This is a genomic window from Rhodobacteraceae bacterium Araon29 (assembly GCA_039640505.1).
In the GTDB taxonomy this organism is placed as follows: Bacteria; Pseudomonadota; Alphaproteobacteria; order Rhodobacterales; family Rhodobacteraceae; genus CABZJG01.
The window spans coordinates 1,035,424-1,093,094 of the sequence record CP046865.1; the positions used below are offsets into that span (position 1 = coordinate 1,035,424).

Here is a 57,671-nt window from a genome sequence, read left to right on the forward strand (position 1 = left end):
CATTTTTCAACTTTTTGGAAAATTTTTAGAAAAACTGATCAAGTTCTAGAATGTTCAAACTGATCCCAAACTTGTTGAAAAGTTTCAAAGTCAAAGCTCTCTTTTTGGGCGGCATCTAAGACAATGCGTTCCGTAGTCAGCAATTTTTGAATGGCAGCTTCAAGCGCCCCGATCACGTCTGCTGGGACAACCAAGGCGCCATGTTGATCGGCATGGATCAAATCGCCGTCAGACACGGACAAACCACAAATTGAAACTGGCGATCCAATGTCGCAAATATGAACAAACCCATGGCTTGGCCCGATGGACTTTGCCACGACTGGAAAGCCTGTTGGCAAATCCCCCAGATCGCGCATCACCCCATTGGTCACGGCACCCGATAGTCCAAAACCTTTGTGAATTGTCGTGTTAATTTCACCCCAATAGGCCCCTATACAATCGGGATAGTCCATATCTTCAATAACAGCCACCGCTGGCAAAGCAGCTTCAGCCATATATTTGTAGTAGTCCATTCTGCGTGCTTTAATAGTCTCGGGAGGGTCAATTGGAGGTGCGATGGCGGCAATTTTCGCTGTCCGGGCGTAGCCCACAATTGCCGGCTCTTTTGGCGCGGAACTCAGCATCGTACCGCGCGTAAAGGCGGCAAATCCTCGTTGCCCTTGTGCAACTTCGATTGCGTTGCAAACCGTTGGCGTATCTACTTGCCGCAGTAAGTTTAAAAGGGCAGGGGTCATATCTATATCTCCAACCAGTGTTCAAGTGCCAATGTTGTTTCTGTGGGCTGTTCTAAAGTGGGCAAATGCCCGGCATTTTCGATAATCACAAGGTGACTATTCGGCATCAACTGATGCATGAATTCATGACGCTCAACAGGGCATAGCTTATCATGCCGACCGCAGAGCACTAACGCTTCTCCTTCAAAATTTTGTAAGGTGCTGGTTTGATCGGCTCGCTCGCGCAAGGCTATGGATTGATTTATAAAAATACTCGGTCCCAAATCCAACGCCATCTCCATACATAACTCAAGCAAGTTTACTTTTTGTGGGCTCTCCACCAAGTAATTCGGCTTCATTTCATCGCGCATCACTTGAGGTAAAGCCCCAGAACTGACAGCCTTTATTTGTGGTTCACGGCGTAATTTGACGGCTTGCAATTCGGCAAGGGGATTGGTGTCCATTAACGCCAGCTTGCTCACCCGCTCTGGGGCTTGGCGCAGTATTTCCATAGCAACTATCCCACCCATTGAAAGCCCCGCAAGTGCAAACTTCGATGGCGCATGGGCCAGAACATCAACTGCCAAGGCTTCCATCGAGTTATGTCCCCCAATGGCCCCCACCGTCACCGGCCTGCTTTGGGAAAAAAATGCGATCTGCGGCGCAAATAAGCGCGCGTCGCACATCATTCCGGGAAGAAATAGTAATGGTATCAAGCGCGCTCCGTCGCAATTTTGGCGCCATCTGCAAGTGAGGCAAGTTTTGCAAAAGCAATATCAGGATCAACAGCGCCAAATCCCGCAAAGGTTCCAAACCCGCAGTCACTACCTGCGATCACGCGCTCAGCTCCGACAATATTAGTAAATTTTTCAATACGTTGAGCAACCAGTTCCGGATGTTCCACAAAATTTGTAGTGGTGTCGACTACTCCCGGAATAAGAATTTTATCATCTGGTATTTCTGATTTTCGTGCTTGAAAAACAGACCATTCATGGGCGTGGCGGGGGTTAGAGGTTTCAAACAGCACATAGCGTGATTTGGTTGACATTAATGTGGAAAACACTTTGTCCATCGAAATATCACAGCAGTGCGGGCCCTCATAATTACCCCAGCAGATATGAACGCGTACCCGGTCTTGGGGCACATTTTCTAGCGCGTGATTTAGCGCCTCAACATGCAGATTTGCCACCTCGACAAAAGCCTCGTCGCTGAGATCGGCAAACAACATATGACGTGATAAAGCCAAATCCGGGCAATCAAGTTGTAGGTCAAGACCAGAGCCTATGATGGTTTCATATTCTGCTTTCATCACATCAGCCAGAGCTGCAAGATAGGCTTCGCGGTTGGGGTAGTAATCGTTTTGTAGAAATAGTGATATCACACCTGGTGAGGCGGCATTCATAAACCCGCGCTGGGCGCCATGGTCCGCCATAGCTGCCTTTAGATTATTGATATCTTTTAATAATTCATCTTGGCCTTTTGAGCGGATATTGCCAGTGCACATCGGGCGGGCGTATTGCGGCGTGCCGCCATCATCGGCCAGACGCTGTAAAAATCCAGGAAACATTTTTAAGTCAGCCGGCGCATTGCGGGGGCTATCACCTGAAAAGCCGCTGTAGCGGTCTTTCACATAGGTGGCATAGGAGATTTTTGAGGTTTCGCCATCGCTGACAATGTCAATGCCGGCTGCAACCTGTTTACCAACAGTTGCTGAAACAGATTGCGTCATGCAAGCGTCGAATGCGGTTTGCTCAAAAGGTTCTTCGCGCTCGCGGGCAAAGATGAAATCCACCACTTCTTGACTGCGTGGCAAAGAGCCCACGTGGGTTGTTAAGGTTTTGCTCATTTTGCTCTTTCCTTCTGTTCGGTATCACGTCGGTATTGCGTCGTTTTTGCCTCGGTGCGGTTTTTGCTCTTTTCGGCGTTAATGTTTGCCGAATTTCTATGTGGCCAACGCCTTTTCAATTAAACTTATCCGGTCCAGGTGGCCCCCGCGGAATCATTGGTGGTTTGCACCCGATAAAGGCTTGCCTCGCCGGTCATTGCAGGGGCAAGCCCATATGCCTCACCCGGGTGCAGCAAACAGGTGTCGCCCGGATTAAGCGTGGCCGCGCCGCCCTGCCATTCAAGCGACCAATGGCCACGCACTGGCATCAATACGGTCGGCTGGCTCGGGCTTGTGATCTGCGGTGTTATTGATCCTCTGGTCAAGAACTCCACGTCAAAGCCGGGACGGTCCCGAAGCAGCGCGTCGCTGCCAATCACCTTGGCAGGTGTGTCCCGTGCCAATGCCATAAGGTCCCAATAGCGGGCCACATAATCGGGCACCACATTTTCAACCGCCACTTCGGGAAAAGCGGCTAGCTCATCATCGCTAAGCAGTGGCATTGGGTCGATGCCATCAGGCAAGCTTTGCCCCTGTTTGCTATCATATAGTTTTCCATTTTCGCCCAGAACCAAACCGTGATCTTTGGCGTCTTCAATCACCTGTGGTGCCCAGATTACCCCGCCGCCGGCATCATCACCGCCCAATATGGCCATGATCATTCCGTAATCTGTGCCGATATTTTCAAAGCCGCGGAACATACCGGTTGGAATATTGAAAATATCACCTTCCTCTAGCATCACCTCACCGGCGGTGCCCCAGCGCCCCCAGAAAAACCGCCAGCGGCCTTTGAGCACGAAAAACACCTCGGCGGTGCGATGCGAATGAAGACTGTTGCGGCATTTGGGGGGTTGGCCTGCCGCACCGATATTAAAACCGATCTGGTCGGAGATATGGACATGCTGGTCAGGGCTTTCCGAGACCCCGCCGCCAATGATGGTAAAGTTTTCTTTCTGATCGGAGCCGGGCGTATGGGCATCGATAAATGCAGTTTTGCAAGGCTTCAGCTCTCCATACCGGATAATGCGTTGTTCAATGCTTTTTTGGGCCATTATGCTCCCTTTCACTTCTGTGGTTTCGTGCGTTGTGGCATACCCCCGCCGGATGATTTGGTAATTAACCGCTTTGGATAAAGATTTGTTTCCAGATCGATACAGGATCAAAAAGAGTATATTCTCGGCGTAGGCCGTAGGGGCCAAATTCAGCGTGTGTAAATCCCATAACGTAGACCTCGGCGCCTGTTGGTTGGCCAAACATGCCCCAACCGTCATGTGTGCCGCTTAGGCTCCAACGCAGGGCGGCGCGTGGTGACAGCAGTGGATCCTCGCGCCCAATCTGATGCTCAATTTTAAACGTAGCGGTTGGAAAGGATGCACGAAGTCCCATCCATAGGGCTTCTGTGTCGGCCCATGAATGAACCGTTGTAGAACCCGGGTGTTCGCAATGCACGGCGCGATCATATTCGGCGCGGATGACTGAAAAATCTTTCTCCATCATACGTGTTAGAATATCGCTGAGCCTAGCGCCCCATGCATTATCATTGCCGCGGCCTGTATAAGGACCCGCCACATCATTTTTAGGGCTGAAGGGCTGCACACAGTTTTCTGGCCCGCCTTCACGCTCGATCAGGTCGCGGGCAAACTGCTTGGGATCCATGCCCAGCTGTTTGACAAGCCCAGCCGTGTCGCGGATTAACCACTCGTCATTGATCTGATTATTGATCGCAGCGCAATCGGCGATGGCGCGGATCACAAACCGTTTGCCTGTTGGGGGGCCAAAATATCCGCCGCCGGTGTGGGTGCCCATTGTAAGCAGCCGATGCGAAGATAAAAAACCAGTTGCGTCATCCCCCGACCAGATCACATCCTCGCCTGTCAGTTGGCGGTCGGGAAACTCTGCCAATGTCGCAAGCGTGCCGTTGATGGTGTGCTGATTGCCAATCGAAATACCCTCAGGAAAACGCATCGGAATATGGTCACTGTAATAGTGGTTTAATGTTCCAATCCCACGGTTTTCCCATATTTCGTGGGTAATGCCGAGAATGTAATCGGGCAGATCGCTCCACTGCTGTGAAAATCCTTTCATCTTTTCCATCCTTCTGGTACCCGGGCCGATCCGCGAACGATCAACGGCCCGTCAATTTTAACCTTGCGCGGCTGCGTGCTGGCATCCGCAATTTGACCCAATAAGATATTAACCGTTTCTGCCACCATTCGGTTGACCGACTGTCGCACCGTGGTCAAATCAAACGCTGGCCACGCTGCGGCAGGCACATCATCGTAGCCCACAACCGAGACATCATCGGGTACATTCAAACCCAATTCAGACCGAAGCGTATCCATCACCGCGATCGCCATGTGGTCATTGGCGACGAAAACTGCATCTGGCGGGTCTGAGGCAAACATCCGCCGCGTGGCTTCACGGGCCTCTTCCATCTTGAAATTGCCCACTTCGCGGCAGTGCAGTTTGGCACCTGCATCCTGAAGCGCGGCCAAGAACCCGGCTTCGCGGTCGCGCTGGGTTGACGCACCTTCCCAGCCAGCACAAAATCCGATCTTTCTGTGACCCCCTGCAATTAGAAATTCAGCCACTTTGCGGCCGCCGGCAAAGTTATCCGATGTTACGGCGGACATTGTGGGGACATCTTGTGAACGGTTGAAAAGCACCATAGGTACGCCGGCGGCGCGGCAGCGTTCGGAAAGTTCGGATGATAGGGCAACCGAAGCGGCAATTATGCCATCCACCTGATAGTCGAGGATTTCCTCAACCACGTTGTCAATATCACCAGCGGTCTGCGCTGCCATAAACATCAGCACGTGATAACCCTGTTCCTGAAGACTGTTTGAAAGCCGCTCAAGTGCTTCGGGATAAAATTGATTTTCAAGGTAAGCCACCACCAAGCCGATGATCCGGCTTTTGCCGGATACCATGGCGCGGGCCAGTGAATTGGGCCTATAGCCAAGCTCGTTCGCTGCTTTTTTGACACGTTCTACAGTGCTCGGCGACGCGGATGCACCGGGGGTAAAGACACGGCTTACGGCTGATTGGGACACGCCTGCGCGTAGGGCAACCTCGGCCGATGTGATCCGCGCATTGCTCATTCTGCTGTCCATCCGCCGTCAATCATAAGGGCCGATCCGGTGACCAGAGCCGCGGCATCAGAGGCAAGGTAGACCACTGCGCCCATGATATCTTTGACTTCTCCCACGCGGCCTAGTTTGATCTTGTTTTCAATCCAGGCCCGTTTGTCCGGTTGCTCAAAAGTCGCCTTTGTCAGATCGGTCAGGATGAAGGTGGGGCATATGGTGTTGACGCGGATATTGGCTTTGCCCCATTCGATGGCGAACGCTTTGGTAAAACCTTCCACCGCGTGTTTGGTGGCGCAGTATACCGCGCGTTCTGGCCCGCCCACATGGGCCATTTGACTTGAAATGTTGATCAAGCTTCCCGGCAGCCCGGCTGCCAGCAATCCTTTGGCCACCGCTTGGGTTAAAAAATACGCGCCGCGAATGTTGAGGTTTGACACGGCGTCAAAATCGCCTGCTACAGTCTCACTGGCTTTGCTATGACGTGCCAGACCGGCAGAGTTGACCAAAATATCAAAAGGTCCATTTTCGGCAACTGCTGCCGCTGTTGCTTCAATATCGGTCACATCAAGTTCAAGCACCTGCGCTTTGCGCCCCTCGGCTGCCAACTTAGTGGCAAGATCTTTGAGCAAGTCACCGCGCCGTGCCGCAAGAGTAACCTCTGCGCCATATTCTGCAAGCGCCGCAGCGCAGGCCAAACCTATGCCGGATGAAGCCCCCGTCACCAAAGCGCGTTTTTGTGATAAATCAAACGAGGGCGTGCGCGGCAAACTCATGACAAACCTTCACTCAGTGATAAGGGGTCAGGCGATCTGGCTTTGTTGAACTCGCGCATACGCGCCAAAACGTCTACACCAAGCTGGGTAAAGGTATTCAGGACGTCAATTTGTACCCAGTTCTCTCGAATGCGGCCCTTTTCCAGCCGCCAGAAATCAAGGCTGCGCAAGGTAATCTCGGTGCCGGCGGGGGCAATGCCCATCCACCCATCATGGGTTAATTTCATCCGCATATTGGGCCAGCCCGTTTCGCAAACATAATCCCCTTCGGCAATATAATGAGATAACAAATCGTACATCTCTTCTGCTGCATACCGATCACCGGCCGGGTCTACTTTTCTATCCGGCATAGCCCGCAAGAAGGGGATTTGATGCCAATGTCGAAATCCGGCAATACCGCGCCCTGTGCCGATACCAGCCGGTCCATACCAGTTAAAGCGCGGATGCCAAAATTTATCAAGTTGCATAACTTTAGGGTCTGGATTTTCTGGATAACGGCACAGCGCGGACTCCATATCCTTGATGCGCTCAAGGCTTGCGGTGCCGTCCCCATAGGCCGTCAGCCCATCACCTGTCATTGGTCCTGGCGTGCATAAATAGGCGCCAAGTTGTGGTGCCATGGGCCAGGCATTGGCCAGCATCATCAATTCGGGAATATCCCAGATCAAGTGAATCTCTGTCACCTTGCCATTGGCGATACGAAAAAACTCATGATAGCGCATATGGGCCAGATGCGCATTGGGCGGAATATCAAGGAAGGGGGCCAGAAACGTTCCCATATAATTGCCCATGGCGCCGAGCCAGTCCTCGCCCTGCGGCGTCGTACCAGCCAAAACGATAAGCTCGCGCCGCTCAAGATCAGGCATGGCTTTCAGCAGGGGCGCATAGACAGTTTTATAAAACGCGTCTGGGCCAGACATTTCGCCAAACGGATGACACATGCGGATTTTGACATCTGCCGAGCAAAGTTCGGATAGAGCGCTGCGAACAGGGGCCTCTGAAAAATCGGCCATGGCTTTGCGTAGAGGCAATAGCAGTGATTTAAGTTGCTGTGAGACGCTCACTTTACTCATTCGGCGGCGGCTCCATAGGCCACGTTCTTGCCGCCATACCTGCGCACCCGAATATTACACTGCTCGGCATGACCGACAAAGCCTTCCAGCATACACAGCCGGCTGCCATATTCGCCAATTTTTGTTGCAGCTTCATCGCTATCAATTCTTTGATAACTATGGGTTTTAAGAAACTTGCCGACCCAAAGACCGCCCGTATAGCGGCCAGCTTTTTTGGTGGGAAGCGTATGGTTGGTGCCAATAACTTTATCGCCATTGGCCACATTGGTCCGCGGCCCAAGGAACAGCGCCCCGTAGCTGTGCATATTTTCAAGATACCATGCATCCCGATCCGTCATGATCTGTACGTGCTCATAAGCCATGTCATTGGCCACCTTGAGCATTTCCTCATGGGTATCACACAGGATCACATCGCCATAATCGCGCCAGCTTACGCTGGCAGTTTCTGCGGTCGGCAATATATCCAGCAGGCGGTCAACTTCGGCCAGTGTTTCTGTTGCAAGCCGGCGTGAGTTGGTAATCAGGCAGGCGGGCGAGTTATAGCCGTGTTCTGCCTGTCCCAACAGATCGGTAGCGCAGAGCTCGGCATCAACTGTTTCATCCGCGATGACCATGGTCTCGGTTGGACCAGCGAAGAGGTCGATCCCGACGCGTCCGTAAAGCTGTCGCTTTGCCTCGGCGACAAAGGCATTGCCCGGCCCCACAAGCATATGCACCGGATCAATGGTTTCAGTGCCTAAAGCCATGGCGGCCACGGCTTGGATGCCGCCTATGACGTAAATTTCATGCGCTCCGCCTAAATGCATTGCGGCCACAATGGCGGGGTGGGGGGCGCCGTCCACAGGCGGCGCTGATGCAATGATCCGCGGCACGCCGGCCACCGATGCGGTTAAAACCGACATATGCGCCGAAGCCACCATGGGAAATTTGCCGCCCGGAACATAACAACCGACCGACTGCACTGGAATATTACGATGACCAAGGATCACGCCGGGCAGTGTTTCCACCTCAATATCCTGCATGCTGGCCCGCTGGGCCTGTGCAAACCGGCGAATCTGATCCTGGGCAAATTTAATGTCCTGCATGTCGCTGGCTGATACTTTTTGTATCGCTGCCTCAATCTCGCTTGGTGACAAGTGAAAACTATCGGGGCTATAGCCATCAAACTTTTCTGAAAGAGCCCGCACCGCAATGTCGCCGCGTGCCTCTACATCCTCAAGTGTAGCCTCTACCACGCTACGCACTTTTGCATCTTCTTGGGCTATTTCACTGTCGGACTTAGACTGCTTTAAAATTTCTATTGCCATTGCTCTTTCCTTACTTACCCGGTTGCGGGGGTGTTCGTTTGCCGAGATCAAACGCTTCCCAGCCCTCACCGTTAAACACATCATGCCCTAGCTGTGCGAGAACATGAGGAAAATCGACCATGACCCAATTATCGGTTATCTTGCCGTTTTCCACTTTCCAGAAGTCCATATAGCGGATTTCTACTTTCTTCCCGCTTGCTGCAACGCCCATAAATTCACCCGAATGGACGGCTTCCTGACGGCCAAAAGCGGCCGCCCACTCGCCCATGTAGACACGGGCCTCATCAATGCAGACCTTATCGGAAAACGCCGCTTGGAACGGCTTTTGCCAATTTTCCTGAAATTCTTTCAAGCCGTTTTTGGTGCCGCAGCCCGCATTGCCCATCCAGCGGAAGCTCTGGGCAAAGAATTCCCCAATATTTGCGATCCGGTGGTCGTTAAGGCCATCGACCATGCCCTCGATCACAGCGCGGGTTTCATCCGTCTTTGACAGGTCCGTGCCACGTGACAGAACGGCCTGTTCTGGGCGTGATCCGATCATTTTGATCCCTTTAAATACTTTGATTGACAGAAGGCAAAGGATCCGCAGAGGGAGCGTAAAAAATAGCAGCTCAACGACATCATCCTTTCACCGCACCCGCGGTAAGTCCGCTGACAATTTGGCGCTGGAAGAGCATCACCAAGATAAACACGGGCACCATGGCCGAGACCACAGAGGCCACAGCGAACATCACATTGCCTTCCGTATATGTGGTGCCCAGGAATGCTGCGATTTGCGGCACCATGGTGCGATTTTCTTCTGACAACAGCATCGCTGTGACAATAAAGTCGTTGTAGGCAAGCAAAAAGCTAAACAGGCCGGTGGTAATGACGCCGGGCCACATCACCGGTATGATCACATTCCAGAACGCTTGAAACTGCGAACAGCCATCGACTTTGGCACTTTCATCAAGCTCTTTCGGGATGCTTTGAAAAAATGAGTGCAGCATCCACAGCGTAAAAGGTTGGTTGATCGCCACCAGAACAATAATTGTGGTCGAAAGCCTGCCCCACAGGTTCCATTCAAAAAACGGCAGCATGTAGCCGGCAACAAGGGTAATCGGAGGCATGGCGCGAAAGATCAGAGCCGTAATCAAAAGGAAAAATGTATAGCGGTAACTTGAACGCGACAGGGCATAGGCCCCCAAAGTACCGATGGTAAGTGAGGTGCAAACCACAAAAAAACAGATGATGAATGTGTTGATCACATTGCGCCAGAATTCTTCTTGAACCCATGCGCCTTGGTATCCGGCATCGGTAAAAGCACTGCCGTATTCTGCGTTGGTGCGTTCACCAGTCAGCGCATAGGTCCAGTCGGCAATGGAAAAGAAATCTAGCTCAACCTTGAAGCTGCCCCAGACTGTCCAGACAAACGGAAATGCTGCCATGAGCAGCCAGAGGCCTGCAAATATATATATGATCAGTTTTAGCCCGATGGGTCTTCTTTGTGCGAAGCTGGCCATGATTACGTCTTCCCTTTGAAGTCGCGCCAGGTGCGTACAAGAACCGGTGACAAAAGGATTGCCACGCCCAGAATTGTAAGCACAGAGGTTGAAGCTGCAGAGGAAAGCTGACGCGTTTCGCCCTGTAGATCGTTATAGATAAAGTAACTCAAACTTTGGGCATGCGCCGCTGCTTGGAATGCAATGATCGGTTCGAACACTTTGAAATTATCCATCAGCTGGATCAATGTAACAAAGGTGATCAAGGGCAACAAATGCGGTACAACTACATAGCGCACCTGTTGAAAGCGGGTTGCGCCGTCAATTTGCGCAGCTTCGATTTGATCCTGTGGAAGGGTTTGCAATCCGGCATAGAAAATGACAAATGCGAATGGCGCTGCGTGCCATATCCCCCAGACGATCAAGGCAATCCACATAAGCCCGGTTGAGGCTTTCAGAGACAGATCTGGATCGGCGACCAGCCATTGGATGGCCTTACCCAATATACCCCGGCTGTCGATCATCCAATAAAGCACCAGCCCGCCAATGATCGGCGTAACAACAAACGGTAAGAGAGAGAAGAATATCGCCAGCCCGCGCAAACTTTTATGCAGCGCGTTTACGGTCAGCGCAATCAATAGGCCAAGCAAAATTACACAGGGAGTGACGAATATAATGAAAGTTAGTGTGAAGCCCATCGCGCGGTAAAATGGCAAATTACTAAGCTGGTTAACGAACGTGCCCCAACTCTCTGATTTTGCCCAAGCCTCGCGCATTTCACCGGTGGCAAGATGGCCACGATCAAGAAAAATATCAAGTCCGACAAACCGGCCCAGTGGCTTCGCTTCGCGTAATTGCCGTGTGGCGTCCTGATCTACGGTGGTTTCCGTGGTGCATCCAACCAATGGTGTGCATGTTTCTACCTCGACCAAAACGGCAGGGTGGGGCGCATAAATAGACTGGAAAACCACCGACACGATCGGAAGGGCTATGAATAAAACCATTGCCGCCGCAGTTGGTAGAAAGAACCAGAAAAAAGTGCTGTGTCGCATGGACGCTCATTCCGAAATCGAGGTCTAAGTTAATTGAAAGCCCGGGGGCGGTGATCGTCCCCGGGCTTTGGGTTTTTAGTTCAAAAACCCTTTTTCTTTGGCCGCTGCCACATAGGCGGCTTCAACATCTGCAAGCGCCTGTTCTGCAGACTCTTTACCTTGCATAAAGTCTGACAGTTCATTGCCAAGCGCCGAGTGCAAAAGACCCATGTAAGGCAACATTGGGTAGGGTGGTGTGCCCATTTTGGCCGCTTCAAAAACACCAATGGCCGCATCAGTTGGCTGATAGCCGTCAATCAACCATACTGCTTGGGTTCTGATTGCTTCATCTTCCATTTTTGCTGGGCGAATTGCATTCATCAATGCGATGAATGTGGCTTCTGCTTCTGCATCGCTGATATTTTTCGCGACGGTCCAGCCATCCCACCATAATGTTGAAGCTGGCGTTGAGCCGCCGCCCACAGTCATCGGGCCTGCGATTGCATGGCCATTTTTAACCGCGTCTGTAACACCCTCTGCTGTGGTTTGAGATGCAGCTCTTGATCCCCACATGTTCAGCAGCGCGATGTTGCCGGCGCGGTATTCCGCGTTTGTCGCGTTAGAATCATGGGTCAGGAAGTCTGGGTTCATGTAGGTGGACAACGCTTTCATCATCTCAAGCGTTTGCACACCTGCTGCGTTATTCACATTTGGCTCTGCTGTGCCGGCTTTGAAATGTGATCCGCCATAGCCCAGGAACATATTGTTAAATTCTTGTGCCAGGTTCCAACCTGAGGCATATGCACCACCGATCGGGTTGTCCAAGATGCCCTGATCGCGGATCATTTGGGCCGCTGCGAGCATATCCTCATAGGTTGAGGGCGGCTGAACGCCAATTTGATCAAGAATATCGCTGCGATACATCAAGTGCTGTGCGTTTGCCATGAAGGCTACAGCCATGACTTTTCCGCCAATTTTGATCAATTGGCTAGATTGCAGATCCTGACCGTGTTTGGCAACCAGATCATCCAGCGGCCGGATGACATCTTCGTTCATCAAGGCCACAATCGAGGAATTGGCGACAACTGCAGAAGTATACTCTGCCGGATTGCCCTGCATTCCCGGAACGTTCAAGCTTTGATGCTCGCTCGTAAGGTTGGTCGCGACCTCTGCGCCGCTACATTCTTGAGCTCCAGCCCCAACAGTTTGGATGGCTGGAAATTCGTTGCCTACAATACTGACGCGAGCAGAAATCTCGCAAGCAGTAGCAGCCGAGCCGGCCATCACTGCTATAGTGCTCACAAGAGCTACTTTCTTTAGAAACATACTGTCTCTCCCTGTTTGCGGGTGCGACACCTCACCGTCACCCGGTTGCTCCGCTTTCGCGGTTCTAAAAGGGGATTATTCCCCAATGCGTGCCCCTGTTTCAGAATTGAACAGGTGACATACGTCTGATGAAATTTTGAATGAAACTGGATCATCGATCCGTGCTCGATAATTTTTCTCGGCCTTTACAGCCACCAAAGACCCGCCGATGCGAACGGATACCATTGTCGCATCGCCAAGCAGTTCCTGAGTGTAGATCCGGGCATTTATGTCGCCGTCTTCACTGACAACCTGTGCATCCTCGGCTCTGAAACCCAAAGTGGTTTTGCCATCTGGCGCAGACAGGCCTGAAATTTCTGTATTCTCTGCCTTGAAGACGCCATTTGACATTTCACCATCGATCAAATTCATAGCTGGGTTGCCGATGAAACTGGCAACAAAGCTGTTGGCAGGTCTGTCATATATCTCTGTGGGCGATCCCACCTGCTGGACGATACCTTTTTCCATCACCACCACCCGGTCGGCCAAGGTCATGGCCTCGATCTGGTCATGGGTGACGTAAATTGTGGTCACTGCCAGTTCATGGCTTAGGTTTTTGATCTGCGCTCGCGTTGAAACCCGCAGCTTGGCATCCAAGTTTGACAGCGGTTCATCCATCAAAAACACATTTGGTTCCCGCACGATGGCCCGTGCAAGGGCAACCCTCTGGCGTTGACCGCCTGACAATTCAGCAGGTTTGCGGTGTAAAAAGTCGTTCAGCTCGACCATCTCTGCAGCATGACGCACTTTGGCATCGTGAGTGCTGCGGTCAATACCGCGTACTTTCAGCGGAAAGCGTATGTTTTCATACACGTTCATATTTGGATAAAGCGCATAGCTTTGGAATACCATGGAAACATCGCGGTCTTTTGGCTCTAGATCATTGATCACTTTTCCATCAATCATGATCTCGCCCTCTGTGGCGTCTTCTAATCCGGCAATCATGCGCATCGTGGTCGTTTTTCCACAGCCAGAAGGGCCCAAAAGCACCAAAAATTCGCGGTCAGAAATAGTGAGGTTAAAGTTGTCCACGGCCACAAAGGACCCCCAGCGCTTGCCAACATTGCGCAGTTGAATTTCCGCCATATGGACTCCCTAAATCCCGATTGCATACGTTTGCAACTTTAGCGTGGCCGAGAAAGTTACTTTAAGCAAGAGTTTTTTTGCATACGTATGCAAAATAGTGTTTACTGGATCGCAGCTAGAGTGCTAAGGCGGTAGGAAAGCCAAATAATGGTAAGCACCTGTGCAACAATGGAAAAAGGCAATGATGTTTCAATCTGAAAAGCAAATTGTACGGGATTTCTATGGCGCCTTGGAAAATGCTGAGGGTTCCGAAATTGATAGCATAATGGGTCAATTTTGTGCCCCTGATCTGCTGTGGCGTGGTTTTCACCCTTTTAATGAGATTCGCGGATGCGCCGAAGTTGGTGCGCATTTCTGGGAGCCTTTACGCCGCAGCCTTGCGCATTTGCAACGCCGGATGGATATTTTCATGGCAGGGGAAAATGAACTTACCGGGCATGAAGGGGTTTGGGTTGTCTCCATGGGGCATCTTATGGGGCTTTTTGATGAAGCTTGGCTGGGCATTCCGCCCACGGGTAAAATGGCACTATTGCGCTATTGCGAGTTTAGCAAAGTCGAGAACGGAATGATCACTGAAGCTGCTATGTTCTTCGATATACCGCATTTGATGATGCAGGCAGGGTTGCAGCCGTTTCCACCACAAACTGCAGCACATTTGGTACAGCCTGGTCCGATGAACCATGATGGGTTGCTGTTTGACCCCCAAGACCCGGTCGAGGGCGAACGAACAAAAGATGCTATTGAATTCATGATCAATGACATCAAAACATGGCGCAATGGAGAAGAAGAACCGTTGGTGGATGAGCTCCGGCGCAGTTGGAACGAGGATATGCTTTGGTGGGGCCCAGCAGGTATCGGCGCCACCTATACGATTGAACGCTACGCCCAGCAGCATTCTGGTCCGTTTCGCGCAGGGTTTAAAAACCGGACGTTTAATGGCCATTTATGCCGTGTTGCCGAAGGACATTTTGGTGGCTTTTTCGGTTGGCCCAACTTAACCCTGATCCCGACTGGCGGGTTTATGGGCATGCCGGCAAGCGAAACCCCCGGTGATATGCGCGTGATTGATATGTATCGCCGCGACGGTGATAAGCTCACCGAAAATTGGATTTTCATCGACCTTCTGCATTTTTGGAACATGCAGGGTATAGATATTCTTAAACGAATGGCCCAGCTTCAGCGTAGTTAATTCCTCGATCCGAGAGAGCTGCTCGGAATTAAAATTAAGCTTCGCAATTTTGCCTATATTACAGACAAGAAGTAAAAACCCCTAAAAAGGGAATACAAAAATTATAGGAAAGGCCGTTAAATTAAGTCAAAGAGGAACTCAATCAAGTTGAACTTGTGATCCTGTGCTGCCGAAGAAAGCTAAATTTAACGGAGATCCGGATGTCTGTTTTTATAAGGGCGGGCCACTTCAAAAGGGAAAGATCGGCTTGAACCTGCATTTTTAGGATTTTGCTACCCTTCCGATAGTAGATGTCTGCTGGCATATAGCTTTGTAAACTCTCATGGTAGCGTGTCTAACTTGGTTTAAACAATATGCTGAATTGTATTAAAGCCTTCAAAGTTTGGTGAACCTTCATATAATTTCACCCTTTGCCCGGCGCCTTTGTGAGCGGCGCGAAATGCTTCGCTTTTGGTCCAGTTTAAAAACGCTTTTTCCGACGCCCAAACTGTGTGCGAAGCATAGAGCACTGTCCCGTCTATTTCAGATCCTTTGAGCATGCGAAATTCAACAAACCCCTCTAAATCTTTGAGATAGCTATCTCTTGAAAGCCATAAATCTTCAAAGGCTTTTGTATTTTCGCGCTTCACTCGAAAGCGGTTCATAGCAATGTACATTCTATTTTCCCTCAATTTATAGCAAGTAGGCAACTGTAGCACTCTGGCGCTTAGCTGTGATCTTATTCGAAAGTGATTAGTGCTTTTTATCAGGCCCTAGTGCATGCATATGTATCTTTATGTTGTAGTCCAGCTTAGTTTTCCCAAATCAAACTGGTGCGTAAGCAGGAGATTGGACATCTCCTGTGATGATTGCGAGCCGTTCAAGCGCTGCCAAAAAGTCAGAAACGTTGGGCCCTTCACAAACCATTACAGCATAAGATGAAATTGCCGACTTCCGTTGGAGCCGAATGCTTTGAAGGGTCATTAAAAAATATTTTTCCTCATTTGTCATTGTTAGGCATGCCTTGGGATGGCTTGTTGCAAAGTAAGAAAAACCGCGAACCCGACCAAGACACATCATATCGATTGCTATTGAAATCGCATGTGCAATGCTTGCTCCGAAAGGAACCGGGAAAATATGTTCTGCTTGCAAAAAACCCGATTTCCACGCCTGAGATTTAGGTTGGTCCAAAGATTCAAAAAAATGTCGTGCAATGCGCAGAACTGAGACTTCAAAGTTATCGAAACGCATATCTTCGATAAAAACTATATCATCCGGGACATAAGGTTGCCCAGTGTGATGGTTTTGTGGATTACCAGCCATTCAAATTCCTCGTTTAACTGTGGAGTTTTGAGGCCTGGCCAGTTTCCGCTGGGCATCGTCATTTTTTCGCTCTTGAGCATAATTGTCAAGTTTTATGCGCGGACTTGCAAAGTTATACGATTCCTGTTTGATTATTCCTGCAAGGTTTAACCCCAGCATTAGTTTTTGCGTAAGAAAAGGACACACCTTGCCCAGCCCAACACAGCCTATTTTAGACATAATTGACTTGTCCATTACGTTACCGGATCGCGCTGACCGGCGCTATGCTGTTGATAATGTCTCCCTTACTGTAAATAGGGGCGAAATTTTGTGTGTTGTTGGAGAGAGCGGGTCGGGAAAATCGGTTATGACAAGTGCCGTTTTGAACGATATCGCTAAGCCATTAAATGTGGAATCGGGTCAGGTTATATTTAATGGAAAAGATGTTTTAAAGCTCTCTCAAAATGAGTTAAATGAGCTGCGCGGTGCGCGTATTTCAATGATTTATCAAGAGCCTATGGCGGCGCTTAATCCCGCGGTTAAAATTGGAAGGCAGGTTGAAGAAGTATTTAGCCTTCACAGACCAGAGATTTCGGCACCACAGCGCAAGATAGAAACAATAAAGCTGTTGGAACAAATGAAGCTTCCTACTCCGGAGCGGATTTATGCAAGTTACCCTCACCAAGTTTCGGGGGGACAATGTCAACGCATTGTGATCGCGATGGCACTGGCTTGCAAACCAGACATATTGATTGCAGACGAGCCAACAACAGCGCTTGACGTGACAACGCAGGCTGAAATTCTGCGTCTAATACAGGATCTAAAAGAGGTTTATGACAATGGAACAATCTTTATAACTCACGACTTTGGGATCGTGGCTGATATTGCCGATCGCGTGGCTGTTATGTGTCAGGGGAAAATTATTGAGCAGGGCTCTAAACAAGAAATTCTTATGCATCCGAAAGAACCTTATACAAAATTGTTGGTCGATGCGATGCCTCTTCTGGAAACCACTCGAACCCCGGATTTAAGCCGCGATGACAAACCTGTTTTAGAGGTTAAGGCTCTACACAAAATTTATGGCACTGCGTCTACAAAAGTTCATGCTTTGAACGATGCAAGTTTTGTGCTTCGAAAGGGCGAAACACTTGGTGTTGTGGGCGAAAGTGGATCAGGTAAGTCCACTTTGGCCAAAACGCTCATAAGACTGATCGAGCCGACATCTGGTTCTGTGATGATAAATCATCAGGATTTTCTAGCTCTATCTGATCGGGATCTTGTAAAAGCGCGTAAAAATATTCAAATGATTTTTCAAGACCCGTTCGGGTCACTTAATCCCTGTCAGACAGTTGGTTACATGGTAACAAGAGGTCTTTTGCTACAAGGGGTGCCCTCCGCCGAAGCACGCCAGCGTGCGGTAAAGTTGCTGTCACAAGTTGGATTGGGTGAGCAGTCTCTCCGGCGAAAACCAATTAATTTTTCCGGGGGTCAACGGCAGAGAATTGGCATTGCCCGTGCGCTTTCGATGGAGCCAGATGTGGTGGTTGCAGATGAAAGCGTTTCTGCTTTAGATCTGTCGGTACAAAAACAAGTGCTTAGATTAATGAATGATCTGCAGAAAAGTTATGAAATGGCCATTATTTTCATTACGCATGATCTTAGAGTTGCTGCTCAGATTTCGGACTATATTACCGTGATGGAAAAAGGGCAAATGGTAGAATTTGGTCCTGCTGATAAGGTTTTTAATAACCCGCAGCATGCTTATACGAAAAAGTTACTGGATGCAGCGCCGGGCTGTGACTGGACACCGCCTAGGCTTGATGCTGAAGAAGCTGCAAGAATTGCAAGAGATCTTGAACAAGCCTAGATTGCATCTTGAGAGTCTTATTTTCAATTTTTTAGAGATTTTCTGCCAATTTAATGGGCATGTTTAGTGTGTGTTTTTTAGCAGATCGCGGCCTATCAGTGTGTTTAAAAGTGCGCAGGAAACCACGGCATTAACAATACGCCTGCACTGCAGCACCCACAATGGCGTTCAATAAGAGCAGTTCTGTGCCAAATCGACAGTATCATAAAGTTCCTAGAATGCAGCCCAGCATTTTTAACTTTAGATTCGCGCTGGTCTTTGGCGCCGCCAAAGAAAGCCGGATTTAATGACCAACTGAATGTCGACTCCCATTAGTGCGAACCACTTAAAACGGGAAAGATCAGCTTGAACCTTCTTTGTTTGGGGTTGTATATCATTTCCATGAAATTAAATTCCTCGTGATGAAATACGAAAGAAGCATGGTTTTCGGTTGTGAAATTTCATTTAATTTTAGACCGTTACGTTTGCTGCACGGTTTACAAACGCAAGCTTAGTTAGGGTAAGGCGCAAACTATGGAGGATTGGGAAAATATCGCGCAACGTCTTTTCGGTGCTTCGGCGAATTTAAAGCCACTCGCAGGAGAATATGATCTAAACTTTCTTGCAACTTGGGATACGCAGTCTTGCATTTTAAAGGTAATGCGTCCGGATTGTGAACACTCGTTTATCGATATGCAAATCAAGGCATTACTTCATCTCAAAGAAAGCGACGAAGCTTTACCTATTCCAGATGTTTATAGGTTCACAGAAAACCGGTTCATTGTGATGGAAAACCAGCGGCTTGTTTGGGCACAATCTCGGCTTGAGGGCGGCGCACTAGCAACAATAAAAGAAAAGCCTGTTGCGCTTCTTGAGGAATTTGGAAGCTATATGGCCCGCATTGATAAATGTTTGGAAGATTTTGATCATCCTAACTTGGGAAGTTCGTACAAGTGGAATCTTTTAAATGGCCTTTGGATTTATGAGCACCTTGACGCAATTAAAGATCTGAAAAGAAGGTCGCTGATTAAATCGATATGTGATCAGTTTTCTAGCCTTCTTCCACAACTACATGCCTTGCCAATTCAAGCTTTGCACAATGATTTTAACGACTACAATGTTCTTGTGCAGACTCATAAACCGGACCATTTCTCAATTTCCGGTTTGATTGATTTTGGTGATATGGCGAAAGGGCCTGCAATAATCGATTTTTCTATCGGTGGTGCCTATTGCCTGCTTGATACAATTCGTCCAATGACAAGTTTTGCGGCCCTCATAAAAGGCTATAACAGTAAGCGGCCTCTGTCCGAAGAAGAAATTGCACTTGCGTATCCTGCGGCGTTAATGCGCTTGGCCGTATCAGTCGTAAATTCAACTTTAGAGGGCGCAAAAAATCCAAACGACCCTTATATTACTATCACCCAAGCGCCGGCTTGGGACTTTTTAGAAAATGCCATGATTGACCCCAACCTGATGGAAGCGCGCCTGCGTGTTGCCTGTGGGTATCCAGTTACTAAAACTGCGGCGCGGGTTTCAGATTTTATTGCCAGAGAAAATGGGAAATTTGCTCCTGTTTTGGATTGTGATCTTGCGTCTGCGGAAGTGGCTTGTGCTTCTGTTGATCACTCCAATATTCCACAAAATCCATTTAGCATAACCAGTGAAGAGGCAGCACAAATTGGATTTGCAGACCAAAGTGATGCGATCTCTATAGGAGGATATGGCGAGCCGCGTCTAATCTATACAGCGCCTTCGTTCATGCTTGGCCATCATATACCAAATGGAAGGAGAACCGTTCATATTGGTGTGGATGTCTTTGTTAAAGCAGGAACTGCAGTAAATGCCCCCCTCGCAGCCAAGGTTCTATGCGTCGAAAATAGGGAAGGACATCTTGATTATGGTGGCATGGTTATCCTGTCACATGTCACTCCTGAAAACGACGAATTTTTCACCTTATATGGACATCTTGATCCCAGTAGCATCGAGCACCTAGATGCTGGAAGCGAAATTTCGGCGGGTGAGTGCTTTGCGAGATTAGGTGACCAAACCCACAACGGAGGATGGAGCCCCCATCTTCACTTTCAATTGGCGCTTTTGACCGATGGGTTGAGCCAAGATTGGCCAGGTGTTGTCGATCCGGTTGAACTTTCCTTCTGGAGTAGAGTTTTTCCAAACCCAGCAGCACTTATGAACCTTTCGAATGAGCAAGTGTCTTATCAAAGGATCGATGAGGCTCAACTTTTGGAAAAGCGTAAAACCAAGTTTGCCCAAAACTTGAAGCTTAGTTATGAAGCGCCTCTTACTTTTGTGCGCGGCTGGAAACATTTTCTATTCGATCAGGATGGCCAGCCCTTTCTAGATGCCTATAACAATGTGCCCCACGTGGGGCATGCGCATCCGCGTATCCGGAATGTGGCCCAGGATCAGTTGGCCAGAGTGAATTCTAACACGCGCTATCTTCATCCCGCGCAGATAGCCTTTGCTGAAAAACTAACGCAAAGAACACCCAACAATTTATCGGTTTGTTTTTTTATAAATTCTGGCTCGGAAGCCAATGAACTAGCGTTTAGATTGGCTCGTGCACATTCAGGTGGCAAAGACACGATCGTCCTGGACGAGGCATATCATGGCAATACTAATGGCACGATTGATATCTCGCCCTATAAATTCAATCGTAAAAATGGAGTAGGTAAGCCCGATTGGGTCGAGATAATTGCATCCCCAGATGATTATCAAGGCGCATTTTTGCGAAATGATCCCCTAGCAGGCGAAAAATTTGCTGCGCTGACGGATGCGGCGCTGGATAACATTCGTAGGCGCGGCGGTCGGCTGGCCTGCTTCATTGCTGAGACCTTTCCGAGTGTTGGGGGACAGATCATTCCCCCTAAAGGATATCTTGAGGCTGTGTACAGCCGCGTCAGAGCTGAAGGCGGCGTCTGTATCGCAGATGAAGTTCAAACTGGTCTTGGCCGTTTAGGAGAAAACTACTTTGCTTTTGAAGAGCAAGGTGTTGTTCCAGATATTATCGTTTTAGGAAAACCTCTTGGAAACGGACATCCCATAGGAGCAGTTATCACAACGCCTGAGATTGCAGCGAGCTTTGACAATGGCATTGAATTTTTTTCGACCTTTGGGGCCTCAACCCTGTCTTGCCGTATAGGAAAAGAAGTTCTCGATATTGTCGACCAAGAAAATCTGTCCCAAAATGCAGAAATTGTTGGCAAACGGCTGCTTGATGGCATGGAATTATTGAAAGAAAAGTATCATGTTGTCGGGGATGTGCGTGGGCGCGGGCTCTTCTTGGGTTTGGAGTTGGTTAAAGACAAAACGTCAAAGATACCGGCGTCGGGTTTGGCAGGCTTTGTCATTGAACGTATGCGGAACAAGCGTGTGCTTTTAGGAACTGAGGGGCCGCATGAGAATGTCTTAAAAATTCGTCCCCCTCTGACCATTGATGCGCCAGCAGCTGATTTTTTGCTTTCGCAATTGGACGAGACTTTAAAGGAAGGCATTGAATTAGGGGGGTTAATTTAAGGGGTCTTGTCCGCCATAATCTCGATTGTACTTCTTTACCAGAACGAGATGGCCATTATTCAAACATTTTGAGAAGGTAACAAAGCTGTTTTCAAAATGGGATTCAGATTTTCAGTTTTGTTAAAAAGGAACTCAATTGGGTTGAAAAAAACAGATACTAACAACATCCATTCCCACTGGAAGATGAACCTCAATCTCCCACGGTAGACTTAATATGTGTGGATAGCCGTATCTCTTTCGTACCGCTTGCATTCCTCTTTATGAGAGCTCAGCGAAGTTAATAGCTCGGTTTAACGTGATAGGGTCAGCGGTATTTACATTAGTAAAATCAAGCAAAAGCTATAGCTCCTATCTCCCAAATCCATTAATTACATCCAATCGCTCTAAGTTCACAATTGTAGAGAGCATAATCCGGTCTTGGCTCCAATCACTTCCTGTATGAATTATGATTGAAGAAAACACGACAAAGGCCATCAATGACAGCATTAGGAACCAGAGTTTGCGTGGCGCCTGCGGTTCTGTGGGTAAATCAAAAAGCGAGGTAACACGGCGTTTTAAAAAACTGACGGAATTAGTGCTCAACGAAAATCTATCCACTCGTGCAAATGCAATAGCAGGCACAATGACTGGCATGCCATCTTTATATTTCAAACTGTTCTGACATACCCTTAAGAGGCATTCACCATAGTCTTTTATACTAATTTTTTTACGTGATAGAATTTGCTGATCGCACGACAGTTCGCGCAATTGATCTACAATACGCTTCCACAAAATAAAGGCGGGGTTCCAGAAAAAGAGGGGCCGGAGAAATTCTAAAGCAATTTCCCAACTGATATCGCCTTGCCGTATATGTTGGAATTCATGCGCCATTGCCATGCGCAGATCCTCTGATCTTTCCAAAAGCGCCAAGGGCATAATGATGTAATGGTTGCGCAAGCCGCGGGTTGAAAAAGGTATCTGTGTGGTTTCGCACACTCGAATGTGGATATTATTGAAGTGGCGCCATTCATAACTATTTTTAATGATCCTGCGTAGCCGGCGTACGCTTAGCGCTGTTCGTAAAGTACTAACAGTAAATCCACCCAATAAGAATATCATGATGAAAAGACTTGTTGTGGATCCTAAGCTGACTATTTCCGTTGTCCACTCATTGCGTAAACTGAGAAATTTTTCAAACTCAGACGCCTTCATTTGAAATCCACCGTCTAGGTAAACTGCGATAGCAAAATCTGACACATTCATTGGAGAATGGCTGCCAAAAATGCCGGTTTTCATGAGCGTAGATAGACCCCAAACAAAAAAAGGACTGATCAAAACAGCAATGAATGTGCTATTTAATAGCCTGAGCATAGATTTGAATTCGCGATAAAATCCGAGCTTACTCAATATAAAATGTACAAATACCCAAGTCAAAAACGCAAATATGATCATTAAATTTGCGTCGATGTACGCATTTAAAAGAGCATTACCCAGAACCATTTTTCAATCTCCTATCCAGAAGTGCTCGAATCTCCTCTAATGATTCTTCGGTCAAATCGGTGTCATCAACGAGCCGAGCCACAAGCGAGGCGGGTGTATCGTCAAATAATTTTTCTGACAGGTTTTTGAGTGAGCGTGCCTGATACGCATCTTTTGCCAGCAAAGGTTGATAGACAAAAGTTTTTCCTTGTTTCGTACTGATTACAAATTCTTTTTGTTCCAATATTCTAAGGATTGTTGCCGCTGATGTGTAAGCTAAATTGCGGCCCTCTTCGAGGTTGGCAAGAACATCTCTCACAGAGCCAGTTTGGATATTCCAAAGAACAGTCATGAATTCCAACTCGACTTCCGTTAGAAATTCACTTTTCTTTTTTTGCCGCATTCTGACTTGTCCTTAACACCGTGAAGCTACCCAACCCAATTTCGTTTTCTAACTAAATACTAAGTCTTTCGTTTTTCCAAGGAAATTCTTGAAGAAGCTCGTTTTTGCAAAGGAATTAAACTTTTGTAAAACAAAATACGGCCCAAGCAAGACTGATAAAAACAGGGCCCCAAAGCGGCATTCCCATAAGCCCTAACCAAGCTAGGAAAATATAGACACTACCCAAAAGAGTGATGAAAAGCCGGTCCCCCCGAGTGGTTTTAAGACCCAAAATGCCCCGACGTTCGGCCCCTCCGGGTGCGCGAATTTCCAAAATTGTAATCACGCCCATTGCCGAAAAAATCCCAATAAAGATTAAGGCCGTCGGCCAAGTCCATGCCATCCAAGTAAACATTACACCCTCCCTAGAGCAAAGCCTTTGGCGATATAGTTTCGAACAAAATAAATCACGATCGCCCCGGGAATAATTGTCAGTGTTCCAGCTGCAGCAAGCAGTCCTAATTCATATCCTGCACTTGATGCGGTTTTGGTCATAGTCGCCGCAATCGGCTTGGCTTCGACGGCGGTTAACGTTTTTGCAAGCAAAAGCTCAACCCAGGAAAACATAAAACAGAAAAATGCCGCTACGCCGACACCTGCCTTGATCGTGGGCAGGAAAATTGTCACAAAAAACCGGGGAAATGAATATCCATCAACAGCGGCTGTTTCATCGAGTTCTTTAGGAACGCTGCTCATAAATCCTTCTAAAATCCACACGGCCAGAGGGATATTGAAAAGGCAATGCGCCAAAGCCACTGATAAATGCGTATCAAATAATCCAACTGCTGAATACAATTGGAAAAACGGCAAGGCAAAAACAGCTGCGGGTGCCATTCGATTGGTCAAAAGCCAGAAAAATAGCTGTTTGTCGCCCAAGAAACTATACCTGGAAAACGCATAGGCCGCAGGAAGCGCAAAGGCCACTGAAATCACAGTATTAAGCGAGACATAGATTATGGAATTTATATAACCCCAATACCAGGTTGGGTCTGTAAAGATAACTCGGTAGTTTTCAAATGTCCAAGTTTGCGGGAAAAGCGAAAAGCCTGAGAGTATTTCACCGGTTGTTTTAAAGCTCATGGCCACCAGCCAATAAATTGGAAGCAATAAAAACAGAATATAGAGGATGGGAACCAAAGACCGTTTAGACATCTTTATCGCCTCCTTTTGAGCTTTCTTGCGTCATCAAGGTGTAAAACAACCAAGAGACAAGCAGCGTGATAGCAAAATAAATCAACGACATGGCGGCCGCTGGCCCAAGATCAAATTGGCCAAGAGCTATTTTGACAAGATCAATTGACAAAAGCGTGGTGGAATTTCCCGGACCGCCCCCTGTGAGTACAAAAATCTCGGTATAAATATTGAAGCTGTCCATAAAGCGAAGCAGGATCGCGATGGTCAACACCTGCTTCATTTTAGGCAATTGGATATAGCGAAAGACTGACCAATTGGATGCCCCATCTATTTTTGCAGCTTGGTAATAAGCATCTGGTATCGACACCAGTCCAGCATAACACAGCAATACGACAAGCGATGTCCAATGCCATACATCCATGGTGATGATGGTAATCCACGCTGCCAGTGGATTTTGGGTCATATCATAATCGATGCCCAATGAATGGTTCATGAAATACCCAAGCAAACCGATATCGGGCAAAGTAAAGATGTTCCACATCGCCCCCACGACATTCCAAGGAATGAGCATTGGCAATGCCATCAACACAAGGCACACCGGCACCCATAGCCCCTGTCTTGGCATCGACAAAGCAATGGCAATACCCAAGGGAACCTCAATGATTAAAATCAAACCGGTAAATAGAAACTGTCGGCCAAGTGCGGCATGAAACCGATCCGAATGGAGCAATTTTTCAAACCAACCAAGACCTTCCCAGAAAAACAGATTATTACCAAAGGTTTCTTGCACCGAATAATTGACCACGGTCATCATTGGGATGAGCGCGTTAAAAGCCACCAAAAGCACGACCGGAAGGACAAAGAACCATCCTCTATGATTTAGGGTTTTCATTGTGTTTCCCCACTTCTTTGGGTGGCAATCCAGCCATTTTGGTAAAGCCGTGTTTTTGCAGGATCAAATGTTAACCATATGGCTTCACCTTGTACCGGCGGTGCATCTTCAACCACAGCTTTGACGACATGATCGCCAACCATCGCCTCAACAATACTCAACCGGCCCACATCCGAAACAGAGCGCACAGTGGCCGCCATCCCTTGGGTGCCAAGTGTCACAAACTCTGGACGGATACCAATTTGAAGCTCGCCAGAGGTCCCTTTCATAATCGGTCCTTCAAGTTCAATCTTTTTGCCATTGAACAGGGCTGCTCCGTTTTGGACCTGACAGGGTAAAACATTCATTCCCGGCGACCCAATGAAATGGCCGACAAACGTATGAGAAGGTCTTTCAAACAACTCAATCGGCGTGCCAATTTGAACGATTTGACCATCCTGCATCACCACCACTTGATCCGCGAATGTAAGCGCCTCGGTTTGGTCATGGGTCACATAGATCATTGTGGCTTTGACCTTCTGGTGCAACTCTTTGAGCTTCGAGCGCAGCTTCCACTTCAAATGTGGGTCAATTACGGTCAGAGGTTCATCAAACATGACCACATTCACGTTTTCACGCACCAATCCCCGCCCCATAGAAATTTTTTGTTTGGTGTCTGGGGCCAATCCAGAGGCATGGATGTTAAGCAATTCGGTCAATTCAAGCATTGCTGCAATCTCATGCACCCTAACCTTGACAGTTGCTTCGTCAACAGAGCGGTTGCGCAATGGAAAAGCTAAATTGTCGTAGACCGTCATAGTGTCGTATATAACCGGAAATTGAAAAACCTGTGCGATGTTCCGTTGGTCAGGGGCAAAGCTGGTAACATCTTTGCCATCAAATAAAACTTGCCCATCCGAGGGCGTCAAAAGTCCTGAAATAATGTTCAGTAAAGTCGACTTTCCGCAGCCAGAAGGACCAAGCAGCGCATAAGCACCACCGTCATCCCAGTCAAGATTGATTTCCTTAAGTGCATAATCGTCTAAATCCCGCGGAGAGGGAAGATAGCTATGACGCAGATTGGATAATGTTATTTTTGCCATTTCAGTTTCGCCCTAAGCTAAGAGGTCGCCATCAGGCGCAAAATAAAAGCACCTTGAGGGATCAAGATAGAAACTATGGTCAGTGCCAATATTGTAATGATGCACGCCGCGTGCCAGAGAAACCCAGTTGCTTGACCCTTCCATTGAGAAATGGGCGCTGCTTTCCGAACCACTGAGTTCAGTGACAAGCACCCGTCCCGGAATTTCAACCCATGCCGTTCCAGACTTTATCGGAGTGACATGGTTAGGCCGAACCGCAACCATATAAGTGCCATCTTTCAAATCAGCCGCAGCTCCTGAAACCTCCCAACTCACGTTGGTGTTTAACTGCACCGACCGACCGCGCTTTGTCACCCTTGCCGAATTAATCGGAGGGTTGGAAAAAACGCGCGCAGAAGTGAGGTTTTTGGGGTTTCTATAAATGCTTGCTGTCCCGCCAAATTGAGTGATCTGGCCATCATGTACCAATGCTGTTTTTCCCCCCAACAACAAGGCTTCCTCGGGTTCTGAGGTGGCATAAACCACCACTGATCCGCGTCCAGAAAACAAGTCTGGCAATTGTTCACGCAATTCTTCGCGCAATTTGTAGTCTAGATTTGCCAAAGGCTCATCAAGAAAGACTGCTTTGCTTTCCTTTGCAATCGCCCGCGCTAAAGCGGTTCTTTGCTGCTGGCCTCCTGATAGCTCATGCGGGCGGCGGTATAGCATGGGCCGCAATTGCAAAATATCTGCTGCATCCTCAACGCGGCGCTCAATTTCCGGTTTTGAATAGCCGGCCACGCGGAGTGGGGATGCAATATTTTCAAATACTGTCATATGTGGATAATTTACGAAAAATTGATGCACCAAGCTAATGTTCCGCTTTTGCGTCGATAGTTTTGTGATGTCTTGGCCATCGAGAAAAATTTGACCGCTAGCAACCGGATCCAGTCCAGCCATCAATTTTATCAAAGACGATTTGCCAGCGCCTGTTTCGCCCAGAAGAACATTAAAATGGCCTGGCTCTAAACTCAGGCTAGTAGGCTTAATATGGGTCACGCCTTTGACGGATTTGCTGATATTTTTCAGTTCTAGGGTCATTTATGATTTCTTTTTCAAAGCTGCCTATGGCGCGTTTTGGATCTTGTGTTTTGGAATTTTAGAAAGTTGACCGGGGGCGCTAGCCCCCGGTCGTTTTGGGTAAATTAAGCCCGTTCTTTCAACTCTTTAGATCACTTTGTCGCCCAACGAGCAACCAGTTCATCATAGTTTACGGTTTTACCCTGCGGCTTCTCGTTCGCCAATGGGGGCTTCGCACCACCGTTAGCATACCAGTATTCCGCATCTTTTTCGTCATTCAGACGAGGTCCACATCCACCGTAGACATTGGCTGCCTCATCAGCGGCTTGCATACGCGCCATTGTGACATCCATTTCTTCAGCCAATCGGTTCATAGCCTCTTGCGGTGTAAACGCGCCTGAGTTCACATCTCCAATTTGCTGCCACCAGATTTGAGCCAGCTTTGGATAATCAGGTACGTTAATACCGGTTGGCGACCATGCGACCCGATCAGGTGAGCGATAGAACTCGACCAAACCACCTAGCTTTGACGCACGCTCGGTGAAAGAAGCGTGGTTGACGCTACTATCACGGATGAATGTCAAACCAACATGAGATTTTTTCACATCGACAGTTTTTGAAACAACAAACTGTGCATATAGCCACGCTGCTTTGGCACGCTCTTCAGGCGTAGATTTTAAGATCGTCCAAGATCCCACATCCTGATAGCCAACTTTCTGCCCTTCTTCCCAATATGGACCATGCGGGCTTGGCGCCATCCGCCAAAGTGGAACGCCGTCGGCGTCAACTGTGTTGTTGCCGGCAGATTGTGGTGCCACCATGTCCGCAGTAAAGGCTGTATACCAGAATATTTGCTGGGCTACGTTACCTTGGGCAAGTGCTGGCAACGACTGGTAAAAGTCATAGCTGGCCGCACCAGGAGGTGCATATTTACGCAACCATTCGTCCCATTTGCGAATAGCATACACCGCCGCAGGACCGTTTGCTGCGCCGCCGCGGCTTACAGAAGCGCCCACCGGATTACAGGTACCCGCTTCCATGCGAATGCCCCATTCGTCGATCGGAATACCGTTTGGCTCGCCTTTTGAACCAGCACCGGCCATTGAAAGCCATGCATCAGTCATCCGCCAACCAAGGTCTGGCGCGCGCTTACCATAATCCATATGGCCATAAATCGCCGTTCCATCGATTTCTTTGACATCCGTCGAAAAGAACTCAGCGATATCTTCATAGGCGGACCAATTCACGGGCACACCAAGATCATATCCATACTTCGCTTTAAACGATGCCTGCAGATCTTCGCGGTCAAACCAGTCTTTGCGGAACCAGTAAAGGTTGGCAAATTGCTGATCTGGCATTTGATACAGATCACCATCTGGGCCAGTGGTAAACTGGGTTCCCATGAAGTCGCCTAAATCCAATCCAGGGTTGGTAACATCCGCACCGGCCCCAGCCATAAAGTCTGTCAAGTTGACAGCCAGTTGCAATCGTGAGTGCGTGCCGATCAGGTCACTGTCGTTGACATAAGCGTCATAAAGGTTCCGACCGGTCTGCATTTGAGTCTGCACAGCCTGTACAACTTCACCTTCGCCCAAAATCTGGTGATTCACCTTGATACCAGTGATGTCCTCAAATGCTTTTGTCAGCACCTCAGATTCGTACGAATGAGTTGGTATGCCCTCAGACAGAACGTTAATTTCCATACCTGAAAACGGCGTTGAAGCCTGAATGAACCATTGCATTTCTGCAAGCTGTTCATCTTTGGTCAGTACAGATGGTTGAAATTCTTGATCAATCCATTTTCGAGCTGCTGCTTCATCAGCCACAACCGAACTGGTCCCCGCAATGACGGCAGAAGCCGCAACTGCGGAGAAAAAATACTTGCGCATTTCATCTCCTCCCATGAGTTATATTTGTCGATATGAACCGACGGCTTTATAGTCAGATAAAGTCTATAAGATTGTCAACTAAAACTTTAGTAGAAAAGATTTTTTATTTTTTATGTAATTAAAACAGTTAGATAGATATTTTTTAGGCTCTAACGTCAAGCTTCTCAATAGATTTGGACTTGATTCTCATAGGCTCGTCTAACCCAATATCTGCTCATAACGGTTTGCCTAGCTAGCAGATAGGGTCTGTTTTTTAACCGGTCTATGCTAAGGGTTGCTAGATATAAATGTCCCGTTCTTGAGATAGAAAAAGACTAAGGTTCGGGCAGCCTGCGCGATGCTGGAAAACCCGCTAAAAGACAAACGGAAAGCAAAAAACATTTTATGGGCACTAAAATCGGTTGTTTTAAATAAAATAAATTACATAAAAATAATATTGTACTACTTTCACTTCCTCTGGCCGTTGATATCAGGTTTTCGCTTGAGTTGCTTTTATATAAAAGAATACAAGACTTGGCTATGTAAAAGGGAACTCAATTGGGTCAAAAACTGTCGAGCTATCATGAAACAAGAGGACAAAGATTTAAATATAACGCATATCAGGCCCTTTAGAAGTGCTGAGTAATTTTCTTCAATCCGCTCGAACTCACTTTGAATTTGGAGTTCTTGTACCCATTAAAAACCCAATCGAGTGGCGTGTAATATATAAACACGTAGTAAATTAGCAATGAGCCGAGTAGTCCGGCGAGACAGCTAGCAATGATTACAAATATAGAGCTATAGCCTGCCAATATTAACGTTGCGCCAATGTAATAGACGAATACAAGATGAAATGCATAAACTGGATAGGATAGTCGTACTAACAGTGAAAGCAGTGCACCACCAGATGTGATCATCCTGGTTGCAAAGCCAATCAAAGCGAGCACAAGCATCACAGTAGCCAATGCCGAAAAACCGTTCACAATCCACATTTCTAAGTTACCAGAGAACGCAAATGGTTCATCTTTCATAATTCCCCAAGCCATCAAGGCCACTGGCACAAAACTAAATACTCCGAGAGATGGAGCGAAAAATTTTGTTTTTTGAATATTTTCAATAAATGCTTGGCTATAGAATAATTGCATCCCAATCACGAAAAACACGAGCATAAATAGCAGTGAGCCAAATTTTAAATCTCCGAATATTAAAGGGATTTCAGCAAATATACCCCCAGTCGGACGAGCTAAAGGAGTTAGCAGAATTAATATGGGAAGCCAGAAGCCAAAAATGAGACCATAGCTTAACTTTATCTTTGTAATTCGTGCGAAATCCTTTGGTGCAAGCAATGTTATCACAAAGGTAATTAGATAAAAAATTAACAGGTAGTAAAGAAACCAAAGATGATCAAGGCGAAGTGTAAAAGGCTGTCCAGATATAAGCCATGATAAAAGTTCAGGCAATTTAACCATTTGCGCTTGCGTTTCATCAACTGCTGGAATGAATAACCAAAGCAAAAGGATGGGTGCGCCAAGTCTAAAAACCCTATTGATTGTATAACTTCCAGATGAGCGCTTTGATAAACTAAGGCAGGTAAAAAAACCTGCCAATAACATAAATAGCGGCATCCGCCATGAATGAATCCAGATAAAGAGCATTGCGGCTAAAGGTCTTGGTTCAGATCCATCAATTGGTTCCAAATATAGTGATAACCCGTGCAGAAGAACGCCTGTTAGCAACGCGAAAGCACGCAAAAAATCAAGATTATGATAGCGTTTAGAAAGGTCAGTATCCATATTTACAATTTACTTTCGCATTTAAATACGCTGGTTAAATTTCCAACGCTAAATTTAAGTGGTTAATAACATTCCTTTGATTTATCCTGCTTAATCATTTTCGTAAAATCAAGATGGAAAGTACAAAGTTAATTTATTACTTTTTTAGGCTTCAAAGGATGCTGTCAGCCTAACCACCTCAAGCATCAGAAGCCTTGAGAGCGTGCGTTCTATGAGGAAATAAGAGAGCGCCACTCTGTCACAGCAGCGTCACTATCCAGCCTACACTCGTTTGGAACCATAGGCGCTGATCTTAGGTTGGCAAAGCATGTTAAGGATCGAAAAAATAGCAAAACCAAAAATAGATTTGGTCTTTAATGTCGCCTATAGAGCATGTCTTTATTTCTATATTTTTAAAGCCCCTGTGTAGCGGGTGTCATCCCGACAGCTATCAGTAAAGTGCGCGTAAGGTTATTCATCTATTAACATACCAGAGATTGACCGCGTGTGACGCTCTTCTGTTGACCATTCCTCAAGCCAAGGCCTAATCTTATCTAAATGAGTTAGGGAAACTTCTTGATCTTCGGCAATCTTGTCAATTGAGGGAGAAATTTTAACAAGATACACTTCACCATCAACCTCTGAAAGGAAACGCTGCTGATTAAATAGCTGCCGACATCTTTCATTATGTAATTTCAATTCCTCTATAACGTCTTCAAGGAAATTTGGCTTTGGTTTAAATCTGACAATGCTAAGAACTTTCAATTTAAAGTCTCCAATGCTTTGCCGCAGAATAACCTAGCCAAGGAATATGTGAAGTCAGAAAATATTTCCCGATTTTTGGTCGAACCTTTTCCAAAATAATTATGCGTCTTACATCCTTACACCGCTAGGGCCGCTCGTTTTTGCCCCCCTGCTTTTTGAAGCTTAGAAGCAAATCGAAGATGGTGCTTTCTTGAATTGCGACTTGCTAGTGTAGATATGCCGATTCATTGAGCGCGGTTTTGGTAAACTAATCCAAAATCAACATCTGTCGTATGAAGGATGTGATGTTCATTTCAGCGTCATACCTCCCTGTTGGACTGACCCAGCAATTACGCGAGGTCTTTTTTACGGATCGATTAGGGAACCACTGCACTAAAAAGCAGCCGCTGCTGCAGTTGTTGGCTTGCTTTATTGTTTCAGTAGCAAGCTGGCTATTTCTTCACCAACTGCTGGATGATCAAAAAAGGGTAAATTTCTGCAGATGACCGCCAAGTATTTTGGGTTTTTTGTTTCTTGATATTTGCTCCACTGCTCTGACACCAACATCTTTCGCTGTTCATATTTGCTTGGTTGCTCTGCAGTCGGCTCTTCTGCTTGCGAATTGTTAAAGATTTTGTCCCATCCAGCCCGATACTGTGGTGTCGAAACACTTGAAAAGTGGCTAATCGAACTCTGTGAAGCTGATTTGGGAGCGTCGCTTTTCTTTGTAGCATCTCCAGATTTGCCGGCTGTTTCTTGTGCCTTGTTTTCTGCACTTGCTTTAGTGGCATCACTTTTTGCAGTGGTTTGCTTTGCATCCGCTTTGCTAGTTTTGTTTTTTTCACTCATGATAGCTCTTTTGTGCAACTTTTATGATCTTTTGTAGTCCATTGCCAAATTTTGATCAGTTGCACAAGTATCGTCTGTGCAGCATTTCTATGCCTTTATGGTCACTGGAGTAACCTCTGCACCACGAAAACAGCCGCTGCTTGCAGTGGTGGCGTGATGAAGTTGGCGCATGGGCAAATCATCCAAAATTGAAGTTTATCGTACAACAAAGATGACTTTCTTTTGAGCGTTGGTTCCCGAGTTGAACTGCTCAACGCAGAGATCTTCTACACCTTGAGGGAAGCACAAATCATCATCGAACAATGGAGACATCACTACAACACTAAGAGACCACAAAGTGCATTGGGCTATCGTCCAACAGCGCCCGAAACCATCACACCGATGGACCAAAGGCCTATCATGCACTAACAATCGTCTTGGACCAATCAGACGGGGCTAGGCACTGGGCTGTGCAGATAAGCAAGTTACACAGCGGTGGGCAAATAACAGGGCGGAGAATTCACACTTACCTTTTCGACGAAGAGAGCGCGCGATGCTGCGATTTAGGCGTATGCACAGTCTCCAAAAGTTTGCTTCAATCCACGCCTCATTTTACAATCACTTCAATTCACAAAGGTCACTATCAACTCGCATTAACTTCAAGCTAGGCCGCGACGCTGCTCTTACAGAGTGGCTCTCTCTTATCGCCTTGTAGAATCCTCGCTCTCAAGGCTTCGGATGCTTGAGCCGGTTTGTATGACAGCACTGTGCTGAGAAATGGGGCTAGACATGGCCTACAAAGATGATCACGAATATTCAACGTTTTACATTCGAGAAAGAATACTCAAGAGAAAGTTTGAAGATGTCTAATTTCTCTAGCCACTGCTGTGACGATCGCTTATTTTTTTGCCAGAGGCTGAGCAAAGAAGAAAATGATATGAGCAAGTTCAAGCAATGGCTTTGGAAAGGATAAGGACCGATGATCCTGTGCTGTGGTGAAGCTTTGATCGATATGATCCCTGAAAAAACATCTTCAGGCAGAGATGCCTTTGTGCCGCATCCGGGCGGCGCAATTTACAACACTGCCGTTGCTTTGGGACGTTTGGGTGCGCCTTCTGGCATGCTTACAGGTCTTTCAAACGACATTTTTGGTCAGCAACTTTGCCAGGGTCTAAAAGCTTCAAATGTGGATATTGATCATGTTATTTTTAGTGATCGACCAACCACTTTGGCATTTGTTCAGTTAATAGATGGACAAGCCAGCTATAGTTTTTATGACGAAAACTCTGCTGGCCGCATGTTGGCGCCTTCTGATCTTCCTTTGATATCCCAAAATGTTAACGCTTTGTATTGTGGCGGTATTAGCCTGGCGTGCGATCCATGTTCTGAGGCCTATGAAACATTGTTAGAACGAGAGCACAAACGCCTTGTCGTTATGTTGGATCCGAATGTCAGGACAACTTTTATAGAAGATGCGGACCGCTATCGCAGCAGAATTATGAAAATGATGTCTCTTGCAGATATTGTTAAGGTGTCAGACGAGGACTTAGAATGGATTATCAAGAACCCCAGTTCGTCGGAGCATAAGGCCAAATCCATTCTTGGAATAGGCGCAGGTTTGGTAATTTTGACTCGGGGAAACTTAGGTGCAACGGCGTATCTTAAGGATGGCATAACGGTGCATGTGCCGGCAGAAAAAGCTGATGTTATTGATACTGTCGGGGCGGGCGATACGTTTAACGCAGGCTTTCTTTCAAAGCTTTCTGAATTGGATTTTTTGCAAAAGGAAAGCTTACCTAAAATATCCGCTAACGCTGTTGAACAAGCTTTGCAATTTGGAGCGAAAGTTGCAGGTGTGACTGTGTCGCGTGCGGGGGCAAACCCGCCTTGGGCAGCAGAGCTATGAGCAAGGGCACAAAAACAGCAGTGCCGACTAACATTGACGATCTTATCAAAATAATTTTCCACCTTTCGGCAGCAAAATCCCGCTTTATTGTCGCCATCGCTGGCCCCCCTGGATCAGGTAAGTCAACCCTATCAAATCACTTGGCAAAGTGTTTGGGGCCATCTGCGAAAGTCCTGCCAATGGATGGGTTTCATCTTGATAATGATCGCTTGCAAGAAATGAGTCTGCTGCCCCGTAAAGGTGCGCCTGAGACATTTGATGCGATGGGCCTTTTGGAGCTTATGCGCAAGATGCGGGACAAGAAGATGTTTTTGTATCCGACTTTCGATCGACAAGAAGATAAAACAATCCCGAACTCGGGTGGCATAACTGAGGAAGACAAAATTGTATTGGTGGAAGGTAACTACCTTCTTTTAAAGGGGCCGCCTTGGTCTGAGCTTTCTCAATTTTTCGACTTAACAGTGGCTTTGGATGTTTGCCGCGAAACTCTTCAATCCCGGCTTATCGCCCGATGGGTCAATCATGGTTTGTCTGAGGTTGACGCGCGCGCACGTGCCTTAGGCAATGACATGGTGAATGTTACTTGTGTTCTGGAAAATTCGCTTACAGCGGATTATAAACTAAGACTGAACATATAGTTTCGTTTTACATCCAAGAAAAACCAAATCGGTTCTTTGGAAGCATTTTCATTAGTTTATTTTGTTCGGCTACTGGCTGCTAGAATGAAGTTACCTCATGGGTGTTTCTGCCACCGCCACGACTTTCAATAGATTTGGCATTTTACTTTCCTGCCCAAAGCGGCGCCCATAAAATATGCCCTTTTTCATCGCCAATGAGCACGTGTGACAAAGAGGCTGTTACGGCAATGGCTGTCACCTCAATACCCGTTGCGCCTCTCAAAACGATTGCATCCTTACTCTCGTCAAGTTCGGCTAATAGCACTGTGCCGTCCCTAAAGCCTGTAAAAACTGCATTTTCCCCAGACAGAGCGCTTACACAGGTTGCTATTTGTTTGCCGCCATGAGCCACGCAAACGGGTGAACGGTCCAACGGGCCATGCGTGCCATCAAATGGCCAGCAGATCGCTTCGTCGGCCCCAGATGTGGCAAGATAGGGGGTATCACCAATCCAAGCAAAGCTCTTTATCTTTGCAGGATATCCTGCCACCGCCAAGTCACCTTTGTCACGTAGACGCCATCCGTGGAGCGCCTTTTCCTGCATAGCTGTAACAACGTACTTTCCATCTGGACTGAAGGTCACAGCGCCATGAAAACCTTTCCAAACCAGTTTTGATGATTTCCACCGACGCTCGCGGCGCTCCCACAGTGTTACGCCGCCATAATGCGCCACGGCCAAACGTTTGCCTTTTGCATCAAAGGCTATTCCTCCCACCGTGCTAACATGCTCTAGCAATGTGGCTTTTGGTTGCCCCTTTGACCAAACATGTGCTGTTCGGCCCGATGAACAGGCATAATGATCAGGGCTTGTGGCAACGCAATCAACCCATTTGGTGCCGAAGCTAGCCAGTTCCTTAATGCTGCCGTCAGGCGAAATACGAAGGAACCGACCATCATCTCCGCCGGTTACAATATGATCTCCATCAGCTGCCATACAAAGAACTACGCCTGTATGCGCCTGTGTCACAGTGTGCGGCAGGCCGGGACGGAAGAACCGTATAGTCCCATCTCCAAACCCTACAGCAATGCAATCCGGTAGGGAAACCGCTCCTGTCACGGGTGCTTCGAGCTCAAGGCGCATGCCTCTGCGCTCTAGCTCTGTCTCTTCGAACCTTTGGCTAGGCTGCTGACGGGGCGGTAAATCCGAAATTACACCGTCTTGCAAGCTTCAAACCCTTCCCTCAGCCCCATATTTTCAACATTTCGGCCGATGAAGACGACGCGCGAGCTGCGCGGTTTGCCCTTTGGCCAAGCCCCCATTGGCGATCCGTCCATCAGCATATGAACCCCTTGAAAAACATAGCGTTCCTCGTGACCTTCAAAGTCAAGGATGCCTTTCGATCTTAAAATATCTTGGCCACGTGTTTGTAAAAGTTGTCCGAACCAGGTTTGGAATTTATCAAAGTCAAGCTTAGTATCAGAAACAAAAGAGACACTAGTGATATCATCGTCGTGGTCGTGATCGTGGTCAGAATCGAGGAAGTCTGGTTCCACCTCAAGCACACGGTCCAAGCTGAACGCATTTAGTCCGACGACTTCTTCAAGCGGTACCGCACAACGCGCAGTTCTGATGATTTTAGCGTAAGGGTTGATTTTACGGATGCGCGCCTCAACACTTTCAAGGTTGTTGACATCGATAAGATCGGTCTTGTTCAACAAGACAACATCCGCGAATGCGACTTGCTCTTCAGCCTCGTGATGCTCGCCCAATTGTGTATCAAGGTGCACCGCATCTGCTACCGTGACAATTGCATCCAATTTGGTACGGTCGGCGACTTCTTGATCAACGAAGAACGTCTGAGCGACAGGGGCGGGATCTGCAAGGCCGGTTGTTTCGACAATGATTGCGTCAAGCTGGTCTGCACGCTTCATCAGACCGCCGAGAATGCGAATTAAGTCACCACGCACAGTACAGCAAATACAGCCATTATTCATTTCAAAAACTTCTTCATCAGCATCGACAACCAGATCATTGTCGATACCTTCCTCTCCAAATTCATTCACGATCACGGCGTATTTCTTGCCGTGACGTTCAGTGAGGATGCGGTTCAATAGGGTGGTCTTTCCGGCACCAAGAAAACCGGTCAATACCGTTACTGGCACTTGTGAAGATTGTTCCATGATTTTTCCTTTCAATGGGCTGGAATGCGGGCGAGCGTACTCACAGGTCGGCAGCTGGCATTTCTTTTATCAGTTTGTAATCTATGAATGTCGCAATGCCGCTAACAGACTGCATAAATTCCGGTATGTAAAAGACCGACAGCCTGCATAAGATGTGCGTCTTGGCCTTTTATTCACCGCATTTTGCTCCTGATTGAAATTGCGCTTGACCTTATCTAACAGATTCTTTACCTGATAACAATGTTATAACATTACATGTTAGTAAGGTTCAAAATGGTTGTCGAAACGTCGGTTTTATCAATTTGTCTCACCTGCCGTGATGGTAATGAGGCCCTAACCAAAACGAGGGGAGGAGCCCGACTTGCGCAGGCGGTGTTGGATCGGATTGATGGCAAAAAGGTGTTTGAGCTCAGAGGCGTGCGCTGCATGAGCCAATGCAAGCGCCCCTGCATTGCGTCCTTGAGCGCCCGAGAGTGTTTCACCTATGTGTTTGGTGACCTCGATCCTGACCGAGCTGACCATGTTGATGCGTTGTTGGAATTTGTGTCGCTATACAACGCAGCCACAGAAGGCTTTCTGAAACGTGAAGACCGTCCAGAAGCTCTTAGGGCAAGCATACTTGGACTCTTTCCACCGATTGATAGCAACTCACCGCTTGTGACTTATCTTACCCCAGAATATGCAGTATAAACGTGGCTCCGGTCAAAGTGCTGGACTGCTCTAAAACATAAAGGCATATGTGCAATGAAAGATATAGCAAACGATTTCGTTACGCTCGGAGCGGATCAAAGTGTGTCTGCCACAAGCAAAAAAGCGATCACGGCGGTAAGCCTTTCGGCACAGAGCGCCAGTTGGTCCGTGCCTAGAAGTCGCAAGACGATCCTTCATCCAATTAGCTTCGACTTGGCGCCCGGGCGGGTCCTTGGTGTTGTGGGGCCCAATGGGGCAGGTAAATCGACACTTCTCAGATTGCTATACCGCTACCACCCTCCCACTACTGGTACTGTGAAAGTTGATGGCACGGACATTTGGTCGATATCCGCGCGTGATGTTGCCTGCACCATAGCAGCAGTTTTACAAGAGCAACCAACAGATTTTGCGCTAACTGTGCGCGAGATCATCGCGCTTGGGCGCATCCCGCATCGCAGAGGCTTCGGTGGGGCAAGTGGAGCACATGATGCACAAATTGTGCAGTTTGCCTTGGAGCGCCTATGCCTTCTAGAATTTGCGGATCGGCAATTGGGCACTTTATCGGGTGGTGAGCGGCAGCGTGTGATGGTTGCCCGCGCTCTCGCGCAGGAGCCCAGTGTGCTGATCCTCGATGAGCCGACCAATCACCTCGACATTCGCCACCAGCTTGAAGTCATTGAGCTAATCCGAGACCTACCGCTGACGATTGTAACCTCTTTGCATGATCTTAATTTGGTGGCTGGTGTTTGCGATGATGTTCTGCTTTTGAAAGCTGGCCGGTCGCTTGGCTTTGGACCACCGTCTGAGGTGCTGTCCGAGCAGGCGTTGGCCCACGCTTTTGATGTAAGCGCACGCCGCGAACGGCTTGCGCCGAGCGATACCGATTACTTCACCTTCCACCTATCGAACAAAGGAATACCATATGAAGAAGTTTCTTCTATCCCCCATCGCTATCTTTCTAAGTATAGGGGTGGCCTCGGCTGAGACCACCGTGCAAAGCTGCAACCGGGCAGTGACTTTCGACGCGCCTCCAGAGCGGGCCATTTCCAATGATGTAAATCTAACTGAGATGATGCTGGTGCTTGGCCTTGCAGATCGCATGGTTGGCTATACCGGCATCTCAGGTTGGAAAACGCTCGATGAAGAGATGCGCGCAGGCGTTGAAGAACTGCCTGAGCTGTCTGAAAAATACCCTTCCAAAGAGGTGTTGGTCGGAGCGGATGCAGACTTTTTCTTTGCGGGTTGGAACTATGGCATGAAGGTTGGCGGCGAGGTTACCCCGGAGACACTAGAACCATTTGGCATTCAGGTGTACGAGCTGACCGAAAGCTGCACCCACATCATGCAGAAGGATAAAGCCAGCATCGAAGACATGTATAGCGACCTGTTAAATTTGGGGCGCATATTTGGTGTCGAAGATAAAGCAAATACACTTGTTCAGGGCTATCGCGCGGAACTCGCCGAGTTCACTAACAACCTTGAAACCGGTGCCCCCTTGCGGGTCTTTGTTTATGACAGTGGTGAGGATGCACCTTTTACCGCCGGGCTATACGCTATGCCAACGGCGCTTATCGAAGCCGCAGGTGGTGTAAATGTCATGGATAACTTTAATAAAAGTTGGGGCAGCGTCACTTGGGAAGAGGTTGTCGAGCGCAATCCCGAAGTGATCGTCATCGTCAACTACGGCAATGTGACAGCCGAGCAGAAGCGTGATTACATGATGTCGAACCCAGCCTTTGCAGACCTTGACGCTGTCAAAAACGACCGCTTCGTGACCTTGGAATATGTTGAAGCAACCCCGGGACCACGCAACATCCGGGCAATCAAGACCCTTGCGAACGCCTTTTGGGGCCAGTAGCCGAATGAGTGAGATCACAGGTCCCCAATCTTCAAGCAACCGCAGCAGAGGCGTTATCCCGCTTGTGCTTGGCGGCGTGGCGATACTTGTGGTCTCACTGTCCATCGCGATCTCAGTTGGAGCCGTTCCAGTGTCTACAAGCACGGTCTGGGGCGTGCTGATTGGTAAACTGTCACCGGATCTTATCGAACAGACTTGGAGCAAAGGGCGCCAGGCTATTGTCTGGGACATCCGATTTCCCCGCGCGCTGCTGGCGATGATGGTAGGCGCGGGATTGGCGATTGTCGGCGCGAGCCTTCAGGCCGTTACCCGTAACCCGCTGGCCGATCCGCATCTTTTGGGTATTTCCTCTGGTGGGGCCTTTGGAGCGATCCTCGCACTTCTTCACACGGGATTGTTCATCGGTCTGTTGACGGTTCCGCTTCTGGCCTTTTTGGGGGCGCTATTTGCAACCACCCTAGTGCTTGGTGTGTCACGCTTTGCAGATGCTGCAAGTGCAGACCGTTTGGTGCTAGCAGGTGTCGCCGTATCGTTTATCATCATGGCTGGCGCAAATGTCTTAATCTTTCTGGGTGACCCTCGTGCAACCCACACAGTAGTTTTCTGGATGCTTGGTGGATTGGGCCTCGCACAGTGGAACCAGCTTATCTATCCGTTGGTTATTTTGATCGCCTGCGGTGCTTGGCTCTTTAGCCAAGCCGGCGCGCTTAACGCAATGACGGTCGGCGATGAAACCGCTTCTACGCTTGGTATCCCGGTTGCTCGGTTTCGCCTAAGTGTCTTTGTCGTAGGTGCGCTGATCACTGGTGTGATGGTTGCCTTCTCAGGCATCATAGGGTTCATTGGTCTGATGGTTCCGCATATCGTGCGGATGCTGGTAGGAGGAGATTACCTTAGGGTTTTACCTGTTTCCGCTTTGGTTGGGGCAATCCTTCTGCTTTGGGCCGATATCGCTGCCCGTACAGTTATGGCCCCCGAAGATATGCCCATCGGGATCATCACTGGCTTAGTCGGTGGCGTATTTTTTGTATGGCTTTTGGGCCGGCGTGGGTCAGCGTAATCAAAGCGCCTGATACGCTCACAGTTTTAAGTCTCTCTGTGCAAGTTTGCCCATCACTTTATCCGTCGAATTTAATCCCGCCGTAACATACACTCTGCGATCCATCTCAATATTGCGCTACAGCCTCGTGCCAATCTCGTTCGCCATAATTGAGGTTTGCTTCATCATCAGAGCGAACAGGTCATTTCATTTTTTTGAACTAAACCGTATAAGAGATAGCATTGCAAAAGGAACTTAAATTGGGTCAAAAAGGAGCTCAAAGGGTTGTGAAACAACCGTCAAGCGCAACATTCATATCCTTTTAAAGATTAGCCTGATCTTGCCAGTCAGACTCAAGTTTTTTTGCTGTGCCTCAGACAAAGGAACGTACTGATAAAAAGCAGCTCTCGCTAGGCCACTTGAACCTTTGCCTCGAACAGAAAAGCTGACAGCGCCCTCTCAAGTTCCGCAACAGAGGATTGCTGGCTTTTGGACAGGGTCACGGTAACGCGCATTCCTCGAGAGCCTCCGGCAACAACTTCGACCAGTGGGTTTGCGACCTTAAGTTCATCCTGCAGCAGTTCCATGACCCTTTGTTTAGCCGCATCACAGCGCAAGCTTGGTTTGAAAATCTTGCCGACAGTGGTCAGGGGAATGGTGTCTATGGTTTCAATGATTTTTGGCCAAGCAGGGCGCTCGTCAATTGAGCTTTGCGCATGCTGGTGCAGCTCTTCAATGCTGACGTTGGCATCCGGTAGCAATTCGACAAAGCACATGGGAAGCTCGCCAGCATAGGCGTCGGGTATTCCAACAGCTGCAGCAAGCGCAACTTCTGGATGCGTAGCCATCGCGTTTTCAATCATGGCTGGATCAATATTATGGCCGCTGCGAATGATAAGATCTTTTGAACGGCCTGCCACGTAGATACGGCCTTGGGCGTCTTTGTATCCCAGATCGCCTGAGTTTAACCGGCCAGCATCGATAGTGCCTTCATTGTGTTCCGGGTCGCGGTAACCGGGCGTAATGTGATCTCCTAAGATTGTAATCACGCCGATCTCGTCGGTAGTGCACGGCTCGCCCAAACTTCCGTCCTCGTTCAAATGTAATACTTCGACCTTTGTGTAGGGCAACGCCCACCCAACAGAGCCCACCGAACCTGGGCCAGATAATGGATCAATGCTGACAAGTCCGGACGATTCTGTCATTCCAAGTATTTCATGCAGATGGCATCCGGTTACCTCCCTGAAACGTGTCCCAACAGCAGGGGGCAGTAAGGCGGCGCCTGTCAATCCGGTTCGCAGAGCGCTGATGTCGTTGTCACCCACGGGCTCTTGCAATACCGCGCCAATTGCAGTTGGAACGCCGCCAACCACAGTCACCTTATGCTGTGCAACAAGCCTCCAGAACCCTTTCACAATCGCAGGATTACGCAATCCGCCAGGCGACATGACGACCAGTTCAACCCCAGCCATAAAGGCGCTTAGGCCCGCAACAATAGTTCCGGCGACATGAAACAGTGGCAGTGTTGCCGTCAATATGTCGTCGGATGTGTATCCACACATAGCTGCACCGCCAAACGCTGAGACAAGCTGACTGCGATGCGTGTGTGCAACAAGTTTTGGCACACCGGTGGTTCCGCCGGTATGAAAATAGGCCGCGATATCGTCGCCGCCACGCGGTTCACCAAATATTAGGTGATCATCCGGCTGTTTGGCCAAGGCTTTTCCAAAATCAACGATGCCATCTTCGTCTGGGGTTCCTGGGGGTGAAACACGAACCAGCACCAAGCCGGGAATCTGGTCGCGCAATTCCAGCGCTTTTTCCCAGATGTCCAATTGTGGATGCGGTCCAAGGGCGACCAGAATTTTTGCACCCGAAGCCTTGATCAATTCGGCAATGCTTTCAGGTTGCAGAAGAAAGTTGACTGGAACGGCGTAACCGGCTGTTTCTGCGGCCCACAGCGTTGCATGGGTTTCTATCAAAGACGGCAGCATATAGGCGACGCCCGGTGCAGGGCCGCCCAACGCAGAAAACGCATTCGCAGCGCGTCGGATCATTCCCAACAACTGAGCATAATCCATGCGGCGTGGCTGCTCGTCTTGGGCTCCGGTCATCAGCATTGTGATAGCAGTTGAGGTTGGGTGCTGTGCGGCACTGGCAATGAATACATCTAGGATACTGCGCTCTGGCAAACGTTGATCAAGCGTCATCTCGGTTTCAAAGCGCTCAAGATCATCACGTGTTCGAATTGTATAGTCTTTAAAATTAGCCATCTATCTCACTCCCGTTCGTGGTTTGGGTTTAAGGGTTTGTTTGTCAACTTGCAAAACAATCCAGCGCAGTTTCTAGGCACTTTTTTCTTTGTTGGCACCCTTAGTGCCCGCTGATTGCGCCTAGGATGATCAGCATTGTGAAAAAGAACCAGAGCTTGTCTCTTTCAAGTTCAATCTTGTTCAGCACGCCATGACATAGGCATTTCGTTAAATATGAATGTCGCATTTGCCACGTCAGTCTCTTACGTATTTGGCCCGCGGATCAGGATGGGCGTGTATACTCTTTGGTGCATTATAATGGCTTGGTCGTCTATAATTACTCGAAGTCAATCAAGGGAACAATATATTTAGCCTAGATTGCAAGTCTTGTCTTGGTCCCTTTGCGGCCATCAACATGCCTTCTTAAGAAATTTCAAAAAAATTCGCGGAATGAGTTCAGGAAGCAGGATAGGTTTTAGGTATCAATTTTTATGTGCATGAATAAAGCCTCCGCAAATGTGTGGAAAATTGACTCAGGCTGCCAGCAGCTTGCATATGATCTAGACACTTTCACACCATCTTTGAGGCATTTTGATACTATACCTGTGTCCATGTATGATTTGATTATAAGCGGTTCACCATGCGGTTTGACAGGACGGTAGTACCGGCTTTACAAATCGTGGCGTAATTACAAATTTACAAAGTATGTTTGGAAAGTTGGTGATAAAAGACCATTTTAACGATAGTTGAAGTCTTATTGTGCAATATCGAGAAATTTTGAAATCTGCACAATAGCATCTAAATAAGGCAATCAATGACACAAGATAGACTTGAGAGTTTGGAGTCCCATGTAGCACATCTGGATAAAACCGTTGAAGAACTTTCAGATGTTGTCAACAAACAACAAACGCAAATTAATCGACTAACGCGAATGATCGAAATGTTGTTTGAGCGTGAGAGGCAGGACGCAGAAATAGCCGCCGATAAGCCACCACCGCATTGGTGAATTTCACCACTTGCGGATCGAACTGCGAAGGCGCGGCGCACAATGAAAGGTCGTAACAACTAGAGCGGTTTTAAGCAGGTAATTATTTAAAAATACGTGACCTGTCTGGCGTCAGTGATTATTGGATAGATTTAGGTATTTTTGTAAAATTTGAAGCATCGAAGGTGTCTGCCACCAGATTAGCTCGCACCATAAAGCGAACAATATTTAAGCACTACTCGAGGTAGAGCGGGGCTAAAGACTGTTAATATGTTTGTAGACAGTATTGCGAGAAACCCCTAAACGCCGTGCTACTAGACTGACATTACCACCTGTTTCGTTCCAGCATCTTTGGATCATTATGCAGGTTTCCTCACGCACAGGAGAGCCGATACAATTTGGACACGGCTTTACGCCATCTTCGATAAAGGAATTCAACGCCTCTTGAATTTCTTGTCTTATCACTTTCCCGTTTGAAACGGACACTGCTTGCTTGATTGTCTTTTTTAGTTGAGTAAAGTTGCCTGGCCATCTTTCGGCCTTTAGAATTTTTAAAGCGGCGGGCGACAGAATATGCTCAGACGAGTTAGAGTTTAAAATAGCCAAGGCTACTTTTTCGAAATCTGTCCTTTGCGACAAGTTGGGGGCTGTGAGGCGTCGACCACCGATCGCATTGGCAAAGCGCTTGGAAAACTCAGCACTTTCTTCCCAATCTAGCGGACCGGAAAACAACCAACCGCGTATAAAAGGGCGCTCTTCCAGTTGAAATTCATCGTCTTCATAGTTGATTGCTGCGGCAATCACCTTTTGAATTTCAATTTTTAAAGTATGCGCATTTTTGAAAAGCACGGCCCCGCCGCGCGCCAAAGAAAGCTTTCCTTTCGTTGCGGCATGAGTGTCCCTATCAAAAAACGAAATCCTACCGTTCTCACCAAATAGATAAGCCTCAAAGTTGTCGACTGTAAGCAGATGGCAATCAATGATCGTAAGTGCAATGTCGCCGAATGCTTGCTTGTTCACTTCCCGCGCAATTTCTGTTTTTCCTGTGCTGTGTTTGCCAACAATTGTAATTGGCAGGCCAAGCGCCATAGCACGCGCTGCGGCGGCAATTTCTTTAACCAAAACCTCGTCTTCAAAGGTGCATATTAGTTTGGTTTGCGTTCTTTTCTTATGTAGTTCTGTAGAACTTGACCGGTTAGTAAGACCAAGTGGTCGGGCCTCGCCCTTGTCGATGATAAGATCGCCCTCAACGTTAATCACCCGGCGGCTTATGGGCTGTTTGGCCCTCATAAATACAACTGCGCCCATACGGTCTCTAATTGAGATGATGTCGTTTGACCTGACCTGATCTACTATGTCGAAGAATTGTACTGCGAAAACCTCTCCAAAATGCTGTTTGCGGCCAATATCAAGACCACTGAGTACAGCTTTTGCGTTTGAATTAGCGCCTTCAATAAAGCCGTAATCATCAACTGCAATCATAGCCACACTAGTTGTTGGTAAATATTCGTGGCGAGCATGAAACATCAGGATGAGCGAGCCACAAAAGTGTTCCGTAAACATACGGTTCTCTATATTGCATGCTGCCAACTTGACCAGTGCCAAAGTATGTTCGTTTCTCGCCTTTGCGTTCGAAGTTGCGTCAATCACTCCTACAAGATTCATTTCATGATCGAAGATAGGAGCCGCAAAGCATGATAAATCGCTTAACTTGTGAAAGAAATGGTCGTGCCCTCGAACGATGGCTGGTTGGCGCGTGTGAATGGCTTGATAAAGTGCATTTGTACCTCGGTGTTTTTCCACCCATACTGAGCCAGGAATAACGGTTTTCCCCCCTTCTCCAGCCCTGAAATTATGGTCTTGAAGAGAATCAAGAACAACACCTCCGCCATCTGCATAGGCCACCATAAAGTTGGTGCCTGCAATCTGGTTATAGAGGAGTTCCAACTCAGGAAGTACGAGATGCCTTATATTCTCATTTTGATCCAAAACATATTTGAATTTTTCTTCGCTTAGAACAAGTTCGGCAGGCTTTGCAGAGGCGCTCAGGCCAAAGTCCCTGCACCGTGTCCAGCTGTCATTAACTGCAGGAACTACACTTGGCACACGGTGTATTTGTGACCCACTTGGAATATTGACTTCCCAATCGCTAACGTCCATTCCTCTCTCCTCAACGCAACTCTATAAGTTCATCATCCCTCTCACAAGGTAGTCCATTGTTCAAAAAATGAACACAAACTCGTGGAAAATGTTCGTTTTTGAGCATAATTTTAGTTTGTTCAACACACGATATTTGCTCATCCTTAGTCGAATTATAGGATAAAGAGGAGAATAAGCTATGTCAGGTGGAAAACTTGATGGAAAAGTCGCGATTGTTTCAGGTGGATCACGAGGGATCGGAAGAGGCATTGCTCTAACGCTCGCATCACTGGGGGCGGACGTTGCATTTTGCCATTATCGCGATGATGAAAAAGCGAAAGATACGGTGTCAGAGATCGAAGCCTTGGGTCGCAAAAGTTTTGCGGCTGAGTGTGATGTGTCGTCCGTTGCTGCAATACAACAGTTTTACAGTAACGCTAAAGCTGCGCTGGGCGATGTTGATATCTTGGTCAACAACGCTGGACACAACATCACAGAGGCATTTGAAGATATTAGCGAGGAAAGTTTTGAGCGAATGCTGCATGTGCATGTCAAAGGCACATTCTTTATGAGCCAGACTGTGTATAAGGATATGAAGCGTCGCGGCACTGGCCGCATCATCAATATCACATCTCAATTGGCCTACAAGGGCGCCCCAACACTGACCCATTACTGTGCTGCCAAAGGTGCAAACGCCACCTTCACGCGCGCTCTAGCCTTGGAATGTGCCGACACAGGTGTCCTGGTCAATGCGGTTGCACCAGGCGTCACAAACACAGACCTATTGACACCGCTAGCAGACGAATTACTGGACACCTTAAAAGCAGCAATTCCATTAAATCGCTTTGCTGAAGTGGATGAAATCGCACCGGCTGTAGCGCTTTTGGCGTCACCCGAGGGCAGTTTTTTCCATGGGAGTTGTATTTCGCCCAACGGCGGTGAAGTAATGTTCTGAGCCTAAAGGCCTGCTCAGTACTTGTCTATGGAAACCGACACCATTAATCATCCATGATTTAAATGGAAATCCATTGACAAAATCCCCGAAAGAACGAGTAAATTAAAACTAGGAGGAGGAAGAAATGAAGAAGACATTAAGCATCGGTACTGCTGCGGTGACGGCCAGCCTTATGGCAATGTCCGCACAGGCTGATAAATGGAGTGATCAGTTTCCGCATATCAAAAACACTGGTGATATCGCAGGTGAATGTTCTTATGAGGCCATGTCTCAGAAAGACTATAGTGGGCAAAAGCTGACGATCAATACGCACGCAGTGCCTGTTATGGGTGAGCCAACAGCCCTGCATGCCGAGCAGTTCAGTGCCTTAACAGGTGCAGAAGTGAACGTCATACACACACCTGCGGGTGATCTATACTCAAAAGCGATGGTGCCGTTTCAAGCAGGTCAGTCACCATATGACATCGTTTTTGGGTTTTCGAACTTCATCCGTGACTGGAAGCAATATCTGCAGCCAGTGCCCGCGAAATATGTGAATATGCGTCAAATGCAAGACGTTACGCAAAGCCACATTGATGTGAACTCATGGGATGGCGAAATGATTCAGTTCCCAATCGATGGGGACCGGCATTACCTCAAGTATCGCAAAGACGTGATTGATAACCCTGAATATCAGGCCAAGTATAAAGCGGAAACTGGCAATGAATTGCGGGTTCCGCAGACCTGGAAAGAGTATGGCGAGATGGCCGCATTCTTCAATGGTTGGGATTGGGATAATGATGGCGAACTGGAATATGGTTCTGCCGAAGTTATGAAAAAAGACGACCTTATGTTTGCTGCGTTCTTCAGCCGTTCTGTCGCTTATTCGAAAAATCCACGAGTAAAAGGTGGGTTCTTTTTCGACCTTGAAACTATGGAGCCTCTGATTAACGGTCCTGGGTTCGTAGAAGCGTTGACCGATTGGGTTGAAGCGACCAAATATGTGCCTCCTGGTGGCATTAACTTTAGTTTGGGTGACGAAATTAATTCATTCGGTGGCGGACAAACATTGTTCAGCTTCTCATGGGATGATGCTTTTGTTGCCGCGATGCAAGATGATAGTCCGATCAAGAACAAAGTTGGTGCAGCGCCATTGCCGGGATCTAACCGGGTTTGGAACCGAGCCAGTGGAGCTTGGGAAGATACCTATAATCAGGCACCTTACATCGTGTGGGGTTGGACAGCAGCTGTTGCGAAGAAGAGCAAAAACCATGAAATGGCCTTTGACTATCTATGCTTCTTTGCCAATGACGCGAACCACCAAGCCGATATCGCGATTGGCCGGTTCGGTGTGAACCCATTCAAAAAATCAGACTTTGTGCCTGAGCTTTATGTTGAACGCCAGGGGTGGGATCCAGAAATTGCCAAACAGTACGCAGATACCCTGATGGAAATGGAAGAAGGCAGCACAAACCGTGTATTCCCATTACGGGTACCGGGTGTCTTCCAATTCAACAGCGCTGTTGCAACAGGCACATCCAAAGCCTTGGCGGGTCAGTTGTCTCCGCAGGAAGCCTTGGATGAGGTTGCCGCTGAATGGAAAAAAATTGTGAAACGTATCGGTGCTGATACAGTTCGCGAAGCTTATGCTATTGGCGTAGCTCTGGAAGACGCAGAGTAAGCTAAACTATAGTATAAAAGACTATTGGAACGCCCCTCGCTTTGGGGCGTTCTTTCTAAAACAAGGCGGTGATCAATGAATTTCAAACATAAATATCTGTTCTTGCTTCCTGGACTTCTAGTTCTGCTTGGTATCTTGATATTTCCAATCGGGTTCACTGTGCGACTGAGTTTATCCAGTTGGGATAGTTTCTACCCGGCTCTAGATTTTATCGGTTTGGAAAACTACATACGCCTTTTCACGGATGACAAGCGGTTCTGGGAGGCTTTCGGCCGCCTCAGCCTGTTGTCCCTAACAACTGTATTTTTACAGTATGTTATCGGGTTTTCTTTGGCGCTGATGGTTTGGAAAGATATCGTATTCCAGCGATTTTTTAGAGTTTTGTTCCTAATCCCGATGATGACAACTCCGGTTATTATGACGGTAATCTGGCGTACATTTTTTCACGAATCTTTAGGTCCAGTTAATGATTTGCTAAGTAATTTTGGGATGACGCCCCTGTGGCTTAGCAGCGAGATTTTGTCCAAATTCACAGTGATCTTGGTCGAAGTGTGGCAGTGGACACCGTTTATGTTTCTCTTACTGTTAGCAGGCCTTCTCTCCCTACCGAAAGAGCCGTTTCTAGCCGCTTCGATTGATGGTGCTGGCCCTATTCGGACATTCGTCTACGTGACTTTTCCACTGATGGCGCCGATTTCTATCGGGGCAATCATTATCCGGTTGATTGAAGCCTCTAAAATCATGGACACGGTCTATGTTCTTACGTCCGGTGGACCGGGTACGGCAACAGAAACGTCCAGTTTTTACATCTTCATCAAAGGTTTGCGCGAATTCCAATTTGGATATTCCGCTGCGCTGTCTTTGACCTATCTGATCATCATGATCATCAGCTTTACCATCATTGCAAAAATCTTGGTTAAACTGATGGTGCGGGGTAATTAATCATGCGATTGTTATACACCACTCTCAAATACCTTGCTGTCACTTTGTGGTCAGTGTTTGTCATCGCACCGTTCTTATGGGCCATTTCGACATCTTTTAAGGACTTCCAGTCGGTTACCAATGGCGCAACATATATCCCCTTTGTTGATTTCGAACCTACGCTCGTAGGGTGGCAATCGCTTTGGAAAACTCCGGCACAAGGCGGTGTTAATATCGTAGAGCCCTTTTTCAATAGTATTTTTGTAACATGTGCAGGCAGTCTAATTAGTATCATTCTAGGTACATTGGCAGCCTATGCATTATCGCGCTTTAAATTCAAAGCCGGTTTTATTCGCAATGACGACATCACCTTTTTCTTTATATCGCAGCGAATTATGCCGCCTGTAGTTTTAGCAATCCCATTTTTCATTATGCTGGGTAAATTCAGCTTATTGGATACTTTGATGGGCTTGATAATTGTATATATCGTCCTGCTTATGCCAATAGCAGTCTGGATCATGGTTGATTTTTTCAACAAGGTGCCAGTGGAAATAGATGAAACAGCGCTTATTGATGGCTGCAACCCCTATCAGGCATTCTACAAAGTTGTCCTGCCAAACTCGATCCCGGGCATCGTGGTGGCTGGTATGTTTTGCATGATCTTTGGTTGGACTGATTTTTTCTTTTCCTTTATTTTGACCTTTACAGAAGTTCAGCTTTTGCCTGTTGCAATTGTGGCTTTAAATTCGTCAATCACCCCGTGGTGGAGCCTATCGGCAGCGGCGCTTGTCAGCGTGGCTCCGCTTATCTTAGTGGCCTTTATCGTTGAGCGGTATTTGTCAAAAGGCAACCTTTCAGGAGCATTAAAATAAATGTCACTCACTGCCTCAAACCTATGTCTGAAGCCTGATGCGGAATATCATTTGAATGACATTTGTTTTGAAATGTCCAAGGGCGAAATCTATACAATCATCGGACGTACGCTATCTGGTAAAACCACATTGTTGAAAACAATTGCGGGTTTGATTGCACCTGATAGTGGCAGCTTGATGCTAGATGGGCGCAACTTTGGCAGCATTCCGGTTTGGAAGCGCGAAGTTGCGATGGTGTACCAGCAGTTCATAAACTACCCACATTTGACTGTTTATGAAAATGTTGCCTTTCCGCTGAAACAGCGCCGTATGCAAGCAGGTGAGATTAATAACCGGGTGATGAAAGCCTTGGCGCAAGTTGGATTGGAAGGCTTTGAAAGCCGCAAGATCCAGGCTCTATCAGGTGGTCAACAACAGCGAGTTGCTTTGGCCCGGTCCTTGGTGAAAGAGGCTGCTATAGTGTTGCTAGACGAGCCACTGGTAAATCTAGATTACAAGCTTCGGGAACAGCTGCGAGAAGAGTTCAAAAATATTTTCAATGCAAAAGCGTCTGAGAATGCCATTTTGATCTACTCGTCAACAGATCCAGTAGAAGCGATGCAATTGGGCGGGCAAATCTTGGTTATGGACGAGGGGCGGATCCTTCAGCAGGCCAGTGCAAAGGAAGTTTATGAAAACCCCAGTTCGACCAAAGTTTCACAAATTACAAATGATCCTGCGATGAACTTGTTTGGCGGCACTATTGCTGAAGGAAAGGTTGTTTTAAGCCCAAATATCCAGTTTGATTTACCGCAGCATTGTAAGGGGTTACCTCAGGGTCAATATACGTTCGGCCTAAGAGCTGCTGCGATTACATTAGATGAGGCGGGCTTTCCCTTCACCATCGAGTTGTCTGAAATCAGCGGGTCGGAAACATTCCTTCATCTGAAACAAGACCACGTCAAGGTGGTTGGCTTGTTGGATTCAGTTCAGAATTTCAACAGCGGAGAAACCGTCAAAGCGCAATTTGATACTCAACATCTTTATGCATTTGCGCCGGATGGAAACTTAAAGTCCTCACCATATGGCGGAATAAAATAATGGCTGAAATTACGCTTCAAAACATTGCGCATTCTTATAACCCGCAAGCGGCAGATAAGACCTATGCGTTGAACCCTTTTAGTCTGACTTGGGTTGACGGAGGCCGATATGCAATTTTAGGTCCTTCGGGTTGTGGAAAGACTACAATGTTAAATATTATGTCTGGCATTGTGCAGCCTTCTGAAGGCCGGCTAATGTTTGACGGCCAAGATGTGACCAGCTTATCCACATCCGAGCGCAACATTGCGCAGGTGTTTCAGTTTCCAGTTATCTATGGAACTATGACGGTTGAACAGAACTTAGCATTCCCGTTGGTGTGCCGGAATTTTGAAAGGCCAGCAATTGATGCCAAAGTGCAAGAAGTGGCCGAGGCACTAAACCTAGAGGCTCTGCTAAAAAAATCTGCTAGTAAATTGACCGCCGATCAGAAGCAATTGATATCTTTGGGTCGCGGTTTGGTCCGCGATGACGTTGCTGCTGTCTTGATGGATGAACCACTGACGGTGATTGACCCTGATTTGAAATTCCGCCTGCGCCGACAGTTGAAGGAAATTAACCAAAAATATCGCTCAACGTTGATTTACGTCACGCATGATCAAAATGAAGCCATGACCTTCGCTGAGAATATCATTGTGATGGATGCGGGAAATATCGTACAGGTTGGTACTCCATCTGAACTTTTTGAGCGTCCAAAAACAACTTTTGTAGGATATTTTATTGGTGCGCCTGCAATGAACTTCTTTGATTGCAAGGCCGTTGGAAAGAGCTCAGTATCCTTTGGGGATACAACTATAAACACTACGACTGATTTATCTAATGTCGAGGCTGCTTCTTTAAAACTTGGCATTCGATCAGAATATATCGGGATTGTGGATGCGGGCCATGAAAACTCTATTGCTGCTCAAGTTCAAAGAGTTGAAGACCTTGGAAACTACAAATTGGTCAGCTCTACGTTTGGCGAGTTTACAATCAAAGTCAAAGCCGAGCGTGACATGGAAATTCCAGCCGATACAATCAATTTGCAATTTCCTGCAGATAATTGTTGTGTTTATGCCAATGATGAGTTGGTTTGACTACCTCTAAAAGCACATCAACTTAGTCTGTATTTTTTCTCCTACCTTCGCCCCTGGCTCCTAAAGATAGGGACAAACCAGTTCAAAAGGTATGCACACTTTGGAAGTACCTGCTGCAAAGAATTGGTGCTTTCTGCGTTGCGAGTAAATACTTCTCGTTCAGAACCCTCATGAGCGCTGTGCACGGAGTAGAAAAATTATAGTTTAAAAAGCTCGATGCGTGAGGTTTGAAAAGCAACGCTTTTATGCCCCTAAATCTCTTACATTACACTAAAAGTACAGGGCGGTTTACCAGTATATTTCACATGATTTGGTGAATTTAGCCGTTAGGGCATTTAAAGCCTTTCCAGATAGAAATTCACACAATCTTTCACACGTCTGAACCTGTCCCCACCCAATTGAACCCCGCCAAACCATCTTGTGACGACGATGACATGATCAAATAGTTGTTCTCGCTCAAGCATTTTTACGATAACTATACCTGCTCCAGCCTCACCATCATCATTTTTTATCGGTCCGCTTTCACTTAGTAGAACCGCCCAAGTATTATGGGTCGCTTTAGAATATTTCTTGTTCCTTTTGAGCGCCTTAACGACGTTAAGTGCGTCCTTTTTTGAGCTGGCTGGCGCGCCACATACAGAGTATTTCGAGCCACGATCATTTATGATATTTTCGAAAAGCTGCATGTTTTTCCTAAAATCAACGCAAAACTTAAAACTTTGTATGTTCTTATACGCTTACAACACCAACAGTAAAACGCTTGAAACTTTATCCAGAAGTTATTTCCAGTATTTTTCGCCAAACGTTTTGTGCTGCCCTATCCAGTTTTAATAAAACGCAAGTTAACTCAGATCCAGAAAATGCAGCTAAGAGCCAAATATCAAGTCGCTGTTCTTTAAAAACAAAAAAAGGTAACGGACTAAATGGTAAGATCTTATATTATATCATGCGCATTGCCCAAGCACCTGACAGGATGGACGGATCGGTGGCAGTCTCGCCCTCAGGATTGCAACCGGGTTGAATGCTCAAACCGGTTTAGGACAATCTAGGCGCCATTTTGAGGACATAGACGCTTGGTTTATATGCTAAATTTAGCACCTAGAAGTGATTACTCGGCCGCTACAAGACGAATTGTTTCAGGCTCATCAAGGCTGGTTTCATCGCTCTTTACGTGAGATACCTTTTGAGGTTTGGAAAGAGCAATAGCGGCTTTGATTGCGGAGGTGATATGGTGCTGCGCCATGAAAATTGATGGGACAGTAAAGACTATAATCAACGTGCCAATGAGAACCCCATACCCAATAGAAACAGCTAAAGGGATCAAGAACTGCGCTTGCAGTGATGTTTCCATAATCAAAGGGTAGACCCCAAGGAATGTGGTCAGAGACGTCAGCAGGATCGGGCGAAAACGCTGTTTGGTACCCTTTATCACTGCCTCACGTGTTTCCATCCCCTTGCCGATGAACTCATTATAAACATCCACCATTACAAGTGAGTTATTGATCACCACTCCTGCCAAGCCGATGATCCCAAATATAGACAGTAGGGATAAAGGTATATCCAATATCAAATGGCCCGTGACAGCGCCGATAAGGCCTAGCGGGATTGCAAACATCACCACAACTGGTTGGACGTAAGACCGGAAAACGAGTGCGAGCAGTGCGAAAATAATAAAGAGTGCTATGCCAAGCGCCTTACTAAGAGCGGCTTGTGCGTCGCCTTGTGTGCGTTGCTCACCGCCAAGATCAACAAGCAAGCCGGGGTTACTGTCTTTGATCAGCGGAAGGATTTGTCTGGTTATCAATGTATTGACTTCTCTGCCCGTTGCCACTGACACATCTAGATCTGCTGTCACAGTGGTCACCTGCCGACCGTTCCGTCGAAGGATCGACGTCGGGGCAAGCCCTTCGCGAACGTAAGCGACCGTAGAAAGTGGTATTAAATAGCCGTCAGATGTGCGAATTTGCGTATCCAGTAAATCGGAAAGGCTATCGCGTTGTTCCATTGGGAAACGAACATTTACAGATACATTGTCGGCCCCACGCTGAAAGCTGGTTGCCTCAACCCCAAAGAAACCGGCCCGCGTTTGCTGGGCAAGGTCTTCGATCGTGATACCAAAAATGCGGGCTTCATCTTTCAACTCTAACTCATATTCCAAGCGGCCTGAAGAATTGTTATCGCGGATTGAGAAAACGCCGGGTATCGCACTTAATTTTTCGCGAAGCTCAGCCACCACAGGGGTAATGTCCTGACCCTCGGGCAAGGAAAGCTCGACCGCAACGGGATCACCTGCGCCGATGAGCTCTGCGGAAACAGTGAGCTTGTTGACGGATGCTACTTGGCCCACTTCCTCACGCCAGACCGTTTCAAAGTCTTTGGCGTCCCATGTCCGTATGGTTGGGTCGGTAATTTGCACAACCACATTGGCAAGCGTTGCTCCGCCGGCGGCGCTACCACCGTTAGGACCACCGCCGCCAATGCCTTTTCCAACAACCATATTCACCCCAACGATCACAGGGGGGGCAGCGTTGGGCAGCCTTGATTGCATGGTCTTGCCCGCACGCATCGCAGCTGATTGTACGTCTTTGGCTACGCGTTGGGTCATTGCAAACGTGGTGCCATCATTCATCTCAATGCTGGCAGTTACAAAATCTGTTTCGATTGACGGAAAGAAGTTAAATTTCACATATCCATGGATCAACAGTCCAACGGAACCCATCATGAGGGCAACCGATAAAGCGATTGGGATCAGGATCGCAAATCCTTTGGTGGTTAGCCGTAAAATTGCATCTAGGGGATAGCGAATTATCCACTGCAGCAGGCCATTCACTGCGCTGCGTATGAGCCCAAGAAACCGAAACACGAGGTTTGGACGGTAATCAGGTGAGACATCAAGAGAACTCAGGTTGCGCGGCAAAATAAACAATGCCTGTCCCAATGAAAGTGCGAGAACGACCATGACGACAATCGGAATGTCGGCAAGAAATTTCCCCAATGTTCCCGGCAATTGTAACAGCGGCCAAAAGGCTACGATTGTGGTCAAAGTTGAAAAAACCACAGGGATTGCAATTCTTTGCGTGCCTTTAACAGCCGCTTGCACGGGGCTTAAACCGTTCTCGCCTTTTTGGTAAATGTTTTCACTGACGACAATCGCATTGTCCACCACAATACCAATCGCAAGGATAAAACCAAAAAGGGAAATTTGATTGATTGAAAGATCAAGGGCCCCAAGAACAATAAAGGTTGCAGCGAAAGACACGCCTATTCCAACGGCTGACCAGAAAGCCAGCCTAATATCCAAAAAGAGCGCGAGGCATAATACGACAAGAGCCAAACCAAGGGCCGCATTTTCCACCAGAAGGTTTATTCGATCCTGAAGTCCCTCGGCGTCGTTTTGCCAAATTGTTGCATTAAGTCCTGGCCCGAGCGATGGGACAAAGCTTGTGTCTAGATGATTACGTGCATCCTCAACAATTGTTAAAATTTGTTCGTCTCCGACACGAAACACATTGATTGAAACAGAATTCTCAGCGTTGAAACTTGCTGTAAGATCTGCATCGACAAAGCCATCAATGACCGTGGCCACATCGCGCACATAAATCTCGCCGCCAAGATTGTCAGTGCGGACAACTATATTTTCAAAATCAGCCTGTGTATAATTCCGGCCCTTGGTCCGAATAGGTATTGAAACTGTATCGGTTCCAATTGATCCACCCGGAAGCTCTAATGAGTTTTGCCGGATGGCCCTAGCGATCTCATTCATAGTCAGGCCATAAGATTGTAATGCATCTCGGCTGACCTCAATTGAGATTTCATAATCTCTGGTATTGGCAACTTCAACAAAGCTGATGCTGTCTAACATTATCAGTTCGCTCTTGAGCCGCTCTGCTTCCTGTTTCAGAACGGTCTCACTGGCATTGCCGTGTAGGGCGATTTCAAGAATACGGCTTGAGTTGTTAGGTTGAACAACCACGGGATCGTTGGCGTCCTCTGGGAACACAGTAATCCGATCAACCTCATTTTTTATTTCTTTGGTCTTCTCATCAATGTCCGACCCTCGAAGAAAAGAAACGGAAAGGCCGCCACGCCCTTCGCTGATCGTCGCAGTGATACTGTCTATTCCATCAATACCTGCAAGCTGATCTTCGATTGGGCGCACAATGCTTTCCTGAATTTCAGTGGGCGAAGCACCGGGATAGCTTACTGAAATGCTGACTGTATCAAGCGTAAAGTCAGGGAAGGTTTTCTGCGGCATTCCAAGTGCTGTAATCGCACCTAAAATGACAACAAAAACCATAACAAGGTTCGAGGCAACGGGGTGTTCCGCCATCCATTTAATCATAACATTCATGGATTTAATCCCCCAGATCCGTAGCTGCCATTTCGGTGCCTTCGATTGTCAGATCACGCAGAGGCATGCCCGGTGTCGGCGCCGAGAGCGAGGTCAGTATCAAGCGCGTTCCAACCGGCCATTCGTCGACGATGACATAGGTTGTCTCACCGTCGAAATG

At 47.6% G+C, this 57,671-nt stretch carries 51 protein-coding genes and 2 pseudogenes (1 of these 53 running past the window's edge); 19 read left to right on the forward strand and 34 right to left on the reverse strand.

The window, feature by feature from the left end:
* Positions 1-38: 38 nt before the first annotated feature.
* The 14 genes from GN278_04790 to ugpC form a co-directional block, all read right to left on the reverse strand.
* Entirely contained in the window at positions 39-734 is a 696-nt protein-coding gene (locus GN278_04790) for an RraA family protein (protein ID XAT60190.1), read from the reverse strand.
* 2 nt (positions 735-736) lie between these two features.
* Positions 737-1,429, reverse strand: coding sequence for an alpha/beta fold hydrolase (locus tag GN278_04795; GenBank protein ID XAT60191.1), 693 nt, complete (start codon positions 1,427-1,429; stop codon positions 737-739).
* Complete coding sequence (locus GN278_04800; GenBank protein XAT60192.1) at positions 1,426-2,559, reverse strand: epoxyalkane--coenzyme M transferase; 1,134 nt, start codon at positions 2,557-2,559, stop codon at positions 1,426-1,428. Before GN278_04800 ends, GN278_04795 begins: the two co-directional genes overlap by 4 nt.
* A 125-nt stretch (positions 2,560-2,684) precedes the next feature.
* Entirely contained in the window at positions 2,685-3,650 is a 966-nt protein-coding gene (locus tag GN278_04805) for a cupin domain-containing protein (GenBank protein XAT60193.1), read from the reverse strand.
* Between the two features lie 64 nt (positions 3,651-3,714).
* Positions 3,715-4,683 carry a nuclear transport factor 2 family protein gene (locus GN278_04810; GenBank protein XAT60194.1) on the reverse strand — a complete coding sequence of 323 codons (969 nt, stop codon included), beginning with the start codon at positions 4,681-4,683 and terminating at the stop codon, positions 3,715-3,717.
* Positions 4,680-5,699 (reverse strand): substrate-binding domain-containing protein, encoded by a 1,020-nt coding sequence (locus GN278_04815; GenBank protein XAT60195.1) that lies wholly within the window; start codon positions 5,697-5,699, stop codon positions 4,680-4,682. Before GN278_04815 ends, GN278_04810 begins: the two co-directional genes overlap by 4 nt.
* Positions 5,696-6,460 (reverse strand): SDR family oxidoreductase, encoded by a 765-nt coding sequence (locus GN278_04820; GenBank protein XAT60196.1) that lies wholly within the window; start codon positions 6,458-6,460, stop codon positions 5,696-5,698. The genes GN278_04815 and GN278_04820 overlap by 4 nt, the downstream gene beginning before the upstream one ends.
* Positions 6,457-7,473, reverse strand: coding sequence for a polyketide cyclase (locus GN278_04825; GenBank protein ID XAT62547.1), 1,017 nt, complete (start codon positions 7,471-7,473; stop codon positions 6,457-6,459). The genes GN278_04820 and GN278_04825 overlap by 4 nt, the downstream gene beginning before the upstream one ends.
* 56 nt (positions 7,474-7,529) lie before the next feature.
* Complete coding sequence (gene hisD, locus GN278_04830; protein XAT60197.1) at positions 7,530-8,840, reverse strand: histidinol dehydrogenase; 1,311 nt, start codon at positions 8,838-8,840, stop codon at positions 7,530-7,532.
* Positions 8,841-8,850: 10 nt separating this feature from the next.
* Positions 8,851-9,381 (reverse strand): polyketide cyclase, encoded by a 531-nt coding sequence (locus tag GN278_04835; GenBank protein ID XAT60198.1) that lies wholly within the window; start codon positions 9,379-9,381, stop codon positions 8,851-8,853.
* Between the two features lie 79 nt (positions 9,382-9,460).
* Complete coding sequence (locus tag GN278_04840) at positions 9,461-10,345, reverse strand: ABC transporter permease subunit (GenBank protein XAT60199.1); 885 nt, start codon at positions 10,343-10,345, stop codon at positions 9,461-9,463.
* Positions 10,345-11,373 carry an ABC transporter permease subunit gene (locus GN278_04845; GenBank protein ID XAT60200.1) on the reverse strand — a complete coding sequence of 343 codons (1,029 nt, stop codon included), beginning with the start codon at positions 11,371-11,373 and terminating at the stop codon, positions 10,345-10,347. Before GN278_04845 ends, GN278_04840 begins: the two co-directional genes overlap by 1 nt.
* A 75-nt stretch (positions 11,374-11,448) precedes the next feature.
* Positions 11,449-12,678 (reverse strand): extracellular solute-binding protein, encoded by a 1,230-nt coding sequence (locus GN278_04850; GenBank protein ID XAT60201.1) that lies wholly within the window; start codon positions 12,676-12,678, stop codon positions 11,449-11,451.
* A gap of 75 nt (positions 12,679-12,753) precedes the next feature.
* Positions 12,754-13,803, reverse strand: a complete 1,050-nt coding sequence (gene ugpC / locus GN278_04855) for a sn-glycerol-3-phosphate ABC transporter ATP-binding protein UgpC (GenBank protein XAT60202.1) — start codon at positions 13,801-13,803, stop codon at positions 12,754-12,756.
* Positions 13,804-13,984: 181 nt separating this feature from the next.
* Here ugpC and GN278_04860 point away from each other — a divergent pair, with 181 nt between their 5' ends.
* Positions 13,985-14,992, forward strand: a complete 1,008-nt coding sequence (locus GN278_04860; protein XAT60203.1) for a nuclear transport factor 2 family protein — start codon at positions 13,985-13,987, stop codon at positions 14,990-14,992.
* A gap of 344 nt (positions 14,993-15,336) precedes the next feature.
* On the opposite strand, the gene GN278_04865 is transcribed toward GN278_04860, so the two are convergent.
* Both GN278_04865 and GN278_04870 read right to left on the reverse strand, forming a co-directional pair.
* Entirely contained in the window at positions 15,337-15,648 is a 312-nt protein-coding gene (locus tag GN278_04865) for an antibiotic biosynthesis monooxygenase (GenBank protein ID XAT60204.1), read from the reverse strand.
* Positions 15,649-15,796: 148 nt separating this feature from the next.
* Positions 15,797-16,294, reverse strand: a complete 498-nt coding sequence (locus GN278_04870; GenBank protein ID XAT60205.1) for a hypothetical protein — start codon at positions 16,292-16,294, stop codon at positions 15,797-15,799.
* 94 nt (positions 16,295-16,388) lie between these two features.
* Here GN278_04870 and GN278_04875 point away from each other — a divergent pair, with 94 nt between their 5' ends.
* Positions 16,389-18,140, forward strand: coding sequence for a dipeptide ABC transporter ATP-binding protein (locus tag GN278_04875; protein ID XAT60206.1), 1,752 nt, complete (start codon positions 16,389-16,391; stop codon positions 18,138-18,140).
* Between the two features lie 513 nt (positions 18,141-18,653).
* Positions 18,654-21,653 carry an aminotransferase class III-fold pyridoxal phosphate-dependent enzyme gene (locus GN278_04880; protein XAT60207.1) on the forward strand — a complete coding sequence of 1,000 codons (3,000 nt, stop codon included), beginning with the start codon at positions 18,654-18,656 and terminating at the stop codon, positions 21,651-21,653.
* A gap of 348 nt (positions 21,654-22,001) precedes the next feature.
* On the opposite strand, the gene GN278_04885 is transcribed toward GN278_04880, so the two are convergent.
* The 11 genes from GN278_04885 to GN278_04935 form a co-directional block, all read right to left on the reverse strand.
* Positions 22,002-23,132, reverse strand: coding sequence for a biotin transporter BioY (locus tag GN278_04885; protein ID XAT60208.1), 1,131 nt, complete (start codon positions 23,130-23,132; stop codon positions 22,002-22,004).
* Positions 23,119-23,514, reverse strand: a complete 396-nt coding sequence (locus tag GN278_04890) for a BlaI/MecI/CopY family transcriptional regulator (protein XAT60209.1) — start codon at positions 23,512-23,514, stop codon at positions 23,119-23,121. The genes GN278_04885 and GN278_04890 overlap by 14 nt, the downstream gene beginning before the upstream one ends.
* A 115-nt stretch (positions 23,515-23,629) precedes the next feature.
* Positions 23,630-23,908, reverse strand: coding sequence for a hypothetical protein (locus tag GN278_04895; GenBank protein XAT60210.1), 279 nt, complete (start codon positions 23,906-23,908; stop codon positions 23,630-23,632).
* Positions 23,908-24,705 (reverse strand): ABC transporter permease subunit, encoded by a 798-nt coding sequence (locus GN278_04900; protein ID XAT60211.1) that lies wholly within the window; start codon positions 24,703-24,705, stop codon positions 23,908-23,910. The genes GN278_04895 and GN278_04900 overlap by 1 nt, the downstream gene beginning before the upstream one ends.
* Positions 24,698-25,579: an ABC transporter permease subunit gene (locus GN278_04905; GenBank protein ID XAT60212.1), complete on the reverse strand. Its 882-nt coding sequence runs from the start codon at positions 25,577-25,579 to the stop codon at positions 24,698-24,700. Before GN278_04905 ends, GN278_04900 begins: the two co-directional genes overlap by 8 nt.
* A complete protein-coding gene (locus GN278_04910; protein XAT60213.1) occupies positions 25,576-26,661 on the reverse strand; it encodes an ATP-binding cassette domain-containing protein in 1,086 nt (361 codons plus the stop codon). The genes GN278_04905 and GN278_04910 overlap by 4 nt, the downstream gene beginning before the upstream one ends.
* 12 nt (positions 26,662-26,673) lie before the next feature.
* Positions 26,674-27,741, reverse strand: coding sequence for an ATP-binding cassette domain-containing protein (locus GN278_04915; GenBank protein ID XAT60214.1), 1,068 nt, complete (start codon positions 27,739-27,741; stop codon positions 26,674-26,676).
* Positions 27,742-27,872: 131 nt separating this feature from the next.
* Positions 27,873-29,609: an extracellular solute-binding protein gene (locus GN278_04920; protein XAT60215.1), complete on the reverse strand. Its 1,737-nt coding sequence runs from the start codon at positions 29,607-29,609 to the stop codon at positions 27,873-27,875.
* 608 nt (positions 29,610-30,217) lie between these two features.
* Complete coding sequence (locus GN278_04925) at positions 30,218-31,381, reverse strand: acyltransferase family protein (GenBank protein ID XAT60216.1); 1,164 nt, start codon at positions 31,379-31,381, stop codon at positions 30,218-30,220.
* A 450-nt stretch (positions 31,382-31,831) separates the two neighbouring features.
* Positions 31,832-32,125 carry a hypothetical protein gene (locus GN278_04930; GenBank protein ID XAT60217.1) on the reverse strand — a complete coding sequence of 98 codons (294 nt, stop codon included), beginning with the start codon at positions 32,123-32,125 and terminating at the stop codon, positions 31,832-31,834.
* A gap of 408 nt (positions 32,126-32,533) precedes the next feature.
* Positions 32,534-32,953: a hypothetical protein gene (locus GN278_04935; GenBank protein XAT60218.1), complete on the reverse strand. Its 420-nt coding sequence runs from the start codon at positions 32,951-32,953 to the stop codon at positions 32,534-32,536.
* A gap of 237 nt (positions 32,954-33,190) precedes the next feature.
* On the opposite strand from GN278_04935, the pseudogene GN278_04940 reads away from it, so the two are divergent.
* The 4 genes and pseudogenes from GN278_04940 (at position 33,191) to GN278_04955 (ending at position 35,476) form a co-directional block, all read left to right on the forward strand.
* Positions 33,191-33,361 (forward strand): annotated as a pseudogene (locus tag GN278_04940) (transposase).
* A 34-nt stretch (positions 33,362-33,395) separates the two neighbouring features.
* A pseudogene (locus GN278_04945) lies at positions 33,396-33,647 on the forward strand (DDE-type integrase/transposase/recombinase).
* A 264-nt stretch (positions 33,648-33,911) separates the two neighbouring features.
* A complete protein-coding gene (locus tag GN278_04950) occupies positions 33,912-34,838 on the forward strand; it encodes a carbohydrate kinase (protein XAT60219.1) in 927 nt (308 codons plus the stop codon).
* Positions 34,835-35,476, forward strand: coding sequence for a phosphoribulokinase (locus tag GN278_04955; protein ID XAT60220.1), 642 nt, complete (start codon positions 34,835-34,837; stop codon positions 35,474-35,476). The genes GN278_04950 and GN278_04955 overlap by 4 nt, the downstream gene beginning before the upstream one ends.
* 142 nt (positions 35,477-35,618) lie before the next feature.
* On the opposite strand, the gene GN278_04960 is transcribed toward GN278_04955, so the two are convergent.
* The gene (locus tag GN278_04960; protein XAT60221.1) at positions 35,619-36,680 is read right to left on the reverse strand and encodes a WD40 repeat domain-containing protein; all 1,062 of its coding nucleotides are present in this window, start codon (positions 36,678-36,680) and stop codon (positions 35,619-35,621) included.
* Complete coding sequence (locus tag GN278_04965; GenBank protein ID XAT60222.1) at positions 36,665-37,636, reverse strand: GTP-binding protein; 972 nt, start codon at positions 37,634-37,636, stop codon at positions 36,665-36,667. The genes GN278_04960 and GN278_04965 overlap by 16 nt, the downstream gene beginning before the upstream one ends.
* A gap of 255 nt (positions 37,637-37,891) precedes the next feature.
* On the opposite strand from GN278_04965, the gene GN278_04970 reads away from it, so the two are divergent.
* From GN278_04970 to GN278_04985, 4 genes are all read left to right on the forward strand, one after another.
* Positions 37,892-38,326 carry a DUF1636 domain-containing protein gene (locus GN278_04970; protein XAT60223.1) on the forward strand — a complete coding sequence of 145 codons (435 nt, stop codon included), beginning with the start codon at positions 37,892-37,894 and terminating at the stop codon, positions 38,324-38,326.
* Positions 38,327-38,452: 126 nt separating this feature from the next.
* Positions 38,453-39,310: an ATP-binding cassette domain-containing protein gene (locus GN278_04975; GenBank protein XAT62548.1), complete on the forward strand. Its 858-nt coding sequence runs from the start codon at positions 38,453-38,455 to the stop codon at positions 39,308-39,310.
* Positions 39,249-40,184, forward strand: a complete 936-nt coding sequence (locus tag GN278_04980; GenBank protein XAT60224.1) for an ABC transporter substrate-binding protein — start codon at positions 39,249-39,251, stop codon at positions 40,182-40,184. Before GN278_04975 ends, GN278_04980 begins: the two co-directional genes overlap by 62 nt.
* Before the next feature lie 4 nt (positions 40,185-40,188).
* Positions 40,189-41,244, forward strand: a complete 1,056-nt coding sequence (locus GN278_04985) for an iron chelate uptake ABC transporter family permease subunit (protein XAT60225.1) — start codon at positions 40,189-40,191, stop codon at positions 41,242-41,244.
* A 389-nt stretch (positions 41,245-41,633) separates the two neighbouring features.
* Here the strand turns inward: GN278_04985 and GN278_04990 are convergent, their stop codons facing one another.
* Positions 41,634-43,496, reverse strand: coding sequence for an AMP-binding protein (locus GN278_04990; protein XAT60226.1), 1,863 nt, complete (start codon positions 43,494-43,496; stop codon positions 41,634-41,636).
* A 793-nt stretch (positions 43,497-44,289) separates the two neighbouring features.
* Here GN278_04990 and GN278_04995 point away from each other — a divergent pair.
* Positions 44,290-44,481, forward strand: coding sequence for a SlyX protein (locus GN278_04995; GenBank protein ID XAT60227.1), 192 nt, complete (start codon positions 44,290-44,292; stop codon positions 44,479-44,481).
* Between the two features lie 234 nt (positions 44,482-44,715).
* Here the strand turns inward: GN278_04995 and GN278_05000 are convergent, their stop codons facing one another.
* Positions 44,716-46,620: a sigma-54-dependent Fis family transcriptional regulator gene (locus GN278_05000; protein XAT62549.1), complete on the reverse strand. Its 1,905-nt coding sequence runs from the start codon at positions 46,618-46,620 to the stop codon at positions 44,716-44,718.
* A gap of 178 nt (positions 46,621-46,798) precedes the next feature.
* Between GN278_05000 and GN278_05005 the strand changes: the two genes are divergently transcribed.
* The 6 genes from GN278_05005 to GN278_05030 all read left to right on the forward strand — a co-directional run bounded on the left by GN278_05005 (position 46,799) and on the right by GN278_05030 (position 53,160).
* Positions 46,799-47,554, forward strand: coding sequence for an SDR family NAD(P)-dependent oxidoreductase (locus GN278_05005; protein ID XAT60228.1), 756 nt, complete (start codon positions 46,799-46,801; stop codon positions 47,552-47,554).
* A 124-nt stretch (positions 47,555-47,678) separates the two neighbouring features.
* Positions 47,679-49,214 carry an extracellular solute-binding protein gene (locus GN278_05010; protein XAT60229.1) on the forward strand — a complete coding sequence of 512 codons (1,536 nt, stop codon included), beginning with the start codon at positions 47,679-47,681 and terminating at the stop codon, positions 49,212-49,214.
* A gap of 75 nt (positions 49,215-49,289) precedes the next feature.
* A complete protein-coding gene (locus GN278_05015) occupies positions 49,290-50,156 on the forward strand; it encodes an ABC transporter permease subunit (GenBank protein ID XAT60230.1) in 867 nt (288 codons plus the stop codon).
* Between the two features lie 2 nt (positions 50,157-50,158).
* Positions 50,159-51,007: an ABC transporter permease subunit gene (locus GN278_05020; protein ID XAT60231.1), complete on the forward strand. Its 849-nt coding sequence runs from the start codon at positions 50,159-50,161 to the stop codon at positions 51,005-51,007.
* A complete protein-coding gene (locus tag GN278_05025; GenBank protein ID XAT60232.1) occupies positions 51,008-52,087 on the forward strand; it encodes an ATP-binding cassette domain-containing protein in 1,080 nt (359 codons plus the stop codon).
* Positions 52,087-53,160, forward strand: coding sequence for an ATP-binding cassette domain-containing protein (locus tag GN278_05030; GenBank protein XAT60233.1), 1,074 nt, complete (start codon positions 52,087-52,089; stop codon positions 53,158-53,160). The genes GN278_05025 and GN278_05030 overlap by 1 nt, the downstream gene beginning before the upstream one ends.
* Positions 53,161-53,495: 335 nt before the next feature.
* Here GN278_05030 and GN278_05035 read toward each other — a convergent pair whose 3' ends face one another.
* The gene (locus GN278_05035) at positions 53,496-53,846 is read right to left on the reverse strand and encodes a YigZ family protein (GenBank protein ID XAT60234.1); all 351 of its coding nucleotides are present in this window, start codon (positions 53,844-53,846) and stop codon (positions 53,496-53,498) included.
* A gap of 74 nt (positions 53,847-53,920) precedes the next feature.
* Between GN278_05035 and GN278_05040 the strand changes: the two genes are divergently transcribed.
* Positions 53,921-54,181 (forward strand): hypothetical protein, encoded by a 261-nt coding sequence (locus tag GN278_05040; GenBank protein XAT60235.1) that lies wholly within the window; start codon positions 53,921-53,923, stop codon positions 54,179-54,181.
* Positions 54,182-54,268: 87 nt separating this feature from the next.
* On the opposite strand, the gene GN278_05045 is transcribed toward GN278_05040, so the two are convergent.
* Together GN278_05045 and GN278_05050 are read right to left on the reverse strand one after the other, a co-directional pair.
* Positions 54,269-57,490, reverse strand: a complete 3,222-nt coding sequence (locus GN278_05045; GenBank protein ID XAT62550.1) for an MMPL family transporter — start codon at positions 57,488-57,490, stop codon at positions 54,269-54,271.
* Positions 57,491-57,515: 25 nt separating this feature from the next.
* Positions 57,516-57,671, reverse strand: the 3' end of a protein-coding gene (locus GN278_05050) for an efflux RND transporter periplasmic adaptor subunit (GenBank protein XAT60236.1). Its footprint extends 1,086 nt past the window's final position; only the last 156 of its 1,242 coding nucleotides appear in the window; its start codon lies off the right edge, out of view; it ends in the stop codon at positions 57,516-57,518.

Excerpts from the sequence above, each read along its gene's own strand:
- GN278_04790 (XAT60190.1), bottom strand. The coding sequence starts at position 734 with ATGACCCCTGCCCTTTTAAACTTACTGCGGCAAGTAGATACGCCAACG.
- GN278_04800 (XAT60192.1), bottom strand. The coding sequence starts at position 2,559 with ATGAGCAAAACCTTAACAACCCACGTGGGCTCTTTGCCACGCAGTCAA.
- GN278_04805 (XAT60193.1), bottom strand. The coding sequence starts at position 3,650 with ATGGCCCAAAAAAGCATTGAACAACGCATTATCCGGTATGGAGAGCTG.
- GN278_04810 (XAT60194.1), bottom strand. The coding sequence starts at position 4,683 with ATGAAAGGATTTTCACAGCAGTGGAGCGATCTGCCCGATTACATTCTC.
- GN278_04815 (XAT60195.1), bottom strand. The coding sequence starts at position 5,699 with ATGAGCAATGCGCGGATCACATCGGCCGAGGTTGCCCTACGCGCAGGC.
- GN278_04820 (XAT60196.1), bottom strand. The coding sequence starts at position 6,460 with ATGAGTTTGCCGCGCACGCCCTCGTTTGATTTATCACAAAAACGCGCT.
- GN278_04825 (XAT62547.1), bottom strand. The coding sequence starts at position 7,473 with ATGGCCGATTTTTCAGAGGCCCCTGTTCGCAGCGCTCTATCCGAACTT.
- hisD (XAT60197.1), bottom strand. The coding sequence starts at position 8,840 with ATGGCAATAGAAATTTTAAAGCAGTCTAAGTCCGACAGTGAAATAGCC.
- GN278_04835 (XAT60198.1), bottom strand. The coding sequence starts at position 9,381 with ATGATCGGATCACGCCCAGAACAGGCCGTTCTGTCACGTGGCACGGAC.
- GN278_04845 (XAT60200.1), bottom strand. The coding sequence starts at position 11,373 with ATGCGACACAGCACTTTTTTCTGGTTCTTTCTACCAACTGCGGCGGCA.
- GN278_04850 (XAT60201.1), bottom strand. The coding sequence starts at position 12,678 with ATGTTTCTAAAGAAAGTAGCTCTTGTGAGCACTATAGCAGTGATGGCC.
- ugpC (XAT60202.1), bottom strand. The coding sequence starts at position 13,803 with ATGGCGGAAATTCAACTGCGCAATGTTGGCAAGCGCTGGGGGTCCTTT.
- GN278_04860 (XAT60203.1), top strand. The coding sequence starts at position 13,985 with ATGATGTTTCAATCTGAAAAGCAAATTGTACGGGATTTCTATGGCGCC.
- GN278_04865 (XAT60204.1), bottom strand. The coding sequence starts at position 15,648 with ATGTACATTGCTATGAACCGCTTTCGAGTGAAGCGCGAAAATACAAAA.
- GN278_04870 (XAT60205.1), bottom strand. The coding sequence starts at position 16,294 with ATGGCTGGTAATCCACAAAACCATCACACTGGGCAACCTTATGTCCCG.
- GN278_04875 (XAT60206.1), top strand. The coding sequence starts at position 16,389 with ATGCGCGGACTTGCAAAGTTATACGATTCCTGTTTGATTATTCCTGCA.
- GN278_04880 (XAT60207.1), top strand. The coding sequence starts at position 18,654 with ATGGAGGATTGGGAAAATATCGCGCAACGTCTTTTCGGTGCTTCGGCG.
- GN278_04885 (XAT60208.1), bottom strand. The coding sequence starts at position 23,132 with ATGGTTCTGGGTAATGCTCTTTTAAATGCGTACATCGACGCAAATTTA.
- GN278_04890 (XAT60209.1), bottom strand. The coding sequence starts at position 23,514 with ATGCGGCAAAAAAAGAAAAGTGAATTTCTAACGGAAGTCGAGTTGGAA.
- GN278_04895 (XAT60210.1), bottom strand. The coding sequence starts at position 23,908 with ATGTTTACTTGGATGGCATGGACTTGGCCGACGGCCTTAATCTTTATT.
- GN278_04900 (XAT60211.1), bottom strand. The coding sequence starts at position 24,705 with ATGTCTAAACGGTCTTTGGTTCCCATCCTCTATATTCTGTTTTTATTG.
- GN278_04905 (XAT60212.1), bottom strand. The coding sequence starts at position 25,579 with ATGAAAACCCTAAATCATAGAGGATGGTTCTTTGTCCTTCCGGTCGTG.
- GN278_04910 (XAT60213.1), bottom strand. The coding sequence starts at position 26,661 with ATGGCAAAAATAACATTATCCAATCTGCGTCATAGCTATCTTCCCTCT.
- GN278_04915 (XAT60214.1), bottom strand. The coding sequence starts at position 27,741 with ATGACCCTAGAACTGAAAAATATCAGCAAATCCGTCAAAGGCGTGACC.
- GN278_04920 (XAT60215.1), bottom strand. The coding sequence starts at position 29,609 with ATGCGCAAGTATTTTTTCTCCGCAGTTGCGGCTTCTGCCGTCATTGCG.
- GN278_04925 (XAT60216.1), bottom strand. The coding sequence starts at position 31,381 with ATGGATACTGACCTTTCTAAACGCTATCATAATCTTGATTTTTTGCGT.
- GN278_04935 (XAT60218.1), bottom strand. The coding sequence starts at position 32,953 with ATGAGTGAAAAAAACAAAACTAGCAAAGCGGATGCAAAGCAAACCACT.
- GN278_04950 (XAT60219.1), top strand. The coding sequence starts at position 33,912 with ATGATCCTGTGCTGTGGTGAAGCTTTGATCGATATGATCCCTGAAAAA.
- GN278_04955 (XAT60220.1), top strand. The coding sequence starts at position 34,835 with ATGAGCAAGGGCACAAAAACAGCAGTGCCGACTAACATTGACGATCTT.
- GN278_04965 (XAT60222.1), bottom strand. The coding sequence starts at position 37,636 with ATGGAACAATCTTCACAAGTGCCAGTAACGGTATTGACCGGTTTTCTT.
- GN278_04970 (XAT60223.1), top strand. The coding sequence starts at position 37,892 with ATGTTAGTAAGGTTCAAAATGGTTGTCGAAACGTCGGTTTTATCAATT.
- GN278_04980 (XAT60224.1), top strand. The coding sequence starts at position 39,249 with ATGAAGAAGTTTCTTCTATCCCCCATCGCTATCTTTCTAAGTATAGGG.
- GN278_04985 (XAT60225.1), top strand. The coding sequence starts at position 40,189 with ATGAGTGAGATCACAGGTCCCCAATCTTCAAGCAACCGCAGCAGAGGC.
- GN278_04990 (XAT60226.1), bottom strand. The coding sequence starts at position 43,496 with ATGGCTAATTTTAAAGACTATACAATTCGAACACGTGATGATCTTGAG.
- GN278_04995 (XAT60227.1), top strand. The coding sequence starts at position 44,290 with ATGACACAAGATAGACTTGAGAGTTTGGAGTCCCATGTAGCACATCTG.
- GN278_05000 (XAT62549.1), bottom strand. The coding sequence starts at position 46,620 with ATGGACGTTAGCGATTGGGAAGTCAATATTCCAAGTGGGTCACAAATA.
- GN278_05005 (XAT60228.1), top strand. The coding sequence starts at position 46,799 with ATGTCAGGTGGAAAACTTGATGGAAAAGTCGCGATTGTTTCAGGTGGA.
- GN278_05010 (XAT60229.1), top strand. The coding sequence starts at position 47,679 with ATGAAGAAGACATTAAGCATCGGTACTGCTGCGGTGACGGCCAGCCTT.
- GN278_05015 (XAT60230.1), top strand. The coding sequence starts at position 49,290 with ATGAATTTCAAACATAAATATCTGTTCTTGCTTCCTGGACTTCTAGTT.
- GN278_05020 (XAT60231.1), top strand. The coding sequence starts at position 50,159 with ATGCGATTGTTATACACCACTCTCAAATACCTTGCTGTCACTTTGTGG.
- GN278_05025 (XAT60232.1), top strand. The coding sequence starts at position 51,008 with ATGTCACTCACTGCCTCAAACCTATGTCTGAAGCCTGATGCGGAATAT.
- GN278_05030 (XAT60233.1), top strand. The coding sequence starts at position 52,087 with ATGGCTGAAATTACGCTTCAAAACATTGCGCATTCTTATAACCCGCAA.
- GN278_05035 (XAT60234.1), bottom strand. The coding sequence starts at position 53,846 with ATGCAGCTTTTCGAAAATATCATAAATGATCGTGGCTCGAAATACTCT.
- GN278_05045 (XAT62550.1), bottom strand. The coding sequence starts at position 57,490 with ATGGCGGAACACCCCGTTGCCTCGAACCTTGTTATGGTTTTTGTTGTC.